The sequence below is a fragment of the Pseudomonas sp. ANT_H12B genome, from assembly GCF_008369325.1.
In the GTDB taxonomy this organism is placed as follows: domain Bacteria; phylum Pseudomonadota; class Gammaproteobacteria; order Pseudomonadales; family Pseudomonadaceae; genus Aquipseudomonas.
Genome location: NZ_VOBI01000028.1, coordinates 1 through 51727, shown reverse-complemented (window position 1 = coordinate 51727; position 51727 = coordinate 1). Strand labels below are relative to the sequence as shown.

At 58.7% G+C, this 51727-nt stretch carries 45 protein-coding genes, 2 tRNA genes and 1 pseudogene; 21 read left to right on the top strand and 27 right to left on the bottom strand.

Going from position 1 to position 51727, the window contains the following annotated elements; all coding sequences use genetic code 11:
* Positions 1-228 precede the first annotated feature (228 nt).
* From FQ185_RS28300 to FQ185_RS28290, 3 genes are read left to right on the top strand one after another with little or no spacing between them, the layout of a single operon-like run.
* Positions 229-888 (top strand): paraquat-inducible protein A, encoded by a 660-nt coding sequence (locus FQ185_RS28300; RefSeq protein ID WP_149420310.1) that lies wholly within the window; start codon positions 229-231, stop codon positions 886-888.
* Positions 875-1498: a paraquat-inducible protein A gene (locus tag FQ185_RS28295; RefSeq protein ID WP_149420309.1), complete on the top strand. Its 624-nt coding sequence runs from the start codon at positions 875-877 to the stop codon at positions 1496-1498. Before FQ185_RS28300 ends, FQ185_RS28295 begins: the two co-directional genes overlap by 14 nt.
* A complete protein-coding gene (locus FQ185_RS28290; RefSeq protein ID WP_149420308.1) occupies positions 1491-3794 on the top strand; it encodes an intermembrane transport protein PqiB in 2304 nt (767 codons plus the stop codon). The genes FQ185_RS28295 and FQ185_RS28290 overlap by 8 nt, the downstream gene beginning before the upstream one ends.
* A gap of 223 nt (positions 3795-4017) precedes the next feature.
* On the opposite strand, the gene mksF is transcribed toward FQ185_RS28290, so the two are convergent.
* From mksF to mksB, 3 genes are read right to left on the bottom strand one after another with little or no spacing between them, the layout of a single operon-like run.
* The gene (gene mksF / locus FQ185_RS28285) at positions 4018-6858 is read right to left on the bottom strand and encodes an Mks condensin complex protein MksF (protein ID WP_149420307.1); all 2841 of its coding nucleotides are present in this window, start codon (positions 6856-6858) and stop codon (positions 4018-4020) included.
* Complete coding sequence (gene mksE / locus FQ185_RS28280; protein WP_077749032.1) at positions 6855-7556, bottom strand: Mks condensin complex protein MksE; 702 nt, start codon at positions 7554-7556, stop codon at positions 6855-6857. Before mksE ends, mksF begins: the two co-directional genes overlap by 4 nt.
* Positions 7546-8823 (bottom strand): Mks condensin complex protein MksB, encoded by a 1278-nt coding sequence (mksB, locus tag FQ185_RS28275; RefSeq protein ID WP_178113619.1) that lies wholly within the window; start codon positions 8821-8823, stop codon positions 7546-7548. Before mksB ends, mksE begins: the two co-directional genes overlap by 11 nt.
* Positions 8824-9029: 206 nt before the next feature.
* Here mksB and FQ185_RS28270 point away from each other — a divergent pair, with 206 nt between their 5' ends.
* Entirely contained in the window at positions 9030-9770 is a 741-nt protein-coding gene (locus FQ185_RS28270; RefSeq protein WP_149420312.1) for an energy transducer TonB, read from the top strand.
* A complete protein-coding gene (rimI, locus tag FQ185_RS28265) occupies positions 9763-10215 on the top strand; it encodes a ribosomal protein S18-alanine N-acetyltransferase (protein WP_149420305.1) in 453 nt (150 codons plus the stop codon). Before FQ185_RS28270 ends, rimI begins: the two co-directional genes overlap by 8 nt.
* Positions 10216-10324: 109 nt before the next feature.
* Here rimI and FQ185_RS28260 read toward each other — a convergent pair whose 3' ends face one another.
* On the bottom strand, positions 10325-10729 hold the full coding sequence (locus tag FQ185_RS28260; RefSeq protein WP_149420304.1) for a serine kinase/phosphatase: 405 nt from the start codon (positions 10727-10729) through the stop codon (positions 10325-10327).
* Between the two features lie 182 nt (positions 10730-10911).
* On the opposite strand from FQ185_RS28260, the gene can reads away from it, so the two are divergent.
* The gene (can, locus tag FQ185_RS28255; RefSeq protein WP_149420303.1) at positions 10912-11556 is read left to right on the top strand and encodes a carbonate dehydratase; all 645 of its coding nucleotides are present in this window, start codon (positions 10912-10914) and stop codon (positions 11554-11556) included.
* A 6-nt stretch (positions 11557-11562) separates the two neighbouring features.
* Here the strand turns inward: can and FQ185_RS28250 are convergent, their stop codons facing one another.
* The 4 genes from FQ185_RS28250 to FQ185_RS28235 all read right to left on the bottom strand — a co-directional run bounded on the left by FQ185_RS28250 (position 11563) and on the right by FQ185_RS28235 (position 15991).
* Entirely contained in the window at positions 11563-12087 is a 525-nt protein-coding gene (locus FQ185_RS28250) for an SET domain-containing protein-lysine N-methyltransferase (protein ID WP_149420302.1), read from the bottom strand.
* A gap of 179 nt (positions 12088-12266) precedes the next feature.
* Positions 12267-13439 carry a hypothetical protein gene (locus tag FQ185_RS28245; RefSeq protein ID WP_149420301.1) on the bottom strand — a complete coding sequence of 391 codons (1173 nt, stop codon included), beginning with the start codon at positions 13437-13439 and terminating at the stop codon, positions 12267-12269.
* A 186-nt stretch (positions 13440-13625) separates the two neighbouring features.
* Entirely contained in the window at positions 13626-13946 is a 321-nt protein-coding gene (locus FQ185_RS28240; protein WP_149420300.1) for a hypothetical protein, read from the bottom strand.
* A gap of 626 nt (positions 13947-14572) precedes the next feature.
* A complete protein-coding gene (locus FQ185_RS28235; protein ID WP_149420299.1) occupies positions 14573-15991 on the bottom strand; it encodes a short-chain fatty acid transporter in 1419 nt (472 codons plus the stop codon).
* 201 nt (positions 15992-16192) lie between these two features.
* Between FQ185_RS28235 and FQ185_RS28230 the strand changes: the two genes are divergently transcribed.
* Together FQ185_RS28230 and FQ185_RS28220 are read left to right on the top strand one after the other, a co-directional pair.
* Positions 16193-17506, top strand: a complete 1314-nt coding sequence (locus FQ185_RS28230) for an MFS transporter (RefSeq protein ID WP_149420298.1) — start codon at positions 16193-16195, stop codon at positions 17504-17506.
* Between the two features lie 219 nt (positions 17507-17725).
* Positions 17726-18325: a flavin reductase family protein gene (locus FQ185_RS28220; RefSeq protein ID WP_149420297.1), complete on the top strand. Its 600-nt coding sequence runs from the start codon at positions 17726-17728 to the stop codon at positions 18323-18325.
* A 12-nt stretch (positions 18326-18337) separates the two neighbouring features.
* Here FQ185_RS28220 and FQ185_RS28215 read toward each other — a convergent pair whose 3' ends face one another.
* Positions 18338-18706, bottom strand: coding sequence for a cupin domain-containing protein (locus FQ185_RS28215; RefSeq protein WP_149420296.1), 369 nt, complete (start codon positions 18704-18706; stop codon positions 18338-18340).
* Positions 18707-18782: 76 nt separating this feature from the next.
* Positions 18783-19592, bottom strand: coding sequence for an AraC family transcriptional regulator (locus tag FQ185_RS28210; protein WP_149420295.1), 810 nt, complete (start codon positions 19590-19592; stop codon positions 18783-18785).
* 152 nt (positions 19593-19744) lie between these two features.
* Here FQ185_RS28210 and FQ185_RS28205 point away from each other — a divergent pair.
* Positions 19745-20385, top strand: a pseudogene (locus tag FQ185_RS28205) (LysE family translocator).
* Between the two features lie 47 nt (positions 20386-20432).
* The gene (ddlA, locus tag FQ185_RS28200) at positions 20433-21527 is read left to right on the top strand and encodes a D-alanine--D-alanine ligase (RefSeq protein ID WP_149420294.1); all 1095 of its coding nucleotides are present in this window, start codon (positions 20433-20435) and stop codon (positions 21525-21527) included.
* A 79-nt stretch (positions 21528-21606) separates the two neighbouring features.
* Here the strand turns inward: ddlA and ggt are convergent, their stop codons facing one another.
* On the bottom strand, positions 21607-23439 hold the full coding sequence (ggt, locus tag FQ185_RS28195; protein WP_149420293.1) for a gamma-glutamyltransferase: 1833 nt from the start codon (positions 23437-23439) through the stop codon (positions 21607-21609).
* 165 nt (positions 23440-23604) lie between these two features.
* Here ggt and FQ185_RS28190 point away from each other — a divergent pair, with 165 nt between their 5' ends.
* Entirely contained in the window at positions 23605-24714 is a 1110-nt protein-coding gene (locus FQ185_RS28190) for a DUF2817 domain-containing protein (RefSeq protein WP_149420292.1), read from the top strand.
* 865 nt (positions 24715-25579) lie between these two features.
* Positions 25580-26833: a ferric reductase-like transmembrane domain-containing protein gene (locus FQ185_RS28185; RefSeq protein ID WP_149420291.1), complete on the top strand. Its 1254-nt coding sequence runs from the start codon at positions 25580-25582 to the stop codon at positions 26831-26833.
* A 307-nt stretch (positions 26834-27140) separates the two neighbouring features.
* Here FQ185_RS28185 and FQ185_RS28175 read toward each other — a convergent pair.
* A tRNA-Met gene (locus tag FQ185_RS28175) sits at positions 27141-27217 on the bottom strand.
* 116 nt (positions 27218-27333) lie between these two features.
* Positions 27334-28869 (bottom strand): methyl-accepting chemotaxis protein, encoded by a 1536-nt coding sequence (locus FQ185_RS28170; RefSeq protein ID WP_371926705.1) that lies wholly within the window; start codon positions 28867-28869, stop codon positions 27334-27336.
* 854 nt (positions 28870-29723) lie between these two features.
* Here FQ185_RS28170 and FQ185_RS28165 point away from each other — a divergent pair.
* On the top strand, positions 29724-30941 hold the full coding sequence (locus FQ185_RS28165) for an MFS transporter (RefSeq protein ID WP_149420289.1): 1218 nt from the start codon (positions 29724-29726) through the stop codon (positions 30939-30941).
* 99 nt (positions 30942-31040) lie between these two features.
* Here FQ185_RS28165 and ychF read toward each other — a convergent pair whose 3' ends face one another.
* From ychF to FQ185_RS28125, 8 genes are all read right to left on the bottom strand, one after another.
* Positions 31041-32141 (bottom strand): redox-regulated ATPase YchF, encoded by a 1101-nt coding sequence (ychF, locus tag FQ185_RS28160; protein ID WP_064675906.1) that lies wholly within the window; start codon positions 32139-32141, stop codon positions 31041-31043.
* Between the two features lie 22 nt (positions 32142-32163).
* Positions 32164-32748, bottom strand: coding sequence for an aminoacyl-tRNA hydrolase (gene pth / locus FQ185_RS28155; protein WP_010458286.1), 585 nt, complete (start codon positions 32746-32748; stop codon positions 32164-32166).
* A gap of 169 nt (positions 32749-32917) precedes the next feature.
* Positions 32918-33523: a 50S ribosomal protein L25/general stress protein Ctc gene (locus FQ185_RS28150; RefSeq protein WP_149420288.1), complete on the bottom strand. Its 606-nt coding sequence runs from the start codon at positions 33521-33523 to the stop codon at positions 32918-32920.
* Between the two features lie 140 nt (positions 33524-33663).
* Positions 33664-34605, bottom strand: a complete 942-nt coding sequence (locus FQ185_RS28145) for a ribose-phosphate pyrophosphokinase (protein ID WP_003208392.1) — start codon at positions 34603-34605, stop codon at positions 33664-33666.
* Positions 34606-34650: 45 nt separating this feature from the next.
* A tRNA-Gln gene (locus tag FQ185_RS28140) sits at positions 34651-34725 on the bottom strand.
* Between the two features lie 36 nt (positions 34726-34761).
* Positions 34762-35613 (bottom strand): 4-(cytidine 5'-diphospho)-2-C-methyl-D-erythritol kinase, encoded by an 852-nt coding sequence (ispE, locus tag FQ185_RS28135; RefSeq protein WP_149420311.1) that lies wholly within the window; start codon positions 35611-35613, stop codon positions 34762-34764.
* 2 nt (positions 35614-35615) lie between these two features.
* Entirely contained in the window at positions 35616-36233 is a 618-nt protein-coding gene (lolB, locus tag FQ185_RS28130) for a lipoprotein insertase outer membrane protein LolB (RefSeq protein ID WP_149420287.1), read from the bottom strand.
* Positions 36234-36237: 4 nt separating this feature from the next.
* The gene (locus FQ185_RS28125; protein ID WP_149420286.1) at positions 36238-37962 is read right to left on the bottom strand and encodes a tetratricopeptide repeat protein; all 1725 of its coding nucleotides are present in this window, start codon (positions 37960-37962) and stop codon (positions 36238-36240) included.
* A gap of 182 nt (positions 37963-38144) precedes the next feature.
* On the opposite strand from FQ185_RS28125, the gene hemA reads away from it, so the two are divergent.
* The 6 genes from hemA (at position 38145) to FQ185_RS28095 (ending at position 43508) form a co-directional block, all read left to right on the top strand.
* Positions 38145-39434: a glutamyl-tRNA reductase gene (gene hemA, locus FQ185_RS28120; RefSeq protein WP_149420285.1), complete on the top strand. Its 1290-nt coding sequence runs from the start codon at positions 38145-38147 to the stop codon at positions 39432-39434.
* Complete coding sequence (gene prfA / locus FQ185_RS28115; RefSeq protein ID WP_149420284.1) at positions 39431-40513, top strand: peptide chain release factor 1; 1083 nt, start codon at positions 39431-39433, stop codon at positions 40511-40513. Before hemA ends, prfA begins: the two co-directional genes overlap by 4 nt.
* On the top strand, positions 40514-41344 hold the full coding sequence (gene prmC / locus FQ185_RS28110; RefSeq protein WP_149420283.1) for a peptide chain release factor N(5)-glutamine methyltransferase: 831 nt from the start codon (positions 40514-40516) through the stop codon (positions 41342-41344). It begins immediately after the preceding gene.
* On the top strand, positions 41338-42093 hold the full coding sequence (locus tag FQ185_RS28105; RefSeq protein ID WP_149420282.1) for a molybdopterin-synthase adenylyltransferase MoeB: 756 nt from the start codon (positions 41338-41340) through the stop codon (positions 42091-42093). The genes prmC and FQ185_RS28105 overlap by 7 nt, the downstream gene beginning before the upstream one ends.
* Positions 42086-42877, top strand: a complete 792-nt coding sequence (gene murI / locus FQ185_RS28100) for a glutamate racemase (protein WP_149420281.1) — start codon at positions 42086-42088, stop codon at positions 42875-42877. Before FQ185_RS28105 ends, murI begins: the two co-directional genes overlap by 8 nt.
* Positions 42878-42989: 112 nt before the next feature.
* Complete coding sequence (locus FQ185_RS28095) at positions 42990-43508, top strand: acyloxyacyl hydrolase (RefSeq protein WP_149420280.1); 519 nt, start codon at positions 42990-42992, stop codon at positions 43506-43508.
* A 57-nt stretch (positions 43509-43565) separates the two neighbouring features.
* On the opposite strand, the gene FQ185_RS28090 is transcribed toward FQ185_RS28095, so the two are convergent.
* The 6 genes from FQ185_RS28090 to FQ185_RS28065 form a co-directional block, all read right to left on the bottom strand.
* On the bottom strand, positions 43566-43871 hold the full coding sequence (locus tag FQ185_RS28090) for a YkgJ family cysteine cluster protein (protein WP_149420279.1): 306 nt from the start codon (positions 43869-43871) through the stop codon (positions 43566-43568).
* A 148-nt stretch (positions 43872-44019) separates the two neighbouring features.
* Positions 44020-44802 carry an SDR family oxidoreductase gene (locus FQ185_RS28085; protein ID WP_149420278.1) on the bottom strand — a complete coding sequence of 261 codons (783 nt, stop codon included), beginning with the start codon at positions 44800-44802 and terminating at the stop codon, positions 44020-44022.
* Positions 44803-44879: 77 nt separating this feature from the next.
* Complete coding sequence (phrB, locus tag FQ185_RS28080) at positions 44880-46325, bottom strand: deoxyribodipyrimidine photo-lyase (protein WP_149420277.1); 1446 nt, start codon at positions 46323-46325, stop codon at positions 44880-44882.
* A 33-nt stretch (positions 46326-46358) separates the two neighbouring features.
* Positions 46359-47300, bottom strand: coding sequence for a MerR family transcriptional regulator (locus FQ185_RS28075; RefSeq protein ID WP_149420276.1), 942 nt, complete (start codon positions 47298-47300; stop codon positions 46359-46361).
* A 10-nt stretch (positions 47301-47310) separates the two neighbouring features.
* Complete coding sequence (locus FQ185_RS28070; protein WP_149420275.1) at positions 47311-48270, bottom strand: DUF523 and DUF1722 domain-containing protein; 960 nt, start codon at positions 48268-48270, stop codon at positions 47311-47313.
* A gap of 202 nt (positions 48271-48472) precedes the next feature.
* Positions 48473-49459: an NAD(P)/FAD-dependent oxidoreductase gene (locus FQ185_RS28065; protein ID WP_149420274.1), complete on the bottom strand. Its 987-nt coding sequence runs from the start codon at positions 49457-49459 to the stop codon at positions 48473-48475.
* A 196-nt stretch (positions 49460-49655) separates the two neighbouring features.
* On the opposite strand from FQ185_RS28065, the gene FQ185_RS28060 reads away from it, so the two are divergent.
* Positions 49656-50564 (top strand): TIGR01777 family oxidoreductase, encoded by a 909-nt coding sequence (locus FQ185_RS28060; protein ID WP_149420273.1) that lies wholly within the window; start codon positions 49656-49658, stop codon positions 50562-50564.
* 8 nt (positions 50565-50572) lie between these two features.
* Positions 50573-51598: a ferrochelatase gene (hemH, locus tag FQ185_RS28055; protein ID WP_149420272.1), complete on the top strand. Its 1026-nt coding sequence runs from the start codon at positions 50573-50575 to the stop codon at positions 51596-51598.
* The last annotated feature ends 129 nt before the right edge of the window (positions 51599-51727 follow it).

Sequence of the window (51727 nt, the reverse complement as noted above, 5' to 3'; positions counted from 1 at the left end):
CCCGAACTCAGCAGTGAAACGATGCATCGCCGATGGTAGTGTGGGGTTTCCCCATGTGAGAGTAGGTCATCGTCAAGATTAAATTCCGAAACCCCTATCTGCGTATGCAGGTAGGGGTTTTGTTTTGCCCGCAGGAAAATCAGGATTCGAGCACAGCACAAATTTGCACAGTTATTTTCGATCCATGACACTAGAATAGGTCCAAATTTTTCGGAGGTCAGAGCCCTTATGCCAGATCCGGTTGACGCCCGCGGGCTGTCAGAATTACCGTTGGGCAATTTGGTGGCGTGTCATGAGTGCGACTTGCTGATGCGCAAGCCTGAGCTCGCCCACGGCGAAAAAGCGCTGTGCCCGCGCTGCGGTTATGAACTCTATGCCCATCGGCATAACGTCGTGCAGCGCAGTCTCGCTTTGGTCATCGCCGCTCTGCTGTTGTATATCCCGGCGAACTTTTTACCCATCATGCAGCTCCATCTACTCGGGCAGTCTTCGGATGACACTGTCTGGACTGGTGTTGTAGGCCTGTTCAATACCGGTATGCAGGGCGTAGCAGTCGTGGTGTTTCTCTGCAGTATGGGAATCCCGCTGCTCAAACTGCTCTGCCAACTGGTTGTACTGTTGAGTATTCGTTTTGATATCGGGCGCAGTTACGGGTTGCTGCTCTACCGCATTTATCACCATTTACGCGATTGGGGAATGCTTGAGGTTTACCTCATGGGCGTACTGGTGGCGATCGTCAAACTGGCAGATATGGCAGCAATTAACGTCGGTCTTGGCCTGGCGTGCTTTATCGGTTTGTTGTTGGTCCAAGTCTGGTTGGAGGTCGTGATGTCGCCTCATCAAATTTGGCAGGCTTTATCAGGAGAGGATGCCCATGCGGGCGATTGATGCAGGCATTCTGATTTGCGCTGAATGCCATGAATTGAACAAGCAGGAAGCCGACACCGACGAGCAGGTCTGCACCCGTTGCGGTGCGCTGGTTCACGCCCGTCGCCCGAACAGTGTGATGCGTACCTGGGCGCTGCTGGTTACCGCAGCGGTTCTCTACATCCCGGCCAACGTATTGCCGATCATGACCGTCAGTTCACTGGGGCAGGGCGATCCCAGCACCATCATGTCCGGGGTGATCCAACTGGTTCAGCACGGCATGATTCCAATCGCCGCCGTGGTTTTTATTGCCAGCATTCTGGTACCGACGTTCAAATTGGTGGGCATCGGGCTGCTTCTTTTTTCCGTACAGCGGCACCAGCCACTGTCGGCTCGCCAACGTATTTGGATGTATCGCTTTATCGAGTTCATTGGCCGCTGGTCGATGCTGGATATCTTTGTGATCGCCATCCTGGTGGCGGTTGTAAATTTCGGACGGCTTGCCAGCGTCGAAGCCAATCTTGGCGCCATCGCCTTCGCCAGTGTGGTGATTCTGACGATGCTTGCCGCAGTAACTTTCGATCCCCGACTGATTTGGGATAACACGGAGTCGGACGACGACCATGACTGATTTGCCTACAGCGAAAACCCGACCGGCTTCGAACTGGTCAGCCATTTGGGTGTTGCCCCTGATCGCCCTGATCATCGGCGGCTGGCTTGCATGGCGTGCCTACAACGAAACCGGCATCGAGATTCAGGTCCGCTTCGAAAGCGGAGAGGGCATTCAGGCCAATAAGACCGAAGTGGTCTACAAAGGTATGTCCGTCGGCAAGGTGAAAACCCTCAAACTCGACGATGAAGGCTCCTCCAAGGGCGTTATCGCCACCGTCGAGATGAACAAGGACGTTGAGCCATACCTGCGGACCAGCACCCGTTTCTGGCTGGTCAAACCGAGTGTAACCCTGGCCGGTATCACGGGTCTGGAGACGCTGGTCTCGGGTAACTACGTCGCGATCAGCCCGGGCGAGGGTGAATCAACCCGTAAGTTCAAAGCCCTGGCCGAAGAGCCGCCGCTGTCGGACGCCCAGCCCGGTTTGCACCTGACCATCAAGGCTGATCGTCTTGGTTCGCTGAATCGCGGCAGCCCGGTGTTCTACAAGCAAATCCGCGTTGGACAGATCAAAAGTTACCTGCTGTCCGAAGACCAAAGCACCGTAGAACTCAAGGTCTTCATCGAACCCACTTACGCCAAACTTGTGCGTAAACACACGCGTTTCTGGAACGCCAGCGGCATTAGTATCGACGCCAACCTGTCGGGTGTGAAAGTGCGCAGTGAGTCCCTGGCGAGCATCGTCGCTGGCGGGATTGCGTTTGCTACACCGGAGAACCGCAAGGACAGTCCGCCCACCGACCCAAGCCTGCCGTTCCGTCTCTACGAAGATTTCGATGCGGCGGCTGCCGGTATCCGGGTCAAGGTCAAACTCAGCGACTTCGAGGGCCTGCAGGCCGGGCGTACGCCAGTGATGTACAAAGGCATCCAAGTCGGCACGCTCAAGGCGCTGAAGATTGATCCGGATTTGTCCGGCGCCAGTGCTGAGTTGACTCTCGATCCATTGGCCGAGGATTATCTGGTCGACGGAACGCAGTTCTGGGTAGTCAAACCGTCGATCTCCCTTGCCGGGATCACCGGACTGGAGGCCCTGGTCAAAGGTAACTACATCGCCGTGCGCCCAGGCGACAAAGGCGCAGCGCCACAGCGCGAGTTCGTGGCGCGACCCAAGGCGCCGCCGCTGGACCTGCGTTCGCCGGGCCTGCACCTGGTGTTGTTCACCGAGAACCTGGGCTCACTGGAAGTCGGCAGCCCGATTCTCTACAAGCAGGTCAAAGTCGGTTCGGTTCAGAGCTATCAGTTCTCGCGCACCAAAAAACAGTTGGTGATCGGCGTACACATCGAGAAAGAATATGAAGGTCTGGTCAACGCCTCGACGCGATTCTGGAATGCCAGCGGCATTACGCTCACGGGTGGACTGACCGGCGGAATCCAGGTCAAAAGTGAGTCACTGCAAAGCCTGATGGCCGGTGGTATTGCCTTCGAAACCCCGGAAGCCAAGGCGCCGTTGCAGAAGCGAATTCCACGTTTCCGTCTGTTTGCCAGCCATGATGAGGCAAACCAGAAAGGCGCCGTGGTAACGATCAAGGTCGATCGTGCCGATGGTCTGCGCACTGGGACACCGATCCGCTTCAAAGGCCTGGATGTCGGCAAAATTGAAGATGTCGACCTCACGGATGACCTGCAATCGGTGATGCTGACTGCACGCATCACCGAAGTACCGGAGCGCATCGCTCGGGTCGGCAGTCAGTTCTGGGTGGTCAAGCCTGAATTGGGTCTGATCAAAACCTCGAACCTCGAAACGCTGGTCACTGGCCAATACATCGAAGTGCAACCGGCAGCGAAAAACCTCGGTCCACAGAAGAACTTCATCGCCCTGACCAATCCACCAGAGACTGCCAAACAGGAAGCCGGTTTGAGTCTGGTGTTGAGCGCGGCCCGTCGTGGTTCGCTGAAAACCGGTGTGCCGGTGACCTATCGCGAAATTACAGTGGGCAAGGTGACTGGCTATGAGTTGGGTCAGACCGCGGATCGTGTGTTGGTCCACATCCTGATCGAGCCGAAGTACGCGACATTGGTGCGCGGCGGTACGCGTTTCTGGAACACCAGCGGATTTGGCTTCGACTACGGTTTGTTCAAAGGTGCGACGGTACGCACCGAATCACTGGAGACACTGATTCAGGGCGGTATCGCTTTCGCCACGCCGGACGGTGAGCGCATGGGCAGCCCGGCGCGACCTGAGCAGACGTTTCCGCTGTTCGACAAGTTCGAAGATGAATGGCTGACCTGGGCGCCGAAGATTTCGATAGGTCAGTAGCAGGTAATAAATTGGGTGTCTGTGACGACGCTTTCGCGGGCAAGCCCGCTCCCACATTTAATCGGTGTCGTACACAAATGCTTTGACCGACATAGACCCAATGTGGGAGCGGGCTTGCCCGCGAAGGGGGCCTCTGGTTCACTGAAAGTCTCAAACCAGCACACAAAAAAAGGCCGCGGTCCATTGGATCGCGGCCTTTTTTATTGCCTTCGATTAACGCAAATCAGACTGCATCCAGCTCAGGCTCATCCGCTTCAACATTAACGGCAGCCTTCACTTCATCGTGACGACGAATGTACTTCCAGTCCGCCTCGTCGATGTAGATCCCGTTCGGCCCGCTGCCACCTTCCAGGTCGATGGCGACACTGGCGCAGACCTGCGGCTTCACACTCGCCAGGATCGGTACGAAGCCCAGTTGCAGACTGGTTTCCAGCAGTGCTGCCTGGTTCTTCTCGTCGATGTCCGCCGCCTCGTCGAGGTAGTACGGCAGGCGCACGCGACCGGCCTGGTCGCGGTCCATCAAGTGCAGCAACAAGTACATGTTGGTCAGCGCCTTGATGGTCATGGTGGTGCCGTTGGACGCAGCGCCATCAATGTCGGTGTGGATAACCGGTTGACCGTTGACCTTGGTAATTTCGAACGCCAGCTCGAACAAGTCCTTGAGGCCGAGCTGGTTGTGGTTCGCCGCCACCAGACGCGCGAGGTATTCCTTGGCCTCTTCGTTCTTGTTGTCCTGATCAGCGCTTTGGCTCAGGTCGAAGACCGAAAGGGTTTCGCCTTCTTCGTACTGGCCGGCGCTGTGGATGATCTGGTCGATGTGCTTGAGCGCTTCCTTGTTCGGCGCGAGCACGATACGGAAGCTCTGCAGGTTGGAGACCTGACGCTTGTTGATCTCGCGGTTGAACAGCGCCAGTTGATGCTCGAGGCTGTCGTAGTCGCTGCGGATGTTGCGCAGGGTCCGGGCGATGTCGGTGACCGCCGCACGGCGCGCCTTGCCAAGGGTCAGCGCTTCGTCGGTGCGGTGTGCGTAAGCGTTGATCAGCAGTTGCAGGCGACGTTCCATATCGTCTTCGCTGTCGAACTTGGCCACACCCTTGAGGCGCACCTGAGCGTACAGCGCCTCGATCTGACCATCGCTGCGCTGCAAACCCTGCCAGCTGTCCTGATAGTCATTGAGCAACGGCAGCAAGTTGTCCATGGAATCATCGATCGGGTCCATGAACGGCGTACCGAACGGCAGGTCTGCGGGCAACAGCTGACGGCGGCGCAGGGCGTCGTCGAGGGTGCGTTGCTTGGCTTCCATGTCGCCGATCTGTCGGCCGACCAATTGCAGCTTGGCCGACAGTTGCTGGACGCGTTCGGTGAAGGCATCGCTGGAACGTTTCAATTCTTCCTGCGCGGCTTCCATCTGCGCCAGTTGTTCCAGCTTGTCGTCTTCTTCGGCGCTCAAGGTTTGCGAGCGGCGGAAGTCTTCCAGCGCTTTTTGCGCATCCAGCACTTGCTGGTACAGCGCTTCGGTCTGGGTCTTGCTGGCCGCGCGGTCGGCTGCCACGGCAGCTTGGGTTTTCAGTTGCTTGAGCTCTTTCTCCAGACGCTCTTTCTGATCGCGCAATGCCGCGCGGTCAGCCAAGGCTTGCAGGGCCGGCGGCTCGATGTGCGAGATGTCGATGGACAGGCCCGGCACTTCGAAGCGCTCGCCTTTGAAGCCATCGAGGATCAGCTCCATGGATTTGACCCACTGACCGTCCTCGTCCAGCGTAATGCCGTGTTCGCCCAACGGCAGGCTGAACAACGCGCTGTTGAACAGACGCATCAGGCGCTCGACATCCTGTTGCGAGAATTCCTCTCGCAGACGGGCGTAGCTGTTGTTGTCGGCGTGATCTAGCTGCTGCTTAACCGACTTCAGGCGTTTTTCCAGATCCCGCAGACGCTCTTCCAGATCTTCGGCGCTGAACTGTCGCGACTGCGCCAGCGCACCGGCCAATTCATCGTGCGCGTCCTTGGCCGCGAGCAGTTGCTGCTCCAGGACTTTGACGTCATCGACCAGCGCGAAGCGATGCTTTAGCACCGACAACTCGCCGAGCCAGCGCTGGATGCCGGTGATTTCCCGCTCCAGGCGCATCAGCTCCTGAGTGCCGCCACGCTGATCGTTTTGCAGGGCGTCTTGCTCGTTGCGGTAGTGCTCGGCCTGAATCGTCAGCTCTTCCTTGCGCGCACTGGCGTAGTCCGACCAGGTGCCGAGCAGGGAGTCGAGCAGCGGTGAGATCCGGTGCAGTTTGCCGCGCAGGATATTGCGCTGCGTCACGCCTGCCGCGAGGGCTTCGACCAACGGGCCGGCGGTGACCAGCGAGTTGTAGTCCTGCTCCATGCGTCGTACATCGCGGAACGCTTCTTCGCACGCCGCGATGTAGTCAACGCTACCGGAACGCAGGCTGTGTTCGAAGGCATCGAGGAACAATTGCTTGAGCTTGGCCGCAGTAATTTCGCGCATGTGCAGCAGGTTGATGAACAGTGCGCGGAAGGTTTTCAGGCTCTGCTCGCTGGTGGAGCGCAGCGGGATCAGCGTCAGGTCCAGCGGGATCGAGGTGTGACCGCCGACCAGCAAGCGACGCAGTTCATCCGGCTTGAGTTCGTAGGCTTTCAAGCCTTCGCGCTCAAGGTTGGTGAACAATTCTTTCTGGCGCAGGCAGGTGTCGTTCTTCTGGTAATGGGCCAGGTCGAGTTTGCCGGCGTAGGCAAAGAACTGGTGACCGAAACCACCGCCCGGGCCGCGACCGACCACGCCGATCACATGTGGGCCGTGGGGCAGCGAGACTTCGACCAGGATGTAACTGGTGTCCGAGGCGAAGTAGAAACGACGGGATTGTTCCAGACTGTACTTGCCGAAACTCATGTCCGACATGCGCGCCAGGATCGGGAATTGCAAGGCGTTGATCGAGGCGGATTTACCGAGGTTGTTCGCGCCGTAAACCGACAAGGGTTCTTCCAGCGGGAACAGGCCGAGGCTGTAACCGGCGGTGTTCAAAAGGGCGAAGCGGCCAATGCCGTAGCGTTCCTTGCTCATGCGTCGGTCTCCTGTTCTTCGGCAATGGCGCGGGCCATGGCGTCTTCTTCGCTTTCTTCTTCGAAGTCACTCAAGTCCAGCGGATCATCGGTTTGCAGCAGCTTTTCGTCACTGTCGTCGTCGATCAGCACCGGAACCGGCAGCGGCAAGACGCTGTGCAGGCTGGCGGCCAGATCACGATCCTGCTGGACCGACAGGCAGACATCGAGGAAGCGGTGCATCGGCGGCAGGAAACGGTAGATGCCGTTTTCTTCGCCGGCGAAACCGAGTTGGGTCATGCGGCGCATGATTTTTTCTTCGAGTTCTTCGACGGTCTGCACTTCGGCCTGGATGAACAGGTCGCGGTACTTTTCCAGCAGCGACGGCAATTCATCGCGACCGAGGCTGCCCCCGTCGAGCACGGCGACCGGGTCGCGGCCCTGGTCGGCCAGGTGCTCGACGAGGATGAAGGTGAACAGCGCCAGACGTTGCGCCGTCTTGTTTACCGCCGCCGCAGCGAGGTCCGGCACAAAGTAATAGAAACCACGGGTGTCGCAGACCAACTCATAGCCCAGCGCCCGGAACAGCGTGCGGTACTGGTCCTGGAAGTTCGACAGTTGCGCGTACAGCTCAGGATCGCGGCGACTGACGTGGTAGCCCTTGAACAGCTCGCGAAAGATCGGTGCCAGCTGGGACAGTTCGGATAGATCAAGATGCATGTGGGATGCTCGCAGAATCCTCGGCGGCGCAGTCGCGGGCCGAGAGCAGGGCGAAGGAGCGCAGGCTGACCTGATGCTCGTGAGTGTGGTAATCGCGGCGTTCCAGACGCTCGCGTGTGAAGCGCTTTTCCCGCGACAGGCGCGAGAACCAATACAGCAATTCGTCGGTGGCGCCGTCCGGCTCCTGCTCCAGCAACCAGGTCATCAGGTCCGGCATCGGCAGGGCGTCTTCGCAACGTTCGAGCATTTCCCGAACCGTGCGTGGCGCGCGCGGTGCTTCACCTTTCTGCGTTTTGTGGGCCTTGGGGAAGCGCGCCGGTTTCGGCTCGAAACGGGCCAACGCGTAAACGTAGGCTTCGACCTGACTGGCGCTGCCCAAGAAGGTGCTTTGCGGGCGAGTGAACATCGGCATGGCGGCTTGCGGCACCGCATCGATGCCCTTACGGCGAATGGCCGACAAGGCCAGCGCCGCGCCACGGGTCACGGCGTTGTGACGGCGGGCTTCTTCACGCAGCGGCAGCAACAGCTCGCGGGCGTGACGCAGGGTCAGTTGAGCGCTGGTCTGCATTTCGAGGATGCGCGCGTGGGTGCGCAGCAGCATGTCGTCGTCGACCAGATGGCCGAGGCGCTGCTGTTCGGTGAGCATCTTCAGCAGCACGTTCTCGACCTTGCGCACGCCTTGTTCGAAGGCGCCGTCGGCGTTCACCAGTTGAATCATCGGCTCGACGTATTCGTCCCAGGTCGCCAGCACTTCAGCGTAACGCTGACGCAGTGGAATCTGCCGGTCGCTGGTCTTGGCCCGCTCGGCGACAGCCACCAGGGCTTGTTCGTCGTTGGCGAGTTTCTTCAATACATCCCGTACGCGCATGTCGAGCAGGCGCAACTGGCGCGCCAGGTCGTGGCCGTCACGGATGTCGAAGGCGTCCTGGATATAACCGGCCAGGCGTTCGAGGTGACGCAAATAGGCTTCGATCTCCAGGCACAGGCCCAGACGGTGTTCACGGCGCAGGTAAGCGAGGAAGTCGTGAATCTGCGCATTGAGCTCGAAACGGTTCGGGCTTTTCGCCACGGGAACCAGAATGTCGAGGCGGATCCACACGTCCAGCAGGCTGGTGATGTCCTGCGGCGTACTGTCCAGTTGCTGGGCGGCCAACTGTGAACGCAATTCGTTGAGGCTCAGTGTGCCTTGGTCGAAGTGCTCGCACAGTGGCTCCAGAAGTGCCCAGTGTTCAGCGAGGGCGCGCAAGACGCGCTTGGGTTCGATCATCGGAATGGCCGGCTGGTTGGCGATTAAAAGTCGCGATTGTACTGCATCACGTCCGTTGCGATTCACTCTCGGGACGGACAGTTGGCTTTCTATCGATCAAGCGTGGGCGATCTTGAGCGAAGGGCGGTAGAATCACCGCACTTTAGTTATCCACAAGTGGCCGACCTTTGCTTATCGAGTCCCGTCGTCGCGCTTATTTGACCGCCATGCAGGTGGTCAACTGGCTGCCGCGCACCGAATTGCCCTTTGCTGCGCCCTCGCGGCCCGACCTGCTGGAGCTGCCCGAGCCGTTGGTCGTCGCCCCGGTTGCGCCTGTGCCTGTGGCTGAAACGCCCGTGGAACCTGTGGTCAAACCGGCAGAGCGGGTGAAAATCGAGGTGCCACGGCCATCGTTGGCCAGCACCCGCACGAACGCCAAGGTCGAAGAAGAGGAGGCACCGATCGCGGTCAAGGCGCCGGTCGTGCCGCCACCGCGTTTCGCTCTGCAATTGCTGCGCGCTGGTCGATGCCTGCTGTTGGTGGAGTTACCCACAGGCGAAACGTTCCAGACTCGCGACCCTGCCTATCTGCTGCTCAAAGACATGCTGCGCGCCGCCGGCCTGCCGGACAGCCCGCAAATCGTTGGCGAGCCAGTGCGCTGGCCGCTGCTGGTCCGGGGCAACATGGACCAGGGCCCTGAAGCCGCTCGGGATTTCGTGCAAGGTTTTCTCTCGGCCCGGCTGGAAGACGCTCCGTGCGTCTGCTTGTGGCTGATCGGTCTGCCGGCGGTGCGTTTTGCCGGTGAGGCGAACGCCGAATCCTACAACCGCGAACTCCAGGTCGAAGGCCTGGGCTCGGTCTGGGCACTGCCGGGTCTGGAATTATTAATGGAAGAGCCACAGCGTAAGGCTGATGTCTGGCAAGCCATGCGTCGGCTGATGGCGCGCTGGAAAGAATCGAATGAGTGACGCTGTATCGTTCCGCCCGATGACCGAGGCGGACATGGACGCTGTACTGAAAATCGAATACGCGGCCTACAGCCATCCCTGGACCCGCGGGATTTTTCTCGATGGCCTGGGCAAGTACCAGATCTGGCTGATGTTCGAAGGTCAGCAGCAGGTGGGGCATGGCGTGGTGCAGATCATTCTCGATGAAGCGCACTTGCTGAACATCACCGTCAAGCCGGAAAACCAGGGCCGCGGCCTGGGTTTGACGTTGCTTGAGCATTTGATGTCCCGGGCGTATGACGCCAAGGCACGAGAGTGTTTTCTGGAAGTGCGCGACAGCAACCGTGGCGCGTTCAAGTTGTATGAGCGTTATGGGTTTAACGAGATTGGTCGGCGGCGCGATTACTACCCGGCGGTGGGTGGGCGTGAGGATGCTGTCGTCATGGCCTGCACCCTGGTTGACTGAGGTTTCTTAAAAGCATCGCGGGCAAGCCCGCTCCCACAGGCGTGATGTACGACAAAAATCACTGTGGGAGCGGGCTTGCCCGCGCAGGCGTCCTGTCTGACCCCGAAGATCAACGATTACCGTCCATCGGATCGCGTCGCGCCTTCTCTGCTTCATCCAGCTCATTGCCACCGCCAATGTCGTCTTCATCGACGATGCTCAAATCCCAATCGGCCTGTCCACCTTCACCCGGTTCATGGGCATCCCGCGCGCCGTCTTCATGGATCAGGGTTTCCGGACTCATGTCATCGTCGGTAGGCTCGTGGTCATCGGTCGAGGCCCCGGTCATCCCTGCTTCACGCACTCGCTCGCGCGGCATCAGCCTTTCGCGTTCGTTTTCCGGCAACTCGTCACCGATTTTGGCGCTGGGCTCTTCCTCGTCGAAATCCAGCTCATGCATCGAACCCATGCGGTCTTCGTTGTCATCGATGGGCTCGGGCTGAGTCGCATCGAACGGACGTCGTGAATCAGTCATGGCAATTCCTCATACTGTGGGCCTTACTAGGGTGGACCCACTGGACAGCTGAGAATTCCACCCACATGGAGCGCCGGCTAGCCGTTATCTGCATCAGGACATCAGGGGTATCTGCATCTTGCGCGTGACCCAGACAGACGGTTGTCTGTCATAGAAGCGCATCATTCTCGAGGCTTCACAGCATGAACGAATTACAAGATCTGATTGATAACAACGAACGCTGGGCCGAAGCGATCAAGCAGGAAGATCCGGACTTCTTCTCCAAGCTGGCCCGCCAACAGACACCGGAATACCTGTGGATTGGCTGTTCCGACGCCCGCGTGCCGGCCAACGAGATCGTTGGCATGCTGCCCGGTGATCTGTTCGTCCACCGCAACGTGGCCAACGTGGTGCTGCACACTGACCTTAACTGCCTGTCAGTGATTCAGTACGCGGTGGACGTGCTCAAGGTCAAACACATCCTCGTTACTGGCCACTATGGCTGCGGCGGCGTGCGTGCCTCGATGCAGGATCGCCAGTTGGGCCTGATCGACGGCTGGCTGCGCTCGATTCGCGACCTTTATTATGAAAAGCGCGAAGAACTGGCCAAGTTGCCGACCGAAGAAGAGCGGGTCGACCGCCTCTGCGAACTCAACGTGATCCAGCAAGTGGCCAACGTCGGGCATACCAGCATTGTGCAAAACGCCTGGCACCGTGGGCAGAAACTGTCGATTCACGGCTGCATCTACGGTATCAAGGACGGTCGCTGGAAAAGCCTGAATGCCACCGTCAGTGGTTTTGAGCAATTGCCGCCGCAGTACCGCCTGCGTCCGGTCGAGGCGATGTAAAGTCCTTCAGCTGAAACGTCGCCGACGCCAGTGTTGCAAGAACAACTGGCCGTCGGCGTTCGGCGGCTCATCGTAGCCGGTGATCCAGCCGCGGCAGTCGAGTGAGCCACACTGGCAGGCGAACTGTCGCCGCAGTTTGTCTTCGGTGGCGGCGTAATCCGTCGTCAGCGTATCGCCCTTTTTGATGTCCTTCAGCGCCCATAGCCACAACTCGCTCATGTCGAGAAAAACGTTTGGATCGCAGGAGTGACGCAGCAACCCGCAAAAGCGCGGGTCGTAGACATGGATGCCGCGGGCCAGTTGCCGGGTATGCCGGCAGCGATAAGGCAGCAGATGCCCGGAAGCCCGGCAAATTCGGCTGATGCGCGGAAATTCGCACAGTGCCACGACGGACACCGCTGAACCTTCGGCGTTGTAGACGATCTTGAAGTCGGCCAGGGATGGAAATCCAAGGCGAACGGGCAACTCTGCAAATGGATAAACACCATCCGGTGATTGCGCAGGAGTCCCGTGCGGGGCATGGGTTTTCATAACGATCCTTGTCGGTTGGATGCTGCGAACACCATCTGCTGAACGCCCTGTCAGCACTGCAACACATGGGTACGCCTCAAGCCTCTCGTATATGAAACAACCCGTCTACTGTCATAACTGACAGGGGAAAGTGCGCTCTCCCGCGTCAGCATGGCTTGCGCGGGAAAGCCGACATGGCTTTACAGGTGTGGAGCAGGGAGCGCGGTCATCGGCGCCGGGGCCTTGAGCTGTTTGAGCTGGGACACGATCGGGGTCGTCGCGCACTTGGTCACGGCCTGTTCGGGCGTGAGGTTGCGGATCGAGGTGTAGAACAGCTCGCAGGTTTTTTCTTTCCGGGTCACTTGCCAGGTCTGGGTGCAACTATTCAACTGAACGGCGGCGTCAGTGCCCGGTTTGCTGCCCATTCCGGCCTGCCAGCACGCGGCGCTCAAGTCCTGCCCCATGACTTTCAAGCCTGCGGCGTCGGCCTTGGCCTGGGCATCGTCGCCGGTGTAGCTGTCGGGGTTGGCGGCGTACCAGATGTAACTCGGGTGGTTGGAACCCAGCACCGGCACCTTCACGCCTTCGCTCGGGCTGATGGTGGCCAGACCCAGTACGTCCACGGTCGGGCCATATTGCTGTTTGATCCAGTTACGCACCGGCGCGCCGAAGGCGACCATCGGTAACGCGGCACCGCTGGCGTTCTGGCTGACTTCCTTGACCATGGTGGTCTGGTAGTCCTTGAAGTAGTCGTAGACCCCTTCCAAGTCCTTGCCGGCACTGGACGGCGCGGCAATCGGAGCGATGTCGATGATGGTCTGGTAGCCCGGAGTCTGACTGGCGGGAATGCCATTGTCGGTGAGCAGCGTGGCCCAGCGGTCAGTGGTGGCAGATCTCAGGTAATCCTGAGCCTGGGTCAACGAATAATCCGGCGGGAAGTGCAGCAGTTCGACGCTTTTGCGGTTTTCCAGCGCCATGCCCAATGGCAGAAACAGATACCAGCTAAAGGCCCATTTGCCATCGGCATTCAGCTTGCTGGCACCGGTGTAGGCCAGATCGCCGGCATTGAGTAGCGCTGCCAGTGGTTTTTCATAACCATCGGGCACGCCGCTGATTTCGGCGTAGAGCTGATCGTTATCGGTTTTGACCCGGACCTTCGCCGCGCTGTAGCCATCGCGCTGCACGCTTTGGGTCAGGTAATGCTCGACGGTCTGCTCCAGCGTCCAGTTGCGAAAGCAGATCACATTGCAGTTGTTTGGGTAGGAAAACAGACCGGTGATGCGCTGGGTGCTGCCCAGCTTCAGGTCGACATCGGCATGGGCGACGGCACTCAGGGTGAGGGCGGCGAGGGTGAGTCCGGCGAGTTTGAACATGCTCAGATCCTTTTCAGCGTGAGCCCCATGGATGGGGTGGGGTAATACTGGATCAGCAGCAGCGGACAAAGAAGCGGTGTCACCGTGTTTTTTGTGAGGGTTTGGAGTGGTTGGCAAAAATTGAAGTCGAAAACGGCCGGGATAGCCCGCCCGTATCTCACTGCGGGCCGGGCCGGATCCAGTTGATTACAACAGGTGCAAGGCCAGATGACTGCCAGCGCGCAAGTATTCTACCTGTGCAACAACGGCATCCTTGACGATCGCTTCGCCGGTGTCGGTAAGTTTGGCTTTCTTGGCATCGGCAATGGTCAACTGCAGCAATTGCATGGCGACATCCATGGCCTTCTGAAAGGCGGTCAGATTGTTATGGAGGCCAAATTCACGAATCACGGCGTCCATGCGCCGGTCGGCATCATCGCGCAGGGTTTTGTATTCAACAAATGAAACTCTGTCGTCCTTGTAAATCTCGTTAATCATTTCTTCCAGCGATTTAGATGTTAAAGGCATTTACTTTTTTCTTCCTTGGCTAATGCAGGTTTACTTAATAGAAGTTGTCTGCTCCGTCGAAGTTTAACGCGGTGATTTATGCGTTGGAGATAGGAACTTACTTGGTTTTCTGTCAGGCAACATCGACCCTGTCTGTAAGACCAATCCAGATGAAGGCGTTCGCCCCTCCGGTAGGGGCGATGCCGTTTTCAGCCAGCCCGTAAAGTGCAGAGCATCGGTCAAATCCCCCACCGGATTTTGGTCTCGGGCCATCATCGACTCATCCCGCAACTTGATTCTGTCGAGTGTCTCCAGCTGAAACACCTGCGTGATCAGCCGCAGGATAGAGACCGTGTCGTACGAATCCAGGTCGGCCAGTAGGGTGGCGCCATGGTGTTCACGGCATAGCCGTCGGGCGTCAGCAGGCTCGGGCCGAATTGTGGCGGGCCAGTCATGGCGCTTGCAGGGGATTGATCCAATGTATGACAGGAAGGTTATAGCAACAGTTTGAAAGACAACAAGCGACCCCTGTGAGAACGGGCCTGCTCGCGATAGCGGACTGACAGTCAACATCGCTGTTGAATGTTTAATCGCTATCGCGGGCAAGCCCGCTCCCACAGGGATTTCAGGTGTGTTTCAGATCGGGGCTATGGCATCACCGGTGGCGTATACGTCAGCGTCGTCCCCAATGCCCACAGCAGAAACAGCACCAGCGGCGTGTGCACCAGCAATTGCACGAACGAGAATCCGATCAAGTCCCGCGCCTTCAACCCCAATACGCCCAGCAGCGGCAGCATATAGAACGGGTTGATCAGGTTCGGCAGGGCCTCGGCGGCGTTGTAGATCTGCACGGCCCAACCCAGGTGGTAGTTCAGGTCGGTGGCCACTTGCATCACGTACGGTGCTTCGATAATCCACTTGCCGCCACCGGACGGGATGAAGAAACCGAGGATCGCCGAGTACACGCCCATCAGCAGCGCGTAGGTATCGTGGGACGCGATGCTGACAAAAAAGGTCGAGATGTGGTGGGCCAGCGTCTGAGCGTCAGTGCCTTTGACGGTGGTCATCAACGCAGCGATCGAACCGTACAACGGGAACTGGATCAGTACGCCGGTGGTGGTCGGCACCGCGCGGGACACGGCATCAAGGAAGCTGCGCGGGCGCCAGTGCAAGAGGGCGCCGAGCATGATGAACAGGAAGTTGTAGGTATTCAGCCCGGAAATCGCGCTGATCGCCGGTTTGGTCGAGAACTCATGAAACAGCCATCCGGCGGCCAGCAGCACCAGCAGAATGGTCAACAACGGGCTGTGCTCCAGCCATTCGCCGGGCCGGGTGCGCGGTTGCAGCGGCGGCAGGTTGAAACTCGGGTCGATGCCGCAGGCTTCGGCGTCACGAGCCGTATTCGGCCCGGGTGCGGTGGCGTAGGCAATGACCAGCGAAATCACGATCAGCGCCAGCAACATCACACCGGACTGCCAAAGAAAGATGGTTTGGGTAAAAGGAATGACGCCGGTGATCGACAGGATCGATGGCGGCAGACTGGCCGGGTTGGCCTGCAACTGCGCAGCGGAGGATGACAGGCCCAATGCCCAAACGGCGCCCAGACCCAGGTAGGCGGCGGCACCAGCGGCGCGGTAATCCATTTTCAGATCGGTACGGCGGGCGAGGGCGCGGACCAGCAAACCGCCAAACACCAGCGACAAGCCCCAGTTCAGCAGCGATGCAACCATGGAGATCAACGCGACCCAGGCCACGGCGGAGCGGCCGTTTTTCGGGATGCGCGCCAGGCGGTCGATCAGTTTTACCGCCGGTGGCGAGCTGGCGACCACGTAACCACCGATCACCACGAAGGCCATCTGCATGGTGAACGGGATCAGGCTCCAGAAGCCGTCACCGAAGGCCATGGCGGCGTCGGTGGGTTTGGCGCCCATGGCCATGGTGGCCACGGCAACAATGATCACCGCCAGTGCGGCAAACACCCAGGAGTCGGGGAACCAGCGTTCGGCAAAACTTGAGCAGCGCAGGGCAAAGCGGGCAGAGCGGGTATCTTCGATATCAGCGGCCACGGGACTACCTCGAATTTTTATGTTTGTTGTGGTCTTCAGGGCTGCAAGGGCCCGTCTGGACAGGCGCCAACAGTAAATCAATCGGTCACTTTTTGTGACGAAGTTTTACGAGTCTGAGACTTTGGTCTAACGGGTTGTCCGTGGGCGCGTTTGCGTAGACCATGGGCCCCTTGGTTTTTTGCCTATGCCAGAGTTCTTTTCATGACTGCCAATACCGATTCGCGCCCGGCGCCGTTCAATCGCTCGGACTACAAGACCCTGGGCCTCGCAGCCCTCGGCGGTGCGCTGGAAATCTACGATTTCATCATTTTCGTATTTTTTGCGCTGACCCTCAGCCAGCTATTCTTCCCGCCGGAAATGCCGGAGTGGCTGCGCTTGCTGCAAAGTTTCGGGATTTTCGCCACCGGGTATCTGGCACGGCCCCTGGGCGGGATTTTGATGGCGCATTTCGCTGACAAATTGGGGCGCAAGAAGGTCTTCAGCCTGAGCATTCTGATGATGGCGCTGCCGTGCCTGCTGATCGGCATCATGCCGACCTACGCCCAGATCGGCTATTTCGCCCCGCTGCTGCTGTTGGCATTACGGATTTTGCAAGGCGCAGCGGTGGGCGGTGAAGTGCCGAGCGCCTGGGTGTTCGTCGCCGAGCACGCACCGCCGGGCCATCGCGGTTATGCCCTCGGTTTCCTGCAGGCCGGGCTGACCTTTGGTTATCTGATCGGCGCCTTGACGGCGACGTTTCTGGCCCAGGCGTTCACTCCCGCAGAAATTCTCGATTACGCCTGGCGTTACCCGTTCCTGCTGGGCGGGGTGTTCGGCGTTATCGGCGTCTGGCTGCGCCGCTGGCTCAGCGAAACCCCGGTGTTCATGGCCATGCAGGCCCGTCGCGATGCGGACGTCGAACTGCCATTGCGCACGGTGTTGCGCGAGCATCGCCTGGCCATGTTGCCGGCGATGATCCTCACCTGCGTGCTGACCTCGGCAGTGGTGGTATTCGTGGTGATCACCCCGACGATGATGCAGAAAACCTTCGGCATGACCGCCAGTCACACCTTCGCCCTGAGTGCCTTGGGCATTGTCTTTCTGAACATTGGTTGCGTGATCGCCGGTTTGCTGGTCGACCGCATCGGCGCGTGGCGTACCGTGATGCTCTATAGCTTGCTGCTGCCACTGGGCATCGGCGTGCTTTATACCTGCCTGATTATCGGCGGTAGCTGGATCGGTCTGGCTTACGCAGTAGCCGGTCTTTGTTGTGGAGTGGTCGGCGCGGTGCCGTCGGTGATGGTGAGCCTGTTCCCGGCGCGGATTCGCGTCTCGGGGATTTCCTTCACCTACAACATTGCCTACGCCGCATGGGCGAGTATCACACCGCTTCTGTTGATAGGTCTGATGCCGTGGAGTCCGTGGATCTGCGTGATCTTCAGCGCGGTGATGGGGGCCGTGGGGATCAGCAGCGCGGCATATTTCGGCGCGCGCATGCCCCACGTTGGCAGTCAAAGCGCGGCTGCCTGCATCTAGGACGGTCAGCGGGTTCGGTGCCCCGTCTTCAACGCGCGCGGCTGATTGAAATAACGCCCGCAGCCGCCTACCTGGCATTACTCGACAGGAATGGGCTGTACGACGACCCAAGATGGAAGGCGTGATAGCACGACTGAACCGTGTCAGTTGATCGGGTGGTCATCCTGCAACTTTTTTGCAGGGCAACTACAATCGGTTCTTTTTCCTGGTGCAGTCATCATGAGCGTTGCCCATCGCCGCCCGGTTCCGTTGTCCAAGGCCTATCGTCTGCTCAATCACGGGCCAACCGTGCTGGTCAGCGCAGCCCATGACGGTCAGCGCAATATCATGGCGGCGGCCTGGGCCATGCCGCTGGATTTCGAGCCGCCGAAGATTGCCGTGGTGCTGGACAAGTCAACCTGGACCCGACAACTGCTGGAAGCGTCGGGCACGTTCGTGCTGAACGTTCCCTGCGCCGCCCAGGCCGATATCGTACAAACCGTTGGCTCGACCTCCGGCCTGGAGTTGACCCGGGAAAAAGGCCAGGACAAGTTCCAGGTCTATGGCTTGCAAGCCTTCAGCGGCGAGTTGATCGATGCGCCGCTGCTTGAAGGCTGCGTGGCCTGGCTGGAATGCCGACTGCTGCCGGAGCCCGACAATCACCAACAGTACGATCTGTTCCTGGCCGAAGTGATTGCCGCTCACGCCGACGAGCGTGTTTTCAGCGAGGGCCGCTGGCACTTCGAGGGGCAAGACGCGTTGCGCACCTTGCACCATGTGGCTGGCGGGCATTTCTTGAAGATTGGCGACCCGGTAGACGGCAAAACCTTGCAGTCGTAAGCCGGCTGCTTTTTACACCCATACGTCATTTTGCGCAGTGCGCTCGCCACCTTCGCTGCCCGTGTTCAACACACCCTTGGGTTCGATCAGCAGGAGTTTCACCTCCTGCTCGGCGAACGGTTTGTGTTCGACACCCTTTGACACCACATACATTTCGCCGGCGTTCACCAGCACGTGGCCATCGCGAAAGTCAATGCGCAACTGCCCTTCGAGGACGATGAACGTTTCGTCTGTATCAGGGTGATCGTGCCAGATAAAATCCCCGAGCAGCTTCACCACCTTGAACTGGTAGTCGTTCATTTCGGCAATGACCCGAGGTGTCCAGTACGACGGGATCCGGGAGATTTTTTCAGCGAAGTTCAGGCTTTTGTAAGCTTTCATGAAGCGGCTCTCGTGGTTGATCGTGAATCCACGATAGCCAGCGTATCGGCGTGCTTCTTGTACGATTGTGCGTGGCTTAGCGGCGGTGCATTTTCATCCAGCGGGCCGGTGACAGACCGTAGGTTTTGCTGAACTGGCGGGTCATGTGGCTTTGATCGGTGAAGCCTGCGATCAACGCGGCGCTGACCAGCGACTGACCCTGAATCAGCAGCGAACGGACCAGATCCAGGCGGCGCATGGTCAGGTATCGATAAGGGCTGGTGCCGAACAGCAGGCGGAAATCGCGCGATAGACTCCAGCGATCCCGACCGGCGTGTTGCGCCAGTTCTTCCAGGGTCACGGTGCGGTCGAGGGCGCTGTGCATGTACTCCCGCGCGCGTTCTGCTGCCACGTAGTCGAAGCTGGTACGTGTGTGGGTCGCACCGGAGACGCTGTTCAAGGCTTGCGCCAGATCGAACAGCGCATCCTGTTCCTCCAGCGGTTCGAGGGGACAATCCAGACTTCGCAGCAGCACGTTGGTGGCGGCGAACAGGCGCGGGTCGTTCGACAGCCCGTTCTTGATAAATGGTAGCGGCTGACCGCCGAGCATTTGTTGGATCAGCGCCGGTTCGATGTACATCATCCGGTACTGGAACCCGGTCTCGGTACCGGCTTCGCCATCGTGAACTTCGTCCGGGTGCAACACCATCGTCGCGCCTGGCAGGCTGTGTCGCCAGCCACCGCGATACTGATAACGCTGCACACCGGCCAGGGTATGGCCGATGGCGTAGGTGTCGTGGCGGTGAAGGTCATAGCCGTGGCCTGCAAAATACGCCTCGAAACGCTGCAGCCCGCCGACGTCGGGCGCGCGGTGAAACCAGTCGATGGGCAGTGTGTGCTTGGCCATGGTGTCGTTGTCTTGAGCTCGATGCGCAATACGGTAACCCAGTGATAACCCGTCTGTCTGCCTTCCGATAGAACCACTCGGCCGGTAGAAAAAGCCGGGCTAATGTTGCAAGGTGTTGCATATTCTCTCGAGCCACGAAGGCGACCCACGTCATGGAAATGTCCCACCTGAGCTACGCCGCGCCGTTGTTATCGTTGGCGCTGTTGTGGACCGTTGCGGTGGTGACGCCGGGGCCGAACTTTTTCAACATCGCGCAATTGGCGGCCAGTCAATCCAAGCGTCACGGCGTAGTGGCCGCCCTGGGCGTGGCGACTGGCACTGTGCTTTGGGGGCTCGCGGGCGGGCTGGGAATCAAATCCCTGTTCAGCGCGGCGCCGACGCTCTACCTGGGTTTCAAGATTGCCGGTGGTTGCTACTTGATCTATCTGGATTGAAGCAATTCAAGCGCAAACCACCTTTGGTTACGGGCGATAGCGGCCTGGTTGACGGGGCGGGGCGCACGTTGTTGTCGGTGTATGGCCAGGGCTTTCTGGGCAATATGACCAACCCCAAATCCGCACTGTTCGTCGCGACGATCTTCGCTACGGCCATGCCTGCTTCTGTGCCACCGATGTTGCTGACGCTGGCCGTATTGACCATGGCGACTTTGTCTTTCAGTTGGTATTGCAGCGTAGCGCTGCTGTTTGCCAGCCGCCGGGTCGCGGGGACTTATGAGCGATCACGCAAATGGCTGGACCGTTTTGCCGGTAGTTGCTACCTACTGTTCGGTGCGCATCTGGTGGCCAATCGATGAGGTGCGTCCGGTCACTTCTTTTCACTTGTCACAATTGAGGCCAGGTAATGAGCAAGCTGCGTGTGGGGATTATTTTTGGGGGCCGTTCGGCTGAGCACGAAGTGTCGCTCCAGTCGGCGAAGAACATCGTCGACGCACTGGATCGCTCACGCTTCGAACCGGTGCTGATCGGTATCGACAAGCAAGGCCATTGGCACCTCAACGATCCGTCAAACTTCCTGCTCAACCAGGAAAATCCGGCCCTGATCGCCCTCAACCAGTCCAACCGTGAACTGGCCGTGGTGCCGGGCAAGGCCAGCCAGCAATTGGTGGAAACCTCCAGTCAGGAACTGCTGGGCCACGTCGATGTGATCTTCCCGATTGTCCACGGCACCCTGGGTGAAGACGGTTGCCTGCAAGGTTTGCTGCGCATGGCCGATCTGCCGTTTGTCGGCACCGATGTGCTCGGTTCGGCGGTCTGTATGGACAAGGACATCAGCAAACGCCTGCTGCGTGATGCCGGGCTGGCCGTCACCCCGTTCGTGACCTTGACCCGCGCCACCGCAGCGCGCACCGGATTTGCCCAGGTGCAAGGCAAACTCGGCCTGCCGCTGTTCGTCAAACCGGCCAATCAGGGCTCTTCCGTGGGCGTGAGCAAGGTGACTGACGAAGCCGAATACGTGGCCGCGGTCGAACTGGCCCTGGGTTTCGACGAGAAAGTACTGATCGAATCCGCCGTCAGCGGCCGCGAGATCGAATGCGCGGTGCTCGGCAACGAAGACGCCATCGCCAGTGGTTGTGGCGAGATCGTGGTACGCAGCGGGTTCTATTCCTACGACAGCAAGTACATCGACGACAAGGCTGCTGAAGTGGTGGTCCCGGCCAATATCAGCGTCGAGGCCAGCGAGCGCATTCGTGCCTTGGCCGTCGAGGCTTTTCAGCTACTGGGCTGTTCCGGGTTGGCACGGGTCGATGTGTTCCTGACCGACAGCGGCGAAGTGCTGATCAACGAAATCAATTCACTGCCGGGTTTCACCCGTATCAGCATGTACCCCAAGCTGTGGCAGGCCACCGGAATGACTTACAGCGAACTGGTCAGCCGATTGATCGAGCTGGCGCTGGAGAAGCACAAAGCGCGGCAGACGCTGAAGATCTCGCGCTAGGCTGTATCCAATCAGGATCTGTTACCCATAAAAAAGGGCCTACCTCCCGGTAAGCCCTTTCATAATCCCTATGTGTGACTCAATCCCCCAACGCGGCCCCCTCACGCCGCGGGTCAGCCCCACCCGCCAACGAAGCGTTCCCCTGCGCATCCTTCATCCGGACAATCGCCTGAGTCCCGCTGGTCATGTCGATCTCGTTCACACTGTGCCCTTTGTCCTTGAGTGTCTGAATCAGCGCAGGGCTGAACTGCCCTTGTTCCAGTTCGGTCGGGCCGTTGCGGCTGCCGAAGTTGGGCAGGTTGATGGCGGTTTGCGGATCAAGGTTCCAGTCGAGCATACCGATGGTGGATTTGGCGACGTATTCGATGATCTGCGAGCCGCCGGGAGAGCCGACGGTGGCGAGGAATTCACCGCTCTGACGGTCGAAGATCAGGGTTGGGGCCATGGACGAGCGCGGGCGTTTGCCGGGTTCGACGCGGTTGGCGACCTTTTGGCCGTTCTCTTCGGGGATGAACGAAAAGTCGGTCATCTGATTGTTGAGGAAAAAGCCCTGGACCATCAGGTGTGAGCCGAACGCCGATTCCACGGTGGTGGTCATGGACACGGCGCCGCCTTCGTCATCGACCGCCACCACTTGCGAGGTGGAGATTCGCAGCGGCGAGCGGTCCGGCGCGTAGGCGACCTGAATGCCCGGCGGGGTGCCGGGTTTAGCCGTGCCCATGCTGCGCTCACCGATCAAGGCTGCGCGGCTGGCGAGATATGTCGGGTCCACCAGACCTTTGACGGGGACCGGGACGAAGTCGGCGTCGGCCACGTACTGTGCACGGTCGGCGTAAGCCAGGCGTTCGGCTTCGGATATCAGGTGTACGGCTTCAGCGGCTGGCTCGATGGCCGCAGGTTTGTTGGTCTTGACCGGTATCAACGGCGCCAGAGCAAAGCGTTGATCGCGAGTTTCCAAGGCTTGTAGAGTGCCGAGAATCTGCGCCACGGCGATCCCGCCCGACGACGGTGGCGGCATGCCGCAAACCTGCCAGCGTTTGTAATCGGTGCACAACGGCGCTCGTTCCTTGGCGCTGTAGCCTTTGAGATCGTTCAGCGACAGGCTGCCGGGGTTGGCGTGGCCCTGAACCTTGGCGACGATCTCTTGTGCGATGGGGCCTTTGTACAACGCATCCGGTCCTTCCTTGGCGATGCGTTTGAACACAGCGGCCAGTGCCGGATTTTTCAACACCGTGCCGGCAGATTTCGGGCTGCCATCGGCATTCAGAAAGTAAGCCACCATGTCCGGCGAGCGCCGCAAGGATGAGTCCGAGGCAATCAACCGGTGCAGGCGCGGCGAGATGGCAAAGCCTTGGTCCGCCAGTTTGATGGCCGGTTCGAACAGCTGCGGCCATGGCAGGCGCCCGTGTTTTTGATGGGCCAGTTCAAGCGCCCGCATTACGCCAGGCGTCCCCACCGAGCGACCACCGATCTGCGCCTGGGTGAATGGCATCGGTTGGCCGTCGGCCTGCAGGAAAAGCTTCTCGGTGGCGCCGGCCGGTGCGGTTTCGCGGCCGTCGTAGGTGCGCACAGCCTTGCCATCCCAGAGCACGATCAACGCCCCACCACCAATGCCCGAGGATTGCGGTTCGACCAGGGTCAGCACGGCCTGCATCGCAATCGCGGCATCAATCGCCGAACCGCCCTGACGCAACATCTCGCGTCCGGCTTCGGCCGCTAAAGGATTGGCCGCTGCCGCCATGTGTTTCGTGGCGTTTTGGCTGTGCAAGTCGGTGCGATAGCCCGAGGCGATTTCCGGCGCAACAGGCAACGTCGAGGAGGTCGGGGCGCTACAGGCCGCGAGGGTTAAAACCGTGGCGATCAACGACACGGCTGACAGGCGATAACGGTTCAAGTGGAAGGCTGAGAACACGCGCGGCACTCCGTCCGTGGGATAAAAGTACGGGGACTTTATCGGTCGACAGGGAGGGACGCAAACCGAAGCCCACAGCAAAGGCGCTTTTGCCCTTCATGAAATGGAGGATTTTCTGTAGGGTCATTGCCAACAGACTGGCCAGAAGATCAACAAGAGGCAGACATGCAGACCGAGTTTCCAACCCAGCCAAGCTACCGCAGCCAGCGTGAACAATTTCTTGCGGCGGCAACCGCGGCCGGCGCGACGCTGACCGAGTATTCGCATCCGCTCAAGGGGCCATTCGGCGAATCACTAAGCACCGATGTGGCAGTGCTGGGTGATCCGGACGCCAAGCGCTTGTTGATTGCGTTCAGCGGCACCCATGGCGTTGAAGGCTTCTATGGTTCGGGATGTCAGATCAAGTGGTTGCAGGAGTTGGGCAAGCGTTCACTGCCGACCGATGTCGCGGTGGTGATGGTCCACCTGATCAATCCTTGGGGTACGGCGTGGTTGCGTCGGGTCAACGAAGACAACATCGACCTGAACCGCAATCACCTGAATTTCGAACGTCCGCTGCCGGACAACCGAGCCTATTCAGCGTTGCATGAAATCTATGCCTGCACTGAGCTGCAAGGCCCTGAACGTGATCGCGCCGATGCCTTGCTCGACGAGCAGATCCGCGAGCACGGCTGGCCGGCGGTGATGTCGATCGTCGAGGGTGGCCAGCACAGCCATCCCGATGGTCTGTTTTACGGTGGGCTGGCGCCGAGCTGGTCGAACCGGACGCTGCACCAGATCATTCAGAACCACGTCGCCCATGCCGACGTCGCCATGTGTTTCGACTTGCACACGGGGGCCGGGGAGTATGGTCATCCGATGTTGCTGACCATCACCGAGTCGGCCTACCCGGCGCTGATAGATGCGCAGGCCATTTACGGTCCATGGCTCTACACCTTGCACACCGGCGCCGACACCTTGAGCGAAACCGGTGTTGCGGCGACCGCGACCGGCTACACCTCACAGGCGTTGATCAATGCATTGCCGCAAGTGCGGTTGATGCCATTCGTGATCGAGTGCGGGACGTATCCGGGGCCTGAGGTTCATCGTCATCTGCGTGATGATCATTGGCTGCATCTTCACGGCAATCCGAATGACTCAACGGGGCGCGAGATAAAACTCAATCTGCTCGAGCAGTTCTATCCCGCCGACAGCGACTGGCAGGCGATGGTCTGGCTGCGGACCTGGCAGATTTGGGAGCGAGCGTTGTTGGCATTGCCGGCAATTCGCTCCTGACGCGATAGGGTGGTCTCTTTTGTGTTCACTCTTGGGCATTAACTGTAGGAGCGAACCCATATGCGCAGGCATTTACCGCCCTATGGTTCGGAGGCACTTTTCTTGAGGCATAAAAAAACGGCCGACCTTTCGGTAAGCCGTTTTTAGTTACACAGTCATTTGAACTGGTTTCTGAAATTGCTGTATTTAAAGGGTTTTTGTGGGTGGTCATTAGTTAGGGATACACCAGGGGATACACGGTGCTCGCTGCTGGGCCATTTTTACCCTTTTTCGCTCTCTGATCGAGACGCCCACAAAATGAGGGTGAATCAGATTTGAGCTGTCGGATGATCGGCTCGATTTGCCCTATGGAGATCCAGCCGGAATTGGCTCGATTGCCTGGCTCATCACTTTTGGAGATTGATCCGCCTGAGGGCGCAGTGCTTGGGCTGCCAGTGATTTTAGCGGCATCTGTCGACGGAAATCCGTCCAGGGCCTGTCTAGTATTTCTTGGCGCGCTAAGGATTGGATGACCCGGTATTTCACCACCCCATTCTGCCGGTGCGGAGCTGTCGTGCTTTTTTGGCGTGGAACTATGGCCGACTGTTTTAACAGAATCGACCAATAGGAGACACAGGGTTATTACGTCGATGCAGTTGCCCACCAAAAAAGCAAAGAGGTTGGTTAAAGTGATCAGGAAGCCAGTCGGAATGCCAAGTGTAGTAAGTGGTTGTATGTACGAACGGATTCGTTTGAATTTGCGCTCTGATTATGATCGAGGTCATATACCTATTTCTGTAATTTGCTAGAGTCGGGAGCCCCTGAAATATCCAAGGTCGGTGAGATTCAGTCTTACAGCACCGAATTAATGATTGGAGCACTCGCGTTGAAAGCCTCGCACTGCATACTCGGCATCTTGCTGATTACCACACTGGCGCTGCTGATTGAAATACCTATCGATACTTGGCTGACGTCGGCAACCCTTAGCCTGGCACTCGGGACTAGCGCACTGATTTACATGGCTGCTGCCTGCCTGCTGGCCAGTCGCTGGGGTGTAGTTGAGAATCTGTTTGGCGGCCTGGATCGCGTCTATGAGTCGCACAAATGGCTAGGCATATGGGCGCTCGTGTTTGCTACGTATCACTTTGTATTCAAGGCGAATCTGGATGTTTGGAACAGCGTACCTATCCTGGAACTGCCAAAATACTGGACGCGACTGGTACGCCAGTTGAGCTATGTCGCACTGGGTCTGATAGTGCTACTGGCGCTGAACCGCAACATTCCTTACAGCCTATGGCGATGGTGGCACAAGCTGTCCGGCCCATTGTTCCTGATCGTGATCTTGCATTGGCTCAGCTTCAAATCGCCGATCACCCTGCTCAGTCCTTCTGGTATCTGGTTGACGCTGTTCTGCGGATTAGGTGTGCTCGCCGCTGTCTACAAACTAGTGCTCTATCCATTTGTTGCCCGTGCGGGCGAGTACCGTGTGACAGCCGTGAATAAAGAAAATGATGCGCTGCATTTAAAACTGGAGCCCATTCATAAAGGCTTTGACTTCAAAGCCGGGCAGTTCGCGTTTCTGGCAATGCAGCAAAAAGGCCTGCGGGAGCCACATCCCTTCACGATTGCTAGCGCCAATGGGCCGAATGGGCCGATTGCGTTCATGATCAGAGGGCTGGGGGATTACACCAAAAAGCTCTGCGAGTGCGCAACAATCGGAATGCGCGCCACTATATATGCCCCTTACGGACGTTTTAAACGCGCTTCTGAGGCCGAGCGGGAAATCTGGATCGGCGCAGGTGTGGGTATTTCTCCCTTCATTTCCTGGTTGCAAGATCCAGACGCTAAAGACTTCGAAAAAGCGACTCTGGTCTATTGCTTCACGCCCTCGCGCGCGTTCCCACCGCCGGACGAGTTGCAAACCATGACCAAGATGCGTGGGGCACAATTTGTTCGTAATGTTGGTGGAATCGAACAGTTGGCCGAAACCTTGCGTCAAGCGGTGGCTCAAACCGAACCACACAAAATTCACGTAAGTTTTTGCGGTCCCAAAGGCTTATTGACCAAAGTGCATGATCTGATGGATATCAACCGGATTCCGAAAGCTAATCTGCACTTCGAACTCTTCGAGTTCCGTTGACCCGGCGGGATGTTGGTCGCTTCGATCTCTGCGGCCTTCCTGGCTTCGTACCCGCAGGTACAGGGCGTTGCCGTCCAGTTCCCGGTATTCCTTGGCCTCTGGCTCAAGGGTGGCGAGTACGGTATCGGCCAAAGGGCGGCGTTTTATCACCCCTTAGTTTCAATTATTTTCCAAGGTGCACGACGGGATACACGAAGGGAAGATATAGGGATAGATAAGGAGATATAGCCAGAAACAAGAAAGCCCGCACTAGGCGGGCTTCTTGAGGTTGCTTAGAGACTCATGGAGACATCTGTAAACAGGTACTTGGTGGCTACACAGGGACTTGAACCCCGGACCCCAGCATTATGAATGCTATGCTCTAACCAACTGAGCTATGTAGCCAAGTGGCGCGCATTATTGGCTCGTAACTGAGATGTGTCAAGCGTAAATCTAAAATATTTCTCTACGCTTTCAACCGCTTATCCACCTGACCCAAAAAAACGGATCAGAGGAGGGCGTCAACTGAGCTGAAATCTCCCGGTATTGGCACTCAAGGCCTTACTGCCCTGGCTCAGAGTGTCTGCCGCGAGGTTCACCGCCCGCGCGCCTTCGAGCAAGCGTACCGCCGCCTGATCGACTTGCTGGATATTGCCGCTGACCTCGTCGGCGGTGGTCGCTTGCTCGTCCACCGCTGTGGCGATCTGCGCCAGGGTATCGGTGACGCTCTGCACGGCGCTGGCAATTTCCCCCAGGCGTTCACCGAGGCCTGTGACGGCCTGGGCATCGGACTGAGCCTGGCCGCAGGCGGCTTCCATCAGGCTCACCGCTTCGTTCACCGTGTTGCGCAGGCTGTCGACCGTGCCGGCGATCTGCGCGGTAGAAGACTGGGTGCGTTGCGACAGGCTGCGCACTTCATCGGCTACCACGGCAAAGCCGCGACCTTGTTCGCCAGCGCGAGCGGCCTCGATGGCGGCATTGAGCGCCAACAGGTTCGTCTGTTCGGCGACCCCGCGAATGGTGTCCACCACCAACTGAATCTGCTGCCCTTGCTCACTGACGCGGCCCAGTGCCGCGGCGGTGTCGTTCAAGCGTTGATTGAGCTGCTGAATGCTCGCTGTCGTACGCTGGCTGTCACGGCTGCTGTCGGCGGCGATGCGTTGGGTGTGCTGAGCGCTGCCAGAAGCCTGTTCGCAACTCTGAGCGACACCTTGAGAGGTCGCGGCCAATTGCGTGGCCGCCGCGGCGATCTGACTGATCTGCAATTGCTGGGCTTCGACTTCGCCCAAGGCACCGCTGGAGTGATGGTTGAGCGTGCGTACTGCGTTGCTCAGCTGCAAGGTTTCGTGATCGACCCCCAGCAGGCTGTTGCGCAGTTGCACCACGGCGACGTTGAGGGCGGTGCTGATGGCGGCCAGTTCGTCGCGGCCTTGCACCGGCACTTGCAGGCTCAGGTTGCCGTCGCGCAATGCTTCGGCCAGCACAGTGATGCCGCTGGCGCTGCGACGGATCGAGGCCTGCAAACAGATGAACAAGTACAGCGCAGCCAGCAGCAGGCAGCCGAAGATCGTCGCCACCACGATGAACTGGCGAATCGCCGAGCCGTGGTAGTAATCCAGACGTTGATCCAGCGACACCAGCGATTGCTGGCGCAGCGAGGCCAGGTCAGTGAGCAGGGCGTCCAGGCTGCGTTCGAACTCTTCCGGCTTGAGCTTGATGCTGCCGCCGAACACACCGTCATCAAGGACTTTCAACTCGGCATCGAGGTGCTTGAGGCTGTCGTGATATTGCCCGGCCCAGGCTTGTAAGGCGCTGGGTAGGCGCGCTTCGAGCCGGCTGGCGGTTTTTACCAGCTGCTCCCGGGCGTCGCCGATACGGCTGCGCAGGTCGCGCAACTGCAGACGGCTTTGCAGGGTGAATTGGCCGGACACCACCGATGCCTGGCCGACGCTGGCCAGACGACCAACCCGTTCGATCAGGTCCGGCGCGTGCTGTGTAGATATCTGGGTTAGCAGATAAGTTTCCAGCCACGGCGCGAGGGTCAGGCGATTGTCCATGGCGATCTGCTCGCGCAAGGCTTGCAGGGCGCTTAAGGCGTTGGTGAAACGATCATAACCATCCGGCCACCAGCCGACACCGCTCAGACTTTTCGAGTCGAGGCCGTTGAGGGCGGTTTGCAGCGCTTGATAACGGGCCAGGGTTTCGCCTTCCGCACCTTCGGTTTGCAGCGCATTGCCCAGATCCGAAGTGGCTTGGGTAACGGCGGGCTGAACCGCATCAAACGCGGCCATCGCCGCGAGCGTGGCCGGTGTTGGTTGGCGATTGGTTTCCGTCGCGCGCCAACGAGCCGCGCGGTCACGCTGGGCGGCGAGCAAGTTATCTAGCGCATCCAGGGCGAGCAGTTGACGAACGCCGGCACGTTCGCCGGAGATCAGGTTCAGTTTGTCGCGATAGTCCTGACCGATCATCAACAGGCTGCCCGCCAGCGGCAGGATAAACAGCAAGAACAACAGCTGAAATTTGCGTGCGAAGCCAAAACGCCCCAGCAACCCGATCCCCGGTGATAAAAAAGCCTGCATGCCCCATGACTCCTCTGGACACCACGCACCATCGGCGTGCGTCGGGGCCGTTGCGCCCGCGACTTGTGCCCCCATAAAAGGCCTCGAAAGTTCACCCTCGTCAGCTCTGTAGGCCGACTCTGTGGCGAAACTTCCCATTCTCGGTCCCCTTTGTAAGGGGCCGCGTTGAAGGGCATTAGCAAGGCAAGATTCAGACCATGGCGTTGCGCTATCACCGTTTCGGCGATGAAAATCGGGGTCGTTAGCAGGCTAAGGGGATGGCGCTGCTGCACTGAAAAATGGCACATTGACGCACCTGCACGTGTGCACCCATCTGCTGTACGGAAATTCTCATGGCTATCAGCAATGTTCAGGCCGGCGCGACGTCGGCACCCGCGACTTCACAAAGCAGCCCTCTGGTCATGCGCATCATCGGCGCAGTGGCGCTGGCGCATCTGATTAATGACCTGATCCAGTCGGTACTGCCGTCGATTTATCCGATGCTCAAGGCCAACTATGGCCTGACATTTACCGAGGTTGGTTTGATCACCCTGACATTCCAGCTGACGGCTTCGCTGTTGCAGCCATGGGTCGGTTACCACACGGATCGCCATCCCAAACCCTGGCTGCTGCCGGCCGGGACGGTTTGCACACTGATCGGCATTTTGATGATGTCGGTGGTCGGCACCTTCCCGTTGATTCTGCTGGCGGCGGGGTTGATCGGTATCGGCTCCTCAACCTTTCACCCGGAAGCTTCTCGCGTGGCGCGACTGGCCTCGGGCGGGCGTTTTGGCCTGGCGCAATCGACCTTTCAAGTCGGTGGTAATGCGGGTTCGGCCTTCGGTCCGTTGCTGGCTGCGGCGATCATCATTCCTTTCGGCCAGGGTCATGTCGCCTGGTTTGGGCTGTTTGCCGTGTTTGCGTTGTTCGTGCTCTATCGGATCAGCCGCTGGTACGCCAATCACTTGAGCCTGTTCAAGCTCAAGCAAGGTCAGGCGGCGACGCATGGCTTGTCGAAGAACCGGGTGATCAGTGCACTGGTGGTGCTCGGATTGCTGGTGTTCTCCAAGTATTTCTACATGGCCAGCTTCACCAGCTACTTCACCTTTTACCTGATCGAGAAATTCGACCTGTCGGTGGCGAGTTCGCAGTTGCACCTGTTTCTGTTTCTCGGAGCGGTAGCGGCGGGGACGTTCTTCGGTGGGCCGATCGGCGACAAAATCGGGCGTAAGGCGGTGATCTGGTTCTCGATTCTTGGCGTCGCACCGTTCACCCTGATCCTGCCTCACGTTGATCTGTTCTGGACCAGCATCCTCAGCGTCGTGATCGGCTTCATCCTGGCGTCAGCGTTTTCGGCGATCGTGGTGTATGCCCAGGAACTGGTGCCGGGCAATGTCGGGATGATTGCCGGGGTGTTCTTCGGATTGATGTTCGGCTTTGGCGGGATTGGTGCGGCGTTGCTCGGGTATCTGGCGGACGTTCACGGTATCGAATACGTGTACTTCCTGTGTTCGTTCCTGCCGTTGTTGGGTGTGCTGGCGATCTTCCTGCCGAGAACCAAAAAGGCCTGAATCCACATTGGTTCGATGGTGTGGCGGATGATTATTTCAGGCACAAAAAAGCCGCGTCTAAACGCGGCTTTTTCTTGGGCGGGTGCTTCGTCTTGAAACTTAGACGTTGAAACGGAAGTGCATCACGTCGCCATCTTTAACGATGTAGTCCTTGCCTTCCAAGCGCCATTTACCGGCTTCTTTGGTGCCGGCTTCGCCCTTGTACTGGATGAAGTCGTCATAGGCGATGACTTCGGCGCGGATGAAGCCTTTTTCGAAGTCGGTGTGGATCACGCCGGCGGCTTGTGGTGCGGTAGCACCGACGCGGACGGTCCAGGCGCGGACTTCTTCGACACCGGCGGTGAAGTAGGTCTGCAGGTGCAGCATTTCGTAACCGGCGCGGATGACGCGGTTCAAGCCAGGTTCTTCGAGACCCAGGGCTTCGAGGAACATGTCTTTCTCTTCGCCGTCATCCAGTTCGGCGATTTCGGCTTCGATCTTGTTGCAGACCGGAACTACCATGGCGCCTTCTTCTTCGGCGATGGCTTTGACGATGTCCAGCAGCGGGTTGTTCTCGAAACCGTCTTCAGCGACGTTGGCGATGTACATGACCGGCTTGGTGGTCAGCAGGTGGAAACCACGAATCACCGCTTTGTCGTCGGCGCCCATGGTTTTCATCAGCGTACGCGCAGGCTTGCCGAGGGTGAAGTGAGCGATCAGTTGCTCCAGCAGACCTTTCTGGACCACGGCGTCCTTGTCACCACCCTTGGCGTTGCGAGCGACTTTCTGCAGTTGCTTCTCGCAGCTGTCGAGGTCGGCGAAGATCAGTTCGAGGTCGATGATCTCGATGTCGCGTTTCGGGTCGACGCTGTTGGAGACGTGAATTACGTTCTCGTCTTCAAAGCAGCGGACCACGTGAGCGATGGCATCGGTCTCGCGGATGTTGGCGAGGAACTTGTTGCCCAGGCCTTCACCTTTCGAGGCGCCGGCAACCAGGCCAGCGATGTCGACGAATTCCATGGTGGTTGGCAGGATACGCTTCGGATTGACGATGGCCGCCAGGGCTTCCAGGCGCGGATCCGGCATTGGCACGATGCCAGTGTTTGGCTCGATGGTGCAGAAGGGGAAGTTCTCGGCCGCGATCCCGGATTTGGTCAGGGCGTTGAATAGGGTGGACTTGCCGACGTTAGGCAGGCCGACGATGCCGCAATTGAATCCCATGATTTTTTCCCCGAGGAGTGAGTCAGGCCTTCTGGCTGTGCAGGTTTTTCATCGCGCGGTTCCATTCACCGGCGAGGATATCCGGCAGCACGCCGAGGGCAAAGTCGATGCTGGCATCGAGTTTTTCCTGTTCGGCGCGTGGCGCACGACCCAGGACGAAATTTGAAACCATACTGGCAACGCCCGGGTGGCCAATGCCAAGCCGCAAGCGGTAAAAGGTATTCTGATTGCCCAGTTGCGCAATGATGTCGCGCAACCCGTTGTGACCGCCATGGCCGCCGCCTTGTTTGAGCTTGGCAACGCCGGGTGGCAGGTCGAGTTCGTCGTGCGCCACGAGGATTTCTTCAGGCGTGATGCGGAAGAAACCGGCGAGTGCCGCCACGGCTTGGCCGCTGCGGTTCATGTACGTGGTGGGAATCAACAGACGAACATCCTGACCCTGATGCGAATAACGCCCGGTCAGGCCGAAATATTTGCGATCCGCCACAAGGTTTACGCCTTGTGCGTTCGCGATGCGCTCAACAAAAAGGGCCCCTGCGTTATGCCGGGTCTGTTCGTATTCAGCGCCTGGATTTCCCAGGCCAACGATCAGTTTGATGGCAGTCACGATAGGGGCCCTTTCTTGGAGTGGTGGATAACATCGCCGCGACAGTTGTGTGCGGCGAAAGTGGACGACAAGTGCTCATTTACCATTATGTAAACTCCGCGTTCTCGCCCGCTTTCTCGCTACGCTCTAGTCCGCGATGTTACCGGTCACTCCGGCGAACAGAGTCAAATTACTCTGCTGCGCCTTCTTCAGTAGTAGCTTCTGGAGCAACACGTGGAGCGTGGACGTTGGCAACAGCCTTGTCATCACCGTGTGCCAGAGCAACAAACTCAACGCCTTTAGGGGCTTTGAGGTCAGACAGGTGAATGATCGAACCGACTTCGGCGTTAGCCAGGTCGACTTCGATGAATTCAGGCAGGTCTTTTGGCAGGCAGGTCACTTCGATTTCAGCAACAACGTGCGAAACTTCGCCGCCTTTCTTGATCGGAGCTTCTTCGCCAACGAAGTGTACAGGCACGATAGCGGTCAGTTTCTGGCCAGCTACAACGCGTACGAAGTCAGCGTGCATCACGTGGCCTTTAGCCGGGTGACGCTGCAGAGCTTTGATGATTACGTTTTGCTTGGTGCCGCCAACGTTCAGCTCGATGATGTGGCTGTAAGCCGCTTCGTTTTCGAGCAGTTTGGCAACTTCTTTAGCCAGCATGCTGATGGATTCAGGGGCTTTTTCGCCACCGTAAACTACAGCAGGTACCAGGCTTGCGAGACGACGCAGGCGGCGGCTCGCACCTTTCCCCAGGTCGGAACGCACTTCAGCATTCAGAGTAAAATCGTTCATGTTGTATCTCCAAAATAACCACATTCGCCCCAGCGGTTGCGACCAGCGCTAAAGGCGATATGGGCAAAAAAGCCCCGCCCCGACAGGAATGCCGGGGCGGGGCGCTTTTCGTCAACGAGATGTTCGAGAAGGGCAGGGCCTTAACGGAACATCGCGCTGATCGATTCTTCATTGCTGATGCGGCGGACCGCTTCGGCAACAACCGGCGCGATATCCAGTTGACGGATACGCGAGCAGGCTTGAGCAGCAGCGGACAACGGGATGGTGTTAGTCACCACCAATTCGTCCAGCATGGAATTTTCAATGTTTTCGATCGCCCGACCGGACAGCACAGGGTGTGTGCAGTAGGCGAAAACCTTGGCAGCGCCATGCTCTTTCAGGGCCTTGGCCGCGTGGCACAGAGTGCCGGCGGTATCGACCATGTCATCGACCAGAATACAGGTACGCCCTTCGACATCACCGATGATATGCATCACTTCAGAGTGATTGGCTTTCTCACGGCGTTTGTCGATGATCCCGAGATCCACGCCCAGGGATTTGGCAACAGCACGTGCACGCACGACGCCGCCAATGTCCGGGGAAACGATCATCAGGTTTTCGAAGCGCTGATCTTCAATGTCATCCACCAATACCGGGGAGCCGTAGATGTTATCTACCGGAATATCGAAGAAACCCTGGATTTGGTCAGCATGCAGATCAACCGTGAGAACACGGTCGATGCCGACTACGGTAAGCATGTCAGCAACGACTTTCGCGCTGATAGCCACACGTGCGGAACGCGGACGGCGATCCTGACGGGCATAACCAAAGTAAGGAATAACAGCAGTGATACGAGTAGCCGAGGAGCGGCGGAAGGCATCAGCCATCACTACCAGTTCCATCAGGTTATCGTTGGTCGGAGCGCAAGTCGGCTGAATAATGAAGACATCTTTACCGCGGACGTTTTCATTGATCTCGGCAGTAATTTCGCCGTCGGAGAACTTACCGACAGAGATGTCACCGAGAGGGATATGCAGCTGACGTACAACACGCCGAGCCAGATCGGGGTTAGCGTTCCCCGTAAAGACCATCATCTTGGACACGCGCAGTACCTAGAGGCTGAGGGTAACCTGGATGAGTATAGAAAATGGCAGGGGCGGCTGGATTCGAACCAACGCATGGCAGGATCAAAACCTGCTGCCTTACCGCTTGGCGACGCCCCTGTATCTGTTGCAACGATTACCCAGTAATCGGTTCCTTTAGAGCAGACTTTGCAGCTTGCGATGCAACATCGAAACGTTGCTTCCCTTTGCTACAAACCCTGTAAGGGTCTCTGTAAGAAGGGCCGAGACTTTATCAGCTTCAGCTTTGCTTGGGAAGCCCCCAAACACACAACTTCCAGTTCCGGTGAGTTTTGCTTCGGTAAATTTACCTAACAAATTCAATGCGTTACGTATATCTGGGTAACGCCTTGCTACCACCGGTAAGCAGTCATTTCGACTGTTTCCCTTGGGAACGGGGCGCACTTTAATGGGAGAAGAGTTACGTGTCAACAACGGATCTGAAAAAATTTCTGCTGTACTTACAGATACTTGCGGCACAAGCACGAGATACCACGGTTCTTCGGGGTCTACGGGGGTCAGTTTCTCCCCCACGCCTTCGGCAAAAGCAGCGTGGCCACGCACGAAAACCGGGACGTCGGCGCCAAGTGTCAGGCCCAGAACCGCTAGCCGATCCTCATTCCAGCCCAGTTGCCAGAGATGATTGAGACCCAACAATGTCGTCGCGGCATTTGAACTGCCGCCACCGATACCGCCGCCCATGGGCAGAATTTTTTCGATCCAGATATCGATACCGAGCAGACAACCGGATTGCTCCTGAAGTTTTTTCGCGGCTTTGACGATCAGATTGCTGTCGTGAGGAACGCCATCGAATTCGGTGTGCAAACGAATCACGCCGTCATCGCGGACAGCGAAGGTGATTTCATCGCCATAGTCGAGAAACTGAAAAATCGTCTGCAACTCGTGATAACCGTCTTCACGGCGTCCGAGGATGTGCAGCATCAAATTGAGTTTGGCCGGGGAGGGCAGCGTCAAACGAGGGGCGGTCATGTTTACTGCCCCAATTTGCGAGGTTGCCATTCCTTGATCACCAGCGTGACATCAAGGTCGGTGCCATGCAGTTTGATCCGCTCGGGCAACCAAAAGCCGTTTTGCTCGGCATAGCTGAGGTATTCGACCTGCCAGCCATCCTGTTCCAGGTTGGCCAGGCGGCTGTCGGCGTCCAGTGTCAGGCGGCTTTTGCTGTCTGGCGCCGGGAGCCCGCGAACCCACCAGGCCAGATTGGACACCGGTAACTTCCAGCCCAGTTGTTCTTCGACCAGCACTTCAGGCGTCGGCGCTTCATAGCGACCCTGGTTGGCGACTTCCAGCGAGACCTTGCCGGGGCGACCGGTCAGGCGTGCTGCGCCGCGACCCAAGGGGCCGGAAAGGCGGATGTCGTAATAATCCTGTCGCTGCAGCCAGAACAAGGTGCCGCTGCCCGAGTCTTTCGGGGCGCGAATGCCTATTTTGCCGTTGATCTGCCAGCCATCGAGGAGGGTCAATTGCTGTTTGTACTGGCGCCATTGGGCCGGGTCGCCTTTGCCCTGGACCGATTCGCGGGCGCCGAAGCCGGCGCAACCGGCGAGCAGGGCGATGAAACTGAAAACGATGATGTGGCGCAAAAACATAATCTTAAAGAGTCTCTGATCCGGTCAGGCGCTTGATGGTGCTGCGCAGGATAGGGCTGTCGGGCTGTTCCTTGAGGAACTTGCTCCAGATTTGCCTGGCTTCGCGTTGTTTGCCATTGGCCCACAGAACTTCACCCAGGTGAGCGGCGACTTCCTGATCGGGAAAGCGCTCCAGGGCCTGGCGCAAGTAACGTTCGGCCTCATCGAGGTTGCCCAGACGGAAGTGCACCCAGCCGAGGCTGTCGAGTACCGCCGGGTCTTCCGGATTGATCTGGTGTGCCTGTTCGATCAGGGCCTTGGCTTCGGCGTAACGCGTTGTACGGTCGGACAAGGTGTAGCCGAGGGCGTTCAAGGCCATCGCGTTGTCCGGGTCGCGCTTGATGATCTGTCGCAGGTCTTTTTCCATCTGCGCCAGGTCATTGCGTTTTTCCGCCAGCATCGCCCGGGTGTAGAGCAGATTCAGATCGTCCGGGTATTGCTGCAAGGCTTGCTGCAATACTTTCCAGGCTTTGTCGCCCTGTTTGTTGGCGGACAGGGTTTCGGCTTCGATCAAATACAACTGAATCACGTAATCGGGCTGCTCATCGCGCTCTGCTGCCAGACGGCTTTGGGCTTCGGCGGTCTTGCCGTTGTTCATCAGGATATCGGCCTGGCGTAATTGCGCTGGCAGGTAATCGTTGCCCGCACCGACCTGGGCGTACTCGATAAGCGCGCCCTGAGGGTCGTTGCGCTCTTCAGCGATACGGCCAAGGTTGAGGTGTGCCGAATCGACGTGGCTTTCCCGGGTGATCAGGTCTTCCAGGTAACCCTTGGCCTCGTCCCAGGCCTTGGCCTCCAGGCAGACCAGCGCCAGGGAATAACGCAGTTCGTCGTCTTCCGGATACTGCTGAACCAGGCTCGAGAACTCGGCTTTGGCGTCGTCCATGCGGTCCTGTTCAACCAGCATGCGCGCGTAGGTCAGGCGCAGGCGTTTGTCGTCCGGGTATTTCTTGATGCTTTTTTGCAGCAGCGGCAAGGCCTCATCGCCGCGATCGAGCGTTTGCAGCATGCGCGCGCGCAGCAGGATCGGTGCGATTTCGCCCTCGTCCGGCGGATTGTCTTCCAGCAAGGTCAATGCGCCTTTGGAGTCACCGTCCTGTTGCAGCAGCAAGGCCTTGCCGAAAATCAGCTGGCTGTTGTTCGGATGGCGCTGCAACAAACGGTCAAAACTTTTCATCAGGCCATTGCGCGTGTCCTGGTCGGTATCGGCCGCGGACAGGACGAGGAAGTCGAAATGCGTGTCGCCCTTGCCTTGCAGGACTTTCTCCATATAGACCATGGAGTCGTCATAGCGCCCGGCGCGAGCCAGTTGCACGGCAGCCGCGCGTTGCGCCTCGAGGTCGTCCGGGGCGTTTTTTGCCCAGATCAGCGCGGTATCCAGAGCGGCCTGATCGGCGCCCAGATACTCGGCGATGCGAAACGCCCGCTCGGAGATGCCCGGATCCTGGGTATTGATGGCCTGGGTCACGTAGTTGTCCAAGGCAATGTCGAAACGATTGCGTTGGCCAGCCAGTTCGGCGCTCAACAGGCTGAAGACGGTTTCTTCACTGAATGAGCTGTAAACCTTGGGCTTTTCAGGGGCCGGAGTGCTGTCTTCAACCGGCGACGTACCGTCCGACGAAACGGGTGCCAAGGCCTGGCAGCCGCTGAGGAAGACAAAAGCGAGGAGCAACGCGGAAGATCTATTCATATAGGAAGAGGACGACTAACCTGCGGTCGGATCATCATGACACAAGCCTTCAGCCAAACATAACCGAGTCTCAATCGATGCCTTTATAGAGGCAGGTCATTGGGACAATAGTCAGCGGTAGTTGTTCTGGCAGAGGCGAAGTAGGACAATTGCCGGCTTCACGTCACCATCAGCGACCTTGAATGGCCTTTCTTGCACTCGGTATTAACCACAAGACTGCTTCAGTAGACGTCCGCGAGCGCGTGGCCTTTACCCCTGAGCAACTGGTGGAGGCCTTGCAACAGCTCTGCCGACTCACCGACAGCCGCGAAGCTGCGATCCTCTCCACCTGCAATCGCAGTGAACTCTATATAGAACAGGATCACCTTTCGGCGGACGTCATCCTGCGCTGGCTGGCCGATTATCACCATTTGAGCCTCGAAGAGCTGCGCGCGAGCGCTTATGTGCACGAAGATGATGCGGCCGTTCGTCACATGATGCGGGTGGCCTCCGGGCTCGATTCGCTGGTGTTGGGCGAACCGCAGATTCTCGGCCAGATGAAATCGGCCTACGCCGTGGCCCGCGAGGCCGGCACCATCGGTCCGCTGCTCGGGCGTTTGTTTCAAGCGACGTTCAACGCCGCCAAGCAAGTGCGCACCGATACCGCCATCGGCGAGAACCCGGTGTCCGTGGCGTTTGCCGCGGTCAGCCTGGCGAAACAGATTTTCAGCGACCTGCAACGCAGCCAGGCCTTGCTGATCGGTGCCGGCGAGACCATCACCCTGGTCGCCCGCCATCTGCACGAATTGGGTGTGAAGCGCATCGTGGTCGCCAACCGGACACTGGAGCGCGCAAGCATCCTGGCCGAGCAGTTCGGCGCCCATGCGGTGTTGCTCTCGGAGATCCCGGCAGAACTGGTGCGCAGCGACATCGTCATCAGCTCCACGGCCAGCCAGTTGCCGATCCTGGGCAAGGGCGCTGTAGAAAGTGCCCTGAAACTGCGCAAGCACAAACCGATTTTCATGGTCGATATCGCCGTCCCTCGGGATATCGAGCCTGAAGTCGGCGAACTGGACGACGTTTACCTTTATAGCGTCGACGATCTTCACGAAGTTGTCGCCGAGAACCTCAAGAGCCGTCAGGGTGCAGCCCAGGCGGCCGAAGAGATGGTCTCGATCGGCGCCGAAGATTTCATGGTTCGCCTGCGTGAGCTGGCGGCGGTGGATGTGCTCAAGGCCTATCGCCAACAAAGTGAGCGCATGCGCGACGAAGAATTGCAGAAGGCCCAGCGCATGCTGGCCAACGGCAGCAGCGCCGAAGACGTGCTGGTGCAACTGGCGCGGGGCTTGACCAACAAACTCTTGCACGCACCGAGCGTGCAGTTGAAAAAGCTCTCTGCCGAAGGTCGCCTCGATGCACTGGCCATGGCCCAGGAACTCTTTGCCCTCGGTGAGGGCTCATCGGATAGCTTTTCGGATAAAAAACCGCAATGAAAGCGTCACTGCTCAATAAGCTGGACATCCTCCAGGACCGTTTCGAGGAATTGACCGCCTTGCTTGGCGACGGCGAAGTCATTTCCGATCAGAACAAATTCCGCACCTATTCCAAGGAGTACGCGGAAGTCGAGCCGATTGTCGAGACCTATAAACAGTTGCTCAAGGTGCAAGGCGATCTCGAAGGCGCCCAGGCACTGCTCAAGGACAGCGACCCGGACATGCGCGAAATGGCCGTGGAAGAAGTCCGCGAAGCCAAAGAGCAACTGATCGAAATCGAAGCCAGCCTGCAACGCATGCTGCTGCCCAAGGACCCGAACGACGGCCGCAACGTGTTCCTCGAAATCCGCGCCGGCACCGGTGGTGACGAGGCGGCGATTTTCTCTGGCGACCTGTTCCGCATGTATTCGCGTTACGCCGAACGGCGTGGCTGGCGGGTGGAGATCCTCTCGGAGAACATCGGTGAACACGGTGGCTTTAAAGAAGTCATCGCCCGGGTCGAAGGCGACAACGTCTATGGCAAGCTGAAATTCGAATCCGGTGCGCATCGCGTGCAACGGGTTCCGGCCACTGAATCCCAGGGGCGCATCCACACCTCGGCCTGCACCGTGGCGGTGTTGCCCGAGCCGGACGAGCAGGAAGTGATCGAGATCAACCCCTCGGATTTGCGTATCGATACCTATAAATCCTCGGGTGCCGGTGGTCAGCACGTCAACAAGACTGACTCGGCGATCCGCATCACGCACTTGCCGTCCGGTATTGTTGTCGAGTGTCAGGAAGAGCGTTCCCAGCACAAAAACCGCGCCCGGGCGATGTCCTGGCTGTCGGCCAAGCTCAACGATCAGCAGACCAGCGCCGCCGCCAATGCCATTGCCAGCGAGCGTAAGTTGTTGGTGGGCTCGGGCGATCGCTCCGAACGGATCCGCACGTACAACTTTGCCCAAGGGCGGGTCACCGACCACCGGGTTAACCTGACGCTGTATTCCCTCGACGAGATTCTCGCGGGTGGCGTCGATGCGGTGATCGAGCCGTTGCTGGCCGAATACCAGGCCGACCAATTGGCTGCGATAGGTGAGTAAATGACGATCATTGCCAGTTTGTTGCGCGCCGCCGATTTGCCCGACTCGCCCACCGCGCGCCTGGATGCCGAATTGTTACTGGCGGCGGCGTTGGGCAAGTCCCGCAGTTTCCTGCACACCTGGCCCGAGCGCATCGTGCCGAGCGAAGCGGCGCTGACCTTTGCCAGCTATTTGCAACGCCGTCGCGGCGGCGAACCGGTGGCCTACATTCTTGGCCAGCAAGGTTTCTGGAAGCTCGATCTGGAAGTCGCGCCGCACACGCTGATCCCGCGCCCGGACACCGAGTTGCTGGTCGAAGCCGCGCTTGAGTTGCTGCCAGCCACACCGGCCAGGGTTCTTGATTTGGGCACCGGCAGCGGCGCCATTGCCCTGGCCCTGGCCAGCGAACGTCCGGCCTGGAAGGTCACCGCCGTGGATCGCGTGCTGGAAGCCGTGGCCCTGGCCGAACGCAATCGCCAGCGCCTGCATCTCAATAACGCCACCGTGCTGAGCAGCCATTGGTTCAGCGCGCTGGAAGGTCAGCGTTTTCAACTGATCATCAGCAACCCACCCTATATCGCCAGCGCCGATCCGCATCTGGTGGAAGGCGATGTACGCTTCGAGCCGGCCAGTGCCTTGGTGGCCGGTATCGACGGGCTCGACGATCTGCGTTTGATCGTCGCCCAGGCGCCGGATTACCTTGAAGCGAGCGGCTGGTTGATGCTCGAACACGGTTACGATCAAGCCGCCTCGGTGCGCGATTTGCTGCTGACCCGTGGTTTTGAAGAAGTCCACAGCCGCACCGATCTGGGCGGTCACGAACGTATCAGCCTGGGACGATTGCCGTGCTGAATGATCAGGAATTGTTGCGCTACAGTCGGCAGATTCTGTTGCAGCACGTCGACATCGACGGCCAGTTGCGACTCAAAGAAAGCCGTGTACTGATCGTCGGTCTTGGCGGTCTCGGTTCACCGGTTGCGCTTTACCTGGCCGCTGCCGGCGTCGGCGAATTGCATTTGGCGGACTTCGACACCGTCGACCTGACCAACCTGCAACGCCAGATCATTCATGACATCGACAGCGTCGGTGTGAGCAAGGTCGATTCGGCAATCCGCCGTTTGAGCGCGATCAACCCCGAGATTCAATTGATCGCCCATCGCGCGGCACTGGACGAAGACTCCCTGGCCGCCGTCGTGGCCGCAGTGGATCTGGTGCTGGACTGTTCCGATAATTTCTCCACCCGCGAAGCGGTCAACGCCGCGTGTGTTACTGCCCGTAAGCCTTTGGTCAGCGGTGCGGCGATTCGCCTCGAAGGGCAGTTGTCGGTGTTCGACCCGCGTCGTCCGGAGAGTCCGTGCTACCACTGTTTATATGGGCACGGCAGCGAAGCCGAGCTGACCTGCAGCGAAGCCGGTGTTGTCGGTCCGCTGGTGGGGCTGGTTGGCAGTCTTCAGGCGCTGGAAGCGATGAAGCTGTTGGCAGGTTTCGGTGAACCGCTGGTGGGGCGTCTGCTGTTGATCGATGCCTTGGGCACGCGCTTCCGTGAATTACGGGTCAAGCGTGATCCGGGTTGCAGCGTCTGTGGTACGGCCCATGCGTGAAGCGCCGATTGGCGTGTTCGATTCCGGCGTCGGGGGGCTGTCGGTGCTGGCCGAGATCCAGCGCTTGCTGCCCAACGAGTCTCTGTTGTACGTCGCCGATTGCGGGAATATTCCCTACGGCGAGAAAACCCCCGAATTTATTCAGCAGCGTTGCAGCGTGATCGCCGATTTTTTTCAGCAGCAGGGCGCCAAGGCGTTGGTGCTGGCCTGCAACACGGCCACCGTGGCCGGCGTCGCCAATTTGCGGCGTGATTATCCCGAGTGGCCCATTGTCGGCATGGAGCCGGCAGTCAAACCGGCCGCTGCCGCCACTCGCAGCGGTGTGGTCGGCGTACTCGCCACCACCGGCACTTTGCAGAGTGCCAAGTTCGCCGCGTTGCTCGACCGTTTCGCCACCGATGTGCGCGTCATCACTCAGCCGTGTCCCGGCCTGGTGGAACTGATTGAAAACGGCGATCTGCACAGTCCTGCCCTGCGCCAATTGCTTGCCCGGTATATCGAACCGCTGCTCGGCGCCGGGTGTGACACGATAATTCTTGGCTGCACGCATTACCCCTTCCTAAAGCCGCTGCTTAAGCAGATGATCCCCGATGACATCAGTTTGATTGACACCGGCGCCGCTGTAGCACGGCAACTTCAGCGTCTGTTGGCCGAGCGTGAATTGCTCGCTGAGGGGCCAGCACGTGCTGCGCAGTTCTGGACGAGTTCCGATCCGGAGCATTTCAGAAATATTTTGCCGATACTGTGGAACACCGCTGGCGATGTGCAAAGCTTCAAGAAGTAAAAAAATCCTGGGGTAAACGAATAATTGGGGTGAACTTCTGATTAAGCGTCGACTTCTATAGCGTTAAGCAACAAAAAAACCATACGAAATCGTTCGGAAAAGGATGTTTCTAATGAAGCGACTATTCTGCTTGGCCGCGATTGCGGCCGCACTGATGGGGCAAAATTTTACCGCGCAGGCGGCAGGCGTGGAGTTCGCGGTCGGCCAGACCAGCGAGTCGACCATGACCTATCGACTGGGCATGCAATTCGATTGGGACAAGAGCTGGTTGCAGAGTGATGTCGGCCGTTTGACCGGTTACTGGACCGGTGCCTACACCTATTGGGAAGGCGACGAGGCGTCCAGCAACCACAGCCTGTCCTTTTCGCCAGTACTGGTTTACGAATTTTCCGGGCAGACTGTAAAACCCTACGTGGAGTTGGGGGTTGGCGTCGCGGTGTTCGCCAATACAGAAGTCGAAAACAACCAACTCGGCAGTGCCTTCCAGTTTGAAGACCGGTTCGGGTTTGGTCTGCGCTTTGCGGGCGGACATGAAGTCGGGATTCGTGCGACGCACTATTCCAATGCCGGGCTCAGCAGTCCGAACAACGGTGTAGAGAGTTACGCGCTGCATTACACGATGCCGTTGTAGGCGCTTCTAAATGTGGGAGCGAGCCTGCTCCCACATTAGATCTTCGTTGGTTTGAATTCAGCGATACGCCGTAGTAATCCCCTGGCGCTCGTCGATGCATTCCGGTGCGCCCATCTCGAATTCCCGGCAAATCAGCGGGCGTTTTTCGTAGATGGTGCACATCATGGTGTTGCGATCCAGCGCGGCACACCAGCCATCATCCAGTCGCAGCATGACTTCCCCACCCCAATCATCGGTATCGATGAAGCGTTCGGGCACGCCAGTGTCCGTGATCAGCATGACTTCGAGCTGGCAGCAACAGGCTGCGCAGGTCGAGCAGGTAACCACAGGTGCGGCGATTTGCGTGTGGGGAATGGTTTTCATGGTACGCAGTGTAAGGCAGTGGACCGCAGGTGTGTGAAAGGCCTGACGGACGCTCAGTCGCAGGTTTCGAACAGGATTATCTCGTGGCTGCGATTAAACAGGCAGGCACTGGTCAGCCCCGAGATGCCACTGTCCGCAATGGCGAGTTTTACGGCAGATCCATGATTGGCGGATTTCTGCGCACTATCCGCTTGCCTATCGTCAGTTTCACGCTGTCAGGCATTTTCGACAGCGGCCAGAGAGTGGCCATGAACATCCCCGGCAATGCGATCACCGGCGGACGGTTTTTGAGTTGGTCGAAGAGATGCCTCGCGGCTTTATCCACCGGCCAGCTGAGAGGAATCGAGAAGTCGTTTTTCGCGGACAGTGGAGTGTCGACAAACCCTGGGCTGACCACGGTGACATCGATCCCTTCGCAGCGCAGATCAGTGCGCAGGGACTCGAACAGATAACGCAGCCCGGGCTTCGAGGCACCATGAGCTTCGGCCCGCGGTAGCGGCAGGTAGGTCACCGAGCTGGCGACACCCACCAGATGCGGCGCAGTGCCAGCCCGCAGCAACGGCAAGGCCGCTTCAATGCAATAGCTGCTGGCAAGCAGGTTGGTGCGTACCACGTGCTCGACGATAGAGGAGTCGAACTGCTTGGCATCAACGTATTCGCAGGTGCCAGCGTTGAGAATCAAAGTGTCCAGGGAGCCCCAGTCCTTGGCAATCTGCTCGCCGATTTCACGCACGGTCTGGCTATTGGTCAGATCGCCGGCCACCACCAGTACTTGCCCCGGATAGCGCAGGGACAAGATTTTCATTGGCGCCGCCGAACGCGAACTGACGGCCAGGTGGGCCCCGGTTTTCAGTATTTCTTCTGCCAGCGCAGCACCAATGCCGTTGCTCGCGCCTGTCAGCCAATAGCGCCGTGGAGGTGTAAGACTCATCCCGATCTCCCTTTCAATCAGGCAATCGCCCGACCCAATACGGGTAAATGTTTATGACGTAGTAGTCCTGGAGGCAATTACTCATAGCCCCCTCCGGCATTCTGTCGCGACGCCAGGCTCTTGAACGCGGCCAGCGCGCGCGCGCGGGAGGTACTCAGGTTGACGATCGGCGACGGATAATCCGCTACGCCGAACAGCCCGCTGAGATTCGCCGGGTTGTGCACTTCTTTTTTGCTCAGCCCGGCCAGTTCCGGCAGCCAGTGTTTGATAAACAGCCCTTCGCTGTCGAATTTTTCCGACTGGCTAAGCGGGTTGAAAATCCGGAAGTAGGGCGCCGAATCGGTGCCGGTGGAGGCACTCCATTGCCAGCCGCCGTTGTTTGCCGCGAGGTCGCCATCGATCAGATGACGCATGAAAAAGCGCTCGCCTTCGCGCCAGTCAATCAGCAGGTTCTTGGTCAGGAACATCGCCACCACCATGCGCAGGCGGTTGTGCATCCAGCCGGTTTCGAGCAACTGGCGCATGGCTGCATCGATAATCGGCAAACCGGTACGGGCCTGCTGCCAGGCTGCGAGTTCCTCGGGGGCGTCGCGCCAGGCCAGGGCTTCGGTTTCCGGGCGGAAGGCGCGGTGACGGGAGACCCGTGGGTAACCCACCAGAATGTGTTTGTAGAACTCGCGCCAAAGCAGTTCGTTGATCCAGGTGACGGCGCCGACTTTGCCGCTTTCGAACTCGCCCTGATTGCTTTGCAGCGCGGCATGCAGGCATTGGCGAGGAGAAAGGACGCCCGCAGCGAGATAGGCGGAGAGCTGACTGGTGCCAGGTTTGGCCGGGAAATCCCGCTCGCTTTTGTAGTAGTCGATGTGGGCATCGGCGAACGTCTCGAGGCGACGATGAGCGCAGTCCTCACCGGCCGGCCAGAGGGCACGCAGGCTATCGCTGGGCGTTTCGAAACCCTCAACGGTTGAGGGGATTTCGTCGCTGTCGATGTTCAACGGCGCTTGGACCATAGGGGCGATCACCAGACCCGGTAATGAGCGGTGCAGGCGTTCGTAACAGACCTTGCGGAACTGGCTGAAGACCTGGAAGTACGTGCCTGTCCTGGTCAACACCGTGCCAGGCTTGAACAGCAGCTGATCCAGGTAGCGGTGAAAGTCGATGCCCTCGGCCTTCAGCACTTTGGCAACTGCCGCATCACGTCGGGTTTCATGAATGCCGTATTCGTCATTGACGTGCACCGCGTCTATTTTCAGCTGCTGGCAAAGATCGAGCAAAACCCTGGGTGCTTCTTCCCAGCGTGGCGCCTTGCGGATCAGCAGGGGAATGTTCAGTTTGCCCAGTGCGTTGCGCAGTTCACTCAGATTGCGCAGCCAGAAGTCCACTTTGCACGAGGCGTCATCGTGTTCCAGCCATTGTTGCGGGCTCAACAAATACACCGCCACCGTCGGGGCGCGGGCTGCGGCGGCCGAGAGGGCAGTGTTGTCGTGTAGGCGCAAGTCGCTGCGCAGCCAGATCAATTGCATGGTGGTGTCCGCACGATCATTAAAAATGCACCATTAAATTAGCCCGCACTGAATCAGGCTCCGATGTGCCGATAAAGGATCTTCGGCCAGGAACAAATCAGTGATATCGGTAGTTCTCGCGGATAATTCGGTGTGGTGGATGCACACCGTTGGTCCGGCAATAATTTTTGGGCAACTGATACCATTCAAAAGTTTCGGCAATTGCGAAAGGTTTATGGCTTTACTGGAATACAGCAGTACTGCGCGCGCTTGCAGGTGATCAATTGCCAGCGCAAGTTCGCCGGCGGGCAGTGGCCAGTCGAAGACTTCCACCGGGCAGTCGGCAGTGCTGATCAGCCACGCGGTGAGCCACAGGTGAGGTTCCAGTGGCAGATCCGAGTGATTGATCAACAGCAGCGGCGCGCTGCGCAACTGTCGGTTGTTATGGTAGATGCGAGCGCCAAATTTGCTACGCAGCCACGAGTAAAAAAATACCCTCTCCATCTGCGCGCCGAACTGGCCCTGCCAGCGTTTTTCCAGATCCGCCAGCAACGGCATCAGCAGTTGTTCGCACAAAATTCGCGGCGGGTAGAGCGCCATCGCCTGATTGACGGTGTCATCGAGGATGCGTTCGGTCAGTTGAGTGACCGCTTGCAGCAGTGTATTGCGCAGCACCTGCCAATCGTTTTCGACGGGTTCGGTAAAGGCCTGCGGGGTGTCGAGCAGTTGCTTGACCTGGCTGACGGCCACGCCGCGGTTGAGCCAGGTGAGGATCGTCAGGATGCGTTGTACGTGTTCGGCGCAAAACAGCCGGTGGCCCTTGGGCGTGCGTTGCGGCACGATCAGGCCGTAACGCCGTTCCCAGGCGCGCAAGGTGACGGCGTTGACGCCGGTCTGTCGGGCGACTTCACGGATCGGCAGCCAGCCTTCGTCGAGGGCTTTCTTGAAGCCGTCGCCGAGGTCTTCGCTGGCGCTGGTGTCGAGTGGGCTTTTCATCAGATTGTCATTAGATCGCGTTTCGCAGGCTGAGATTTTCCGGATGCGGCTGCAGGTAGACCTGTTGCGCAATGTACGGATCCGGGTGTTGACGGAAGTAATGCTTGAGCAGGGTCAGCGGCACCACCAGCGGCACGATGCCGAGTCGGTACTGGCCGATGACGTGTTGCACTTCCTGTTTGTCTTCAGCGCTGATGGCTAGCTTGAGATAGCCGCTGATGTGTAGCAAGACGTTGGTGTGGGTGCGGCGTGTGGCGCATTTTTTCAGGGCGGCCATCAGCTCGCTGAAATAGCGTCGTCCGAGTTCGCAGGGGTCGGTCTGGCCCATGTTGCCCAGCAAGTTGCCCAGCGTTTTGTATTGCACCGGGTTATGCGCCATCAGCAGGTATTTGTAGCGCGAGTGAAAATCCGTGAGGCCGCGCCGGGTCAGGCCTTCTTGCAACAACTGCTGCCAGGCGCTGTAGGCGAATACACGGGTAAGGAAGTTCTCGCGCAGCACCGGGTCGTTGAGGCGGCCATCTTCTTCTACTGGCAAATCCGGATGCAGCGCACAGAAGGCCCGGGCATAAATGCCACGGCCACCGCCGTCCACCGGTGCGCCGTTGGCGCGGTAGACCTTTACCCGTTCCAGGCCACAGGAAGGGGATTTCTGCATAAAGATGTAGCCGCAGATATCGCTCAGCTGTGCCGCCATTTTCTGACCGTACTCGGCCAGCGGTTGGGTGACGTTGATCGCAGGATCAACTGTGCCGACGGCTTTGGGTTGTTCGGGATCGCCCACCAGGCGGATCGGTTCGCGAGGAATGCCGAGGCCAATGGCGACTTCTGGACAGACCGGGATGAAGTCGAAGTAGTCAGCGAGGGTGCGGCTGCACAGCCGTGACTCCTTGTGCCCGCCGTTGAAGCGCACTTCAGCCCCCATCAGGCAGGCACTGATAGCGATTTTGGGTTTTGCGGCGGCGTGGGGCATCGGAACACCTCGAATCCAGACCTGTACAGAATATTGGTTCTGTACAACATCACTTGATCATAGATTCAAAGGTATACAAGTCAAATTATTTGTATAAGTTTTATGGGCGGTGAGATCGCCGAACAGCCCGGTGACCAAAAAATGCTGTTCGCGGTTTTGCGGGTGGGCTGCTGTCTATTTCGACAGCAGCGAGTCGATGCGTTTACTGAAGGTGCTCGTGCAAGCGGCGGGCAGCTTCCTGGCCGCTGAGCCAGGCGCCTTCGACGCGGCCGGAAAGGCACCAGTCGCCACATACATATAGGCCCAGGTCGGCATCAGCCAAGACGCCCCATTCATGACTGCTGGCGGGTCGGGCGTAGAGCCAGCGATGGGCGAGGCTGAAGGTCGGGGCAGGCATGGCGCTGTGCAGCAGTTCGGCGAAAGCGCCGTGCAATTGCTCGATCACCGCTTCCTTGGGCAGGTCGATATGCTGCCGGCTCCAGAGACTGGTCGCGTGCAATACCCAAGTGTCGAGCGTGTCGTCGCGCCCCGGTTTGCTGCGGTTGCGAGCCAGCCAGTCGAGCGGGCTGTCTTGTACGAAGCAGCCTTCCATGGGGGTATCCAGCGGTGTTTCAAAAGCCAGCGCGATCGCCCAGGTCGGTTCCATTTTCACCCCGGCAGCGGCACCGGCGAGCTTCGGCGCAGAGGCCAGCAGGGCCGTTGCCTGAGGAGCCGGCGTGGCAATAACCACATGACTGAACGGGCCGTGGGTGAACCCTTCGGCGTCCTGCAGATGCCAGTGTTCTTCACCGCGATAGACCTCGGTGATCCGGCAGGTGAAATGCACTTCCAGATCGCCCAGCAGGCCGCGGGTAATGGCGCTCATGCGGGGCGTACCCACCCAGCGAGTCTGTTCGTCCGGCGACAGGTTGAGCTGGCCACCGTGGAAGGTGTAGAGCTGCGGCGTCCATTCAGCGACCCAGCCATTGGCTTGCCAGCGCTGGACTTCAGTGACGAAACGGCGATCGCGGGCGGTGAAATATTGCGCGCCCAAGTCCAGGGCACCCGCATCGCTGCGCTTGCTCGACATACGCCCGCCACTGCCGTGGCTTTTATCGAAAAGTTGAACGACATGCCCGGCCTCTGTCAGGGCCTGGGCGGCTGAGAGCCCGGCGATGCCGGTGCCGATGATTGCGATAGGTACAGTCATAGGGGCCTCGTTTACCTTTCTGTACAGACTACGCCGTGGTTTAAACCTGTACAATATTGTTTTTTGGTATAACTTTTAGCGTTCTCGTTCTGGCAGCTTGGCCTATTGTTAAACACAGAGACTGCCCGATACCAAAGATCCCTGCTTATAAAAATAGACTAGTGATCAAGGTAAAACGCCACGCGAGGAAGAAGTCATGCACATATTGCTGACCGGCGGTACTGGTTTGATAGGACGTCAGCTCTGCCGACACTGGTTGAGTCAGGGACATCGCTTGACGGTCTTGAGCCGCACACCTGAAAAAGTCGCGAAAATTTGCGGCCCGCAAGTTCGTGGAGTCGCACTGTTCGAAGACCTTGGGCAAGAAACGGTTGATGCAATCATCAACCTGGCAGGCGCTCCGATTGCCGACCGGCCATGGACGTCCAAGCGTAAAGCGCTGCTGTGGAGCAGCCGGATCACCCTGACCGAAACCATGCTGGCCTGGCTCGAAAGCCGCGCGCAGAAACCGCAGGTGTTGATTTCGGGCTCTGCCATTGGCTGGTACGGCGACGGCGGGGAGCGCGAATTGACCGAGAAGTCTCCACCGGTCATCGATGATTTCGCCAGTCAGTTGTGCATCGCCTGGGAAGAAACCGCTCAGCGTGCCGAGGCCCAGGGCATTCGCGTGATCCTGATTCGCACCGGGTTGGTGTTGTCCGCCGAGGGTGGCTTTTTGTCGCGGCTGTTGCTGCCATTCAAACTGGGGCTGGGCGGGCCGATCGGCAATGGTCGGCAGTGGATGCCGTGGGTGCATATCAAGGATCAAATCGCCCTGATTGATTTTCTTCTGCATCAGAAAGACGCCAGCGGTCCTTATAATGCCTGCGCACCCAAACCGGTGCGCAATCGCGAATTTGCCAAGACGTTGGGCAGCGTGCTGCACCGTCCGGCGTTCATGCCGATGCCAGCCTTGGCGTTGAAGGTGTGTCTGGGCGAGTTGTCATTGTTGTTGCTGGGCGGCCAGAAGGCTGTACCGGCTCGCTTGCTGGAAGCGGGTTTCACTTTCCAGTTCACTGATTTGCGCGCGGCTCTGGATGACCTTTTCCAGCCGCCTTTGAAATAGGACGTTGCATGACCGATCACGCATTGCTTCTGGTCAACCTGGGCTCACCGGCCTCTACCTCGGTGGCGGATGTGCGCAGTTACCTCAATCAATTTCTGATGGACCCGTATGTGATCGACCTGCCATGGCCGGTGCGACGTTTATTGGTGTCGCTGATCCTGTTCAAGCGTCCCGAGCAGTCGGCCCATGCCTACGCCTCGATCTGGTGGGAGGAGGGCTCGCCGCTGGTGGTACTCAGCCGTCGCCTGCAACAGGCCATGACCGCGCAGTGGACCCACGGGCCGGTGGAGCTGGCCATGCGTTATGGCGAGCCGTCGATTGAATCGGCGCTGGTTCGCCTGGCTGCCCAGGGTCACAAGCGAATCACCCTCGCGCCGCTTTATCCGCAGTTCGCCGACAGCACCGTGACCACGGTGATCGAGGAAGCCAGGCGAGTAGTGCGCGAGAAGAAACTCGACGTGCAGTTCTCGATTCTCCAACCGTTCTACGATCAGCCGGAATACCTTGATGCGCTGGTGGCCAGCGCCAAGCCGCATTTGCAGCAGGATTACGATCACCTGCTGTTGAGTTTCCACGGTTTGCCGGAGCGGCACCTGACCAAGATCGACCCTACCGGTCACCATTGCTTTAAAAGCGATAATTGCTGCCAGATCGCTTCGCCAGAAGTAATGGCGACCTGTTACCGCGCCCAATGTCTGCGCACGGCGTCAGAGTTTGCCAAGCGCATGGGCCTGCCGGACGGCAAGTGGTCGGTGTCGTTTCAGTCGCGATTGGGCCGTGCCAAGTGGATTGAGCCCTATACCGAGGCTCGCCTTGATGAGTTGGCGGGGATGGGCGTGAAGAAAGTGCTGGTGATGTGTCCGGCGTTTGTTGCCGATTGTATTGAGACGCTGGAAGAGATCGGAGATCGTGGGCGGGAGCTTTTCCGCGAAGCGGGTGGGGAAGAGTTGGTGCTGGTGCCGTGCCTCAACGATGATCCGCAGTGGGCGAAGGCGTTGAACACATTGTGCGAGCGAGCCCCTCTGGCGTTGTAGTCATGATCGTTCCCACGCGGAGTGAACTGACCCCCAAAGGTTGAACACAACCTTTGGGGGTGTCATGGGTAAGTACACAGAGCAAGTAAAACTGGCAGCAGTGCAGGACTACTGTTCCGGTAGCGCGGG

Coding starts and splice junctions, on each gene's coding strand:
- FQ185_RS28300 (WP_149420310.1), top strand. CDS start 229: ATGCCAGATCCGGTTGACGCCCGCGGGCTGTCAGAATTACCGTTGGGC.
- FQ185_RS28295 (WP_149420309.1), top strand. CDS start 875: ATGCGGGCGATTGATGCAGGCATTCTGATTTGCGCTGAATGCCATGAA.
- FQ185_RS28290 (WP_149420308.1), top strand. CDS start 1,491: ATGACTGATTTGCCTACAGCGAAAACCCGACCGGCTTCGAACTGGTCA.
- mksF (WP_149420307.1), bottom strand. CDS start 6,858: ATGAGCAAGGAACGCTACGGCATTGGCCGCTTCGCCCTTTTGAACACC.
- mksE (WP_077749032.1), bottom strand. CDS start 7,556: ATGCATCTTGATCTATCCGAACTGTCCCAGCTGGCACCGATCTTTCGC.
- mksB (WP_178113619.1), bottom strand. CDS start 8,823: ATGATCGAACCCAAGCGCGTCTTGCGCGCCCTCGCTGAACACTGGGCA.
- FQ185_RS28270 (WP_149420312.1), top strand. CDS start 9,030: ATGCAGGTGGTCAACTGGCTGCCGCGCACCGAATTGCCCTTTGCTGCG.
- rimI (WP_149420305.1), top strand. CDS start 9,763: ATGAGTGACGCTGTATCGTTCCGCCCGATGACCGAGGCGGACATGGAC.
- FQ185_RS28260 (WP_149420304.1), bottom strand. CDS start 10,729: ATGACTGATTCACGACGTCCGTTCGATGCGACTCAGCCCGAGCCCATC.
- can (WP_149420303.1), top strand. CDS start 10,912: ATGAACGAATTACAAGATCTGATTGATAACAACGAACGCTGGGCCGAA.
- FQ185_RS28250 (WP_149420302.1), bottom strand. CDS start 12,087: ATGAAAACCCATGCCCCGCACGGGACTCCTGCGCAATCACCGGATGGT.
- FQ185_RS28245 (WP_149420301.1), bottom strand. CDS start 13,439: ATGTTCAAACTCGCCGGACTCACCCTCGCCGCCCTCACCCTGAGTGCC.
- FQ185_RS28240 (WP_149420300.1), bottom strand. CDS start 13,946: ATGCCTTTAACATCTAAATCGCTGGAAGAAATGATTAACGAGATTTAC.
- FQ185_RS28230 (WP_149420298.1), top strand. CDS start 16,193: ATGACTGCCAATACCGATTCGCGCCCGGCGCCGTTCAATCGCTCGGAC.
- FQ185_RS28220 (WP_149420297.1), top strand. CDS start 17,726: ATGAGCGTTGCCCATCGCCGCCCGGTTCCGTTGTCCAAGGCCTATCGT.
- FQ185_RS28215 (WP_149420296.1), bottom strand. CDS start 18,706: ATGAAAGCTTACAAAAGCCTGAACTTCGCTGAAAAAATCTCCCGGATC.
- FQ185_RS28210 (WP_149420295.1), bottom strand. CDS start 19,592: ATGGCCAAGCACACACTGCCCATCGACTGGTTTCACCGCGCGCCCGAC.
- ddlA (WP_149420294.1), top strand. CDS start 20,433: ATGAGCAAGCTGCGTGTGGGGATTATTTTTGGGGGCCGTTCGGCTGAG.
- FQ185_RS28190 (WP_149420292.1), top strand. CDS start 23,605: ATGCAGACCGAGTTTCCAACCCAGCCAAGCTACCGCAGCCAGCGTGAA.
- FQ185_RS28170 (WP_371926705.1), bottom strand. CDS start 28,869: ATGGACAATCGCCTGACCCTCGCGCCGTGGCTGGAAACTTATCTGCTA.
- FQ185_RS28165 (WP_149420289.1), top strand. CDS start 29,724: ATGGCTATCAGCAATGTTCAGGCCGGCGCGACGTCGGCACCCGCGACT.
- ychF (WP_064675906.1), bottom strand. CDS start 32,141: ATGGGATTCAATTGCGGCATCGTCGGCCTGCCTAACGTCGGCAAGTCC.
- FQ185_RS28150 (WP_149420288.1), bottom strand. CDS start 33,523: ATGAACGATTTTACTCTGAATGCTGAAGTGCGTTCCGACCTGGGGAAA.
- ispE (WP_149420311.1), bottom strand. CDS start 35,613: ATGACCGCCCCTCGTTTGACGCTGCCCTCCCCGGCCAAACTCAATTTG.
- lolB (WP_149420287.1), bottom strand. CDS start 36,233: ATGTTTTTGCGCCACATCATCGTTTTCAGTTTCATCGCCCTGCTCGCC.
- FQ185_RS28125 (WP_149420286.1), bottom strand. CDS start 37,962: ATGAATAGATCTTCCGCGTTGCTCCTCGCTTTTGTCTTCCTCAGCGGC.
- hemA (WP_149420285.1), top strand. CDS start 38,145: ATGGCCTTTCTTGCACTCGGTATTAACCACAAGACTGCTTCAGTAGAC.
- prfA (WP_149420284.1), top strand. CDS start 39,431: ATGAAAGCGTCACTGCTCAATAAGCTGGACATCCTCCAGGACCGTTTC.
- prmC (WP_149420283.1), top strand. CDS start 40,514: ATGACGATCATTGCCAGTTTGTTGCGCGCCGCCGATTTGCCCGACTCG.
- murI (WP_149420281.1), top strand. CDS start 42,086: ATGCGTGAAGCGCCGATTGGCGTGTTCGATTCCGGCGTCGGGGGGCTG.
- FQ185_RS28095 (WP_149420280.1), top strand. CDS start 42,990: ATGAAGCGACTATTCTGCTTGGCCGCGATTGCGGCCGCACTGATGGGG.
- FQ185_RS28090 (WP_149420279.1), bottom strand. CDS start 43,871: ATGAAAACCATTCCCCACACGCAAATCGCCGCACCTGTGGTTACCTGC.
- FQ185_RS28085 (WP_149420278.1), bottom strand. CDS start 44,802: ATGAGTCTTACACCTCCACGGCGCTATTGGCTGACAGGCGCGAGCAAC.
- phrB (WP_149420277.1), bottom strand. CDS start 46,325: ATGCAATTGATCTGGCTGCGCAGCGACTTGCGCCTACACGACAACACT.
- FQ185_RS28075 (WP_149420276.1), bottom strand. CDS start 47,300: ATGAAAAGCCCACTCGACACCAGCGCCAGCGAAGACCTCGGCGACGGC.
- FQ185_RS28070 (WP_149420275.1), bottom strand. CDS start 48,270: ATGCCCCACGCCGCCGCAAAACCCAAAATCGCTATCAGTGCCTGCCTG.
- FQ185_RS28065 (WP_149420274.1), bottom strand. CDS start 49,459: ATGACTGTACCTATCGCAATCATCGGCACCGGCATCGCCGGGCTCTCA.
- FQ185_RS28060 (WP_149420273.1), top strand. CDS start 49,656: ATGCACATATTGCTGACCGGCGGTACTGGTTTGATAGGACGTCAGCTC.
- hemH (WP_149420272.1), top strand. CDS start 50,573: ATGACCGATCACGCATTGCTTCTGGTCAACCTGGGCTCACCGGCCTCT.